Raw genomic sequence first — 57,671 nt, 5'->3', positions numbered from 1 at the left:
CGCATAGAGGACGCCTATTGCCCCACGAAACGTTGCCCGACTGTATCTGAGGCAGGATCATTCCGCAGAAAAATCAGCCCAACTAAACCGATAAAGCGGCCATTCGCAAACCACAGAATATAGCTTTAACGAGGCCGATAAGCGGCATTCTGGGCGTGGGTGACCTTGAATAGATGACGGGCAGAAGGCCGGCGTTGAAAATAAAAATTTGGTTTTTCGAAATACGCGCCAGTACATTTGCACCATCAATTCTTTACCCCACAAAGGATTGTTTTTATACAGAGGCGCGGAGAGACAGGCTCGATGAACCGCCGACAACCCCCGGAACATCCGGAACGGTGCCAAGTCCTGACCATATAAAAACAACAACGCCGTGAAGTCCTTCACCAGCACCCCCAGCAGTACCCGTACCCGCGCATCCGTACAGCATGGATGTTGTGGCCTGATGCGTGGCTCCGTCTGTATGCGGATGGTGGGCATGGGCTGCTAAGGCGTCGGGAATTTCCCTTTCTTGCTTTTTGCTTGCCGGTAGAGCAGAGCGGTAGCGCGCCATTGCTCTACGCAGTACCCGGGCCTAGTAGGCCCGCGGGGTTTTTCTGTGCGCCGACTGCTTCGGCCCCAGGATAGCCAGTTCCTCCCTACTTGCTCTCTCCGCAAACTGCTAGTTCCGCCGGCCCCTTGCCGGCCTGCTGGCCCCCGGCTGTGCACAAGCCAGGTGTAGGAGTGGAAGTTGTGCCCCCAGGGTTTTCGCCTTTTTGGTATTCACCTCCCGACGCGCCGGCGCGGCCCCTGAGTGGGCTGCTGTTATGGCTGCGCGTGCTCATCCCTTGCTTTTCCTGCATATGAAATCCTCTACCCTTCTGGCGGTGCCAGCAGTGGTGGCAGGCCTGGCCCCGGCGAGTTTCGCCCAGACGGCCGCCTCCCCCATCACCGGTACTATTGTGGATGCCACGGACCGCAGCCCGTTACCGGGCGTTACGGTGGTGGTCAAAGGCACCACCGTAGGTGCCTCTACCGGCCCCGACGGCACTTTTTCCCTGACCCTGCCGCCCGGCAGCAGCACCCTGACCATTAGCGCCATTGGCTACGAAAGCCAGACCGTGGATGCCTCCGCCGGCCCGGTGCGCGTGGCCCTCAAAGCTGATGTGAAGCAGCTCTCGGAAGTGGTGGTGACGGGCTACAGCGAGCAAAACCGCAAGACCCTGACCAGCGCCATCAGCTCGGTGAAGGGTGATGCGCTCAAGGACATTCCGGCGGCCAGCCCCGACCAGCTCCTGCAGGGCAAAGCGCCCGGCGTGCAGGTATCGGCCAACTCCGGGGTGCCGGGCGGCGGTATTTTTATCCGCATCCGGGGTAGCAACTCCGTGAATGCCAGCAACGACCCGCTGTACGTGGTGGATGGGGTGTTCATCAACAACACCAACCTAATTGCCACCGGCCTGGGCAACCAGGTTTCCAGCAACCCGCTGGCCGACATCAACCCCCAGGATATTGAGAGCATCGAAATCCTGAAGGACGCCAACGCCACGGCCATTTACGGCTCCCGCGGGGCCAATGGGGTGGTACTCATCACTACCAAGCGCGGCAAGGCCGGCGACAAAACCCGCATTACCTTCAACACCTACCACGCCTGGTCGGAGGCCCCCAAGCAGTATGACCTAGTAACGGGCCCGGAGCTGGCCCAGCTGGAAAATGAGCGGTTTTTGAATGACGGCGGCAACCCGACCCAGTTGCCCTACCGCCCAACGGCCGCCGGGGGGCGCGGCCTACCCGAGGAGCAACAAACCTACGACCGGCTTTCCGACGTGTTTCGGACGGCCCAGACCCAGAGCTACGAGCTGTCGGCGGCCGGGGGCTCGGCTAAAACGCAGTTCTACATCGGAGGCGGCTATTTCCGGCAGGAAAGCATTGCCCGGCCCACCAACTTCGACCGGTTTAGCCTGCGGGTGAACCTGGATAACTCCGTGACCGATAGGCTGCGCATTGGAACCAGTACGGCCCTCACGCGCACCCACCGCAACGTGAGCAGCAACGACAACAACCCGGTGGGCGTCATCAACTCGGCCCTGTTTCCGCGCACCAACCTGCCGATTTACAACCCCGATGGTACCTACGCCAAGTACGGCTCCTTCGATAACCACCAGGCCCTCATCGACAACCTGAACAATGATGCGGTGGGTTCGCGCGTCATCTCAAACGTGTACGGGCAGTACCAGCTGGGCAAGCACTTGACCTTGCGCAGCAGTTGGAGCATCGACTTCAACGACATGTACGAGAACAACTTTAACAACACGCTCATCCTGGCTGGGCAGCCCCGGGGCACGGCTACCTCCTTCCTCTCCCGTGACATAACCCTGCTCAACGAGCAGACCCTGAATTACTCGGTTGATTTCGGCGAGAACCACTCCCTGCAGGCCCTGGTGGGCAATACCATCCAGAAAAACACGTTCCAGCGCACCAGTCTGGCGGGCCAGCAGTTCCCCAGCAATGACCTGACCAGCATTGCCTCGGCGGCTACCCAAACGGGCTCCTCGTCCCGCTCCCAGGCGGGGCTGTTGTCGTTTTTCGGCAAGGCTACCTACAGCTTCAAGCAGCGCTACACCGCCGACGTGAGTTTGCGGGCTGACGCTTCCTCCCGCTTCGGGGCCGATAACCGCTGGGGCTATTTCCCGGCCGTGGGCTTGGGCTGGCGCCTAAGCGAGGAAGAATTTATCCGGAATCTGAACGTGTTTCAGGAGCTGAAGCTGCGCGGTAGCCTGGGCAAAACCGGCAACCAGGCCGGCATCAGCGACTTTGCCGCCCGCGGGCTGGTGCAGGGCGGGGCCAACTACCTCGACTTGCCCGGCACTACTCCCCTGCAACTCGCCAACCCCAACCTGAGCTGGGAAAGCACCCGGCAGTGGAACGTGGGCCTGGACGCGGCCGTGCTGCAAAACCGGCTGCTGCTGGAGCTGAACTACTACGACAAGTACACCTCGGGCCTGCTGCTGAACGTGCCGGTGCCGCGCAAAACGGGCTTTGCCTCAGTGGTGGAAAACTACGGGGCCGTGAGCAATAAGGGCGTTGAGGTGCAGCTGACCGCCAACTGGCTGCCCCGCACCTCGGCCGTGCAGTGGAGCACCACCGCCAACGTGGCCCGCAACGTGAACCGCATCGAGAAGCTGGCCGCACCCATTACCTCGGGCTCCCGCGACATTTTCCGGTTGCAGGAAGGCGCGCCGCTCTACTCCTTCTGGCTATACCACCAAACCGGCGTGAACCCCGAAACCGGCGACGCCCAGTACGAGGACGTGAACGGCGACGGGCAACTATCGGTGGCCGACCGACGGCTGGTGGGCAACGCTTGGCCCGACTACTTCGGGGGCCTCACCAACTCGGTGAGCTACAAAGGGCTGGATGTTGGCTTCACGCTGAACTTCGAGCAGGGAGCGAAAATCATGAACATGAACCGCTTCTTTCTGGTGCACGGCGGCACCCAGAGCAACATTGGCTACCTGCGCGAGCAGCTGGACCGCTGGCAGAAGCCTGGTGACCAAACCGACATTCCGCGCCTAACCACCAACCCGGCCAGCAACAACTACGGGGGCGTGGTGCAGAACCTGAGCGACCGGTACCTGGAAGACGGCTCCTTCCTGCGCCTGCGCACCCTTTCGCTGGGCTACACCGTGCCCCAGCAGCTCGTGAGCCGAGCCCGCCTCAACTCCCTGCGCGTGTACGTGCAGGCTGCCAACCTCTTCACCATCACGCCCTACTCCGGCCTCGACCCCGAGGTGAACTCCCAGAGTGGGGTGAGCAACACCAAAAACTTCGACTGGGCTACCGTGCCCCAACCCCGCACCTTTCAGGTGGGCCTTACGGTGGGCTTATAACCAAGACATAAGCCCGTCATGCTGAGCGCAGCCGAAGCATCTCTACCGCTTCGTCCACACGATTGAGTTAGCCCGCAGTAGAGATGCTTCGGCTGCGCTCAGCATGACATTACACTCTGTTTTTCAGAATCTGACTTCGATGAAATCTTCGCTATACCACTTGCTGTTTGCCGCCGTACTGGGTGCTTCTACCCTGAGTATTTCGGCTTGCAACGATTTGTTGGACCCAACGCCGGTGCAGCAGCTTCCCGACGACCAAGCCATTACTGATGCCAGCAGTGCCCGCTCCGCCACCATTGGCGTGTACGACCGGGTGCAGGCCTACTACCAGCTGAACTGGCCGGTGCTGGGCTTTCTGCCCGGCGAGAATGTGCGCTTTAACGGCACGCTGAACCAGTTTCTGCAGATTGACCAGAACCAGCTCAGCGCCGACAACGTGCTGATTACTGAGGCCTGGACCCAGATGTACCAGGCCGTGAACGGGGCCAACAACGTGCTGGCGGCCCTGCCCGGCATCAGTGACCCGCTACTAACCCCGGCCGAGAAAAACCAGCTACTGGGCGAAGCTTACTTCCTGCGGGCCCTGGTGTACTTCGATTTGGGCCGGGGCTGGGGCGGGGTGCCGCTGGTGCTCACGCCCACCCGCACCAAGGAAAACGGCCGGGGCACCCGCCGCAGCACCCGGGAGCAAACCTACGACCAGGTGCTGGCCGACCTCACCCAGGCCGAAACCCTGCTGCCCGAGGCTGCCACCCGCAACCGGGCCGTGAAAGCCGCCGCCCGCGCCCTGCGCGCCCGCCTGCACCTCTACCGCCAGCAGTGGGCTGAGGCCGAAACGTACGCCAACCAGGTAATAAGCAGCAGTAACTACGGCCTGGTAACGCCTTACCGCACCATTTCCACCGCGCCCTTCCTGAGCCGGGAGTCGGTGTTTGAGCTGACGTTTAGCAACTCCGACGCCAACACCATGTGGAACAACTGGTTTCCGAGTGCCTTGGGCGGACAGTTCAACTTCCAGCCCGTGCTCGCCGCCATTGCCCTGCTCAACGACCCCGCCGTGGGCGGTAGCCGCTCGGCCTTGTTGGGCACCACCACTATTGCCGGGGCCAGCGTCACCTACGGCAACCTCTACAGCCGCTCGGCTCAGCGCGACGACCCTAGCTATGTGCTGCGCCTGGCCGAGCAGTACCTCATTCGGGCCGAGGCCCGCGCCAAGCAAGGCAAGCTCACCGACGCCCTGGCCGATTTGAACGCCGTGCGCAGCCGCGCCGGGGTGCCGGCAAGTACCGCCGCCACCGCCGACGCCTTGCTGCTGGCCATTGAAAACGAGCGGCGGGTGGAGTTTGCCTTCGAGGCCGACCGGTGGTTTGACCTGGTGCGCACCGGCCGGGCCGGCGTGGTGCTTGGCGTTACCGACCAGCGCCGCTGGGTGTTTCCCCTACCCTTCAACGACTTGGTGGCCGACCCCGACCTGGAGCAAAACCCCGGCTACTAGCCTGATTTACCCTTTTTTCTTCTCTCACATTTCAGTTCATGGCAAATTCCCCCAAACCCATCGGCATCTATTTCGAGCACCCCGAGTGGTTCAAGCCCCTGTTTGCGGAGCTGGACCGCCGCGGTCTGGCCTACGAAAAAATTGACGCTGCCCACCACCTCTTTGACCCCTCCGAAACCGAAAGCCGCTACTCGCTGGTGGTGAACCGCATGAGTTCCTCGGCCTACCTGCGCGGGCATGGCCAGGGCATTTTCCACACGGCCGGGTACGCTACCCACCTGGAACGCATCGGTACGCGCATCATCAACGGCTCGGCGGCTACGGCCATCGAAACCAACAAGGCCCGGCAGCTCAGCCTGTTTGCCTCCCTGGGGCTGAAATTTCCGAAGTCGTTTGTCATCAACCACGCCTCCCGCGTGCCCGATGCGGCTAGGCAGCTACAGTTCCCCATTGTGGTGAAAGTGAATATCGGGGGCAGCGGCGCGGGCATCATCCGTTTTGATACCATAGCGGGCGTAGAAGCCGCCGTGCAGGCGGGCCAGATTGACCTTGGCATCGACCAGACGGCACTGGTGCAGGAGTACGTGACGCCCCGCGGCGGCCACATTCACCGCGTGGAAACCCTGAACGGCAAGTTTCTCTACGCCATGAAGGTGTACACTACCGGGGAGAGCTTCAACCTCTGCCCGGCCGAAATCTGCCAGATTCCGGAGGAGCCGGCGGCCGGTGACTTTTGCCTAACGGAAGCGCCCAAGAAAGGCATTCAGGTGGAAGCCTTTACGCCCCCTGCCGAGGTGATTGAGGCCGTGGAGCGCATTGTGGCCGCCACCAAAATCGACGTGGGCGGCATCGAATACCTGATTGACGACCGGACCGGCGACGTGCTATTCTACGACATCAACGCCCTGTCCAACTTCGTGGCCGACGCCGTGAACGTGGTGGGCTTCGACCCCTACGCCCGCTTCGTGGATTACCTCGAAACCCAGATTGGCACCCCCAACCCCGTCAGCCAGCCGGCCTCTGCTGCTGCTATTTCCTCCACCCAACAGCCGGTTGCGGCTTCTATTCACTAAGTAATCATGCGGTACGGATATTGGATGCCCGTTTTTGGCGGGTGGCTGCGCAATGTGGAAGACGAGAACATGCGCGCCGATTGGGACTACGTGAAAACCCTGGCCCAGCGCAGTGAGGACCTGGGCTACGACCTGTCCCTGATTGCCGAGCTGAACCTCAACGACATCAAGGGCGAAGAAGCCCCGAGCCTGGATGCCTGGAGCACGGCGGCGGCCCTGGCAGCCGTTACCAAAAAGATTGAACTGATGGTGGCCGTGCGGCCCACTTTCCACTCCCCGGCGCTGCTGGCCAAGCAGGCTGCCAACATCGACCACATCAGCAACGGCCGCCTGAGCCTGAACGTGGTGTCATCGTGGTGGCAGGATGAGGCCACGAAGTACGGTGTGCACTTTGAGCAGCACGACGACCGGTACGCCCGCACCGCCGAATGGCTGCACGTGGTGGACAACCTCTGGAAGCAGGACCACTTCACCTTCGAGGGCCAGTTTTACAAGGTTACCGACTCCATTCTGCAGCCCAAGCCGGTGTCGCGCCCCCGGCCGTTCCTCTACGCCGGCGGTGAATCGGAGGCGGCCAAGAACCTGATTGCCGCCCAGTGCGACGGGTACGTGATGCACGGCGACGACCCGCAGGCCATTGGCCGCCGCATTCAGGACCTAAGCCAGCGCCGTGAGAAGCTGGGCTTGCCACCCATGAAGTTCGGGGTGGCCGCCTACAGCATTGTGCGCAACACCGAGCAGGAAGTGAAACGGGAGTTGGAGCGCATTACCAACGTGCAGGGTTCGGCGGCCGGTTACAAAAACTACCAGCAGTGGCTGGCCGGCACCCAGCTCGAAAACCAGGTGAGCTTGCAGGATTACTCAGTTTCTAACCGAGGCCTGCGCTCCGGCCTCACGGGCACGCCCGACCAGGTAGCCGAACGAATTGCCGCTTTTGAAGCCGTGGGCGTGGATTTGTTCCTGCTCCAGTGCAGTCCGCAGCTGGAAGAAATGGAGCGGTTTTCGGAAGCCGTTATTCAGGTGCTGGCCTAAGGTCCCGTTTCCAGGCCGGGAGTGGGTTCAGGGCCTACTCCCGGCTTTTTTGTGCGCTGACTGCCGTTGCTCCACACCACCATCTAGTCGTAAATACCTGTTCTTCAGCTCTCTATTCATTTTCGTATGTTGAAAGCACTATTCAGTACGACGGCGCTGGCCGTGGCCTTAGCGGCCCCGGCGGCAGCCCAGAACCCCTATTTCTTTCCGGGGGCCTCGGCCGCCAGCTTCGACCCGGCCGTGCCCACGCCCGAGCAGTTTCTGGGCTACCCCATTGGCTCGCACTACACTCGCACCGACCAGATTGTGGCCTACCTGCGGGAGCTGGACCGGGTTTCGGACAAGGTGAGCTTGCGCGTAATTGGGACGACGTTTGAGCAGCGCCCTCAGGTAGTGGCCACCATCACCGCCCCCGAGCACCAGCAGAACCTGGCGGGCCTGCAGCAGGCGCGCAGAGCCTTGGTAGACCCCAAGCTGGCCGCGCCCGACTACCGCAAGCTGCCGGTGGTGGTGAGCCTCAACTTTGGGGTGCACGGCAACGAAAGCTCGTCGTCGGAAGCGGCCCTGCTGCTGGCCTACTACCTTACGGCCTCCACCGCCCCCGAAACCAAGCAGTGGCTGGAGCAGGCCGTTATTACCATCGACCCGCTGGAAAACCCCGACGGCCGGGACCGGGCCTCGCACTGGTTCGACCAGAACAAATCCTGGCCCAATCCCACCGACCCGCTGGACCGGGAGCACACCGAAGCCTGGCCGGGCGGGCGCACCAACCACTTCTATACCGACCTGAACCGGGACTGGCTGGCCCTCACCCAGCCCGAAAGCCGGGCCCGCATGGCCTTTTTCCATGAGTGGTACCCCAACGTGATGATTGACTTTCACGAAATGGGCACCAACGGCACTTACTACTTCGAGCCCTCCAAACCCTTCAGCACCGAAAACGACCTCATACCCCGGGCCACCTACGAGGTGCTGAACGTGCACCTGGCCAAGTACTTCGCCAAGTCCTTGGATAACCTGGGCTCGTTGTACTGGACCAAGGAGCAGTTCGATAACCTCTCGCCCATCTACGGCTCTACTTACCCCGATTTCCAGGGCGGTGTGGGCATTACGTTTGAAGTGGGCAGCTCTCGGGGACTGGCCCAAGAAGGCAGCAACGGCGTGGTCACGTTTCCGTTCACCATCCGCAACCACGTAGCCACCGGCCTGGCTACGGTGCGCGGGGCCGTGGAGGAAAAAGACCTGTACCTACGCCACCAGCGTGACTTTTTCACCTCGGCCCTCACCGATGCCCGCAAGTTCCCGACCAAAGCCTACGTGTTCGGCAACGCCCAGGACGAGACGCTGACCAACCGCTTCCTGAACTTGCTGCTGCAGCACAAGATAGAGGTGCACGCGCTGGGTAAGAACGTGACGCTGGACAAGCAGGAATTCCGGACCGGCAAGGCCTACGTGGTGCCCGCCGGCCAGCCCCAGTACCGGGTGGTGCATTCCCTATTCGAGGAGCTGACTACCTTCCACGACAGCGTGTTTTACGACGTGACGGGCTGGAGCCAGGCCCACGCCTACGGGTTGCCTTTTTCTAAGCAGAAAAATACCGCCCTGGTGCAGGGTGCCCCCGTAACGGCCCCGCTGGCCCTGGCCGGCACCGTGCGCGGCGGGCAGAGCAGCTACGCCTACCTGCTGCCCTGGTCCGACTACAACGCTCCGCGCGCCCTGGTGGCGTTGCAACGGTCCGGCATTACAGCCAAAGTCAGCTTCAAGCCTTTCCGGGCCGGTTCTACCGAGCAGCCCACCGACTTCGGCTACGGCACGCTGGTTATTCCGGTAGCCGCTCAGAAACTACCCACCGACTCGGTGTTTCAGGTGGTGAGCCGGGTGAGCCGACAGCAGCAGGTGACGTTTACGGGCGTGGGCACTGGCTTCAGCCTGGGCGGCATCGACCTGGGCTCAAACAACGTGCGGACGCTGCCCGAAACCAAAGCCGCCCTATTGGTAGGCCCCGGCCTGAACGCCTCCGAAGTGGGCGAAGCCTGGTTCGTGGCTAGTCAGCAGCTAGGTTTGCCTTTGACGCGCCTGGAGTTGAGCAACTTCGGCCGGGCCCCGCTGGGCCGCTACAACAGCCTAGTGCTGGTGGGTGGCTCCTACGCCGCCCTCGACAAAGCTGCCGTGGACAAGCTGCGCCGCTGGGTGCAGGAGGGCGGCACGCTCATCACCCTGAAAAACGCCTCCGAATGGGCCATCAAGCAGGGCATTGTGAAGGAAAAGCTGCTGATTCCGGCCAATGGAGGCTGGGCCGATACCACCGCCACGACGGCTAAAGGCAAGAGCCCAGCAGCCCAGCGCCTCGACTTCGTGAGCCAGGAGCAGGAAGGCACCCGCGCCATTGCCGGCTCCATCTACCGCGCCGACGTGGACATTACCAACCCCATCGGCTTTGGCCTGCCCAGCCGGCAGCTGTACGTATTTCGCAACGGCACCACATTTCTGCGCCCCAGCCGCAACCCCTACGCCACCGTGGTACAGTACACGCCTAGCCCGCTGGTGAGCGGCTACGTTTCCCAGAACAACCTGCGGCAGATTCGTAACTCGGCGGCCGTGGTAGTGAGCAAGGCCGGCGCAGGCCGGGTAGTCCTATTCGCCGACGACCCCAACTTCCGCCACTACTGGCACGGCACCTCCCGCCTGTTCGCCAACGCCCTCCTGCTGGGCCCGCTGTTGAACCTACCTGAAGGCCCCGCCGCCATTTCGGCTGAGGAAGAATAGAATAAAGCTTCGTTCACGAAACAGGTTTGGTTCTAAAACACAATGACCCACTGTACCTATTGGTACGGCGGGTCATTACTGTTTATGTGCGCTAAAAACAAGCTTCTACAGGCAGTGTGAGCTAGGATAAAGAAAGTGGTTTTGCCTGCGCCATTTCAGCCAGTTAGTAGGTAGCGGGGTTTCGTACGCTCTACTGGTGGGAAGTCAACAGATCATCAGGAGTCCGTATGATTCTACCCTCCGGAAAGGCTCTTAGAAAGTGATACCCTAGACTTTCATCCCGAAACTTTACCTGTGTGAAGGTGCTATCAAAGGCTATTATTTCGATTTCAGAAGCTGCCAATTGGAACACCTCTGGTTCTGTCCAAATCTGCCGATTGCCATCGGCGTAAGGGACTTCATCAACAGTCAAATTAGGAACGTCTCCTGTTATCCCACAGAAAACGCCCCATACTACTTGCACACCCTGGTTGGCTATGGTGTCATACAGCGTTTTGCCAGATACTACCGCGTAAGAATAGTAGTGCTCCATCTGACTTTGCCAAACTTCTACCATCGGCACAAACTCATTGAGATGCCAGCATTCCAGATTGGAGATAATCCAGTTTAATTCTTCGATCTGGGGCCGAATTGCCGGCAGAATTCTACCCAAATCCGTCTGCCACCCTTCCTCTAATAGAATAGTCATTACACCTGAATCACTCCCACGTTATACGCCTTTTCAATTGGCGCATGATTCGCCATTGAAATACCTTGGGAAATGAGGTTGCGGGTTTCCAGCGGGTCGATGATGGCGTCGACCCAGAGGCGGGCGGCGGCGTAGTAGGGTGAGAGCTGCTCGTCGTAGCGGGCCTTGATCTTGTCGAACATTTCCTTCTTAGCTTCTTCCGTCAGCTTTTCACCCTTGCCCTCGGCAGCGGCTACCTGAATTTGGAGCAGCGTATTGGCGGCGGCGGCTCCGCTCATCACAGCCAGCTGGGCCGTGGGCCAGGCCACAATCAGGCGGGGGTCGTAGGCTTTGCCGCACATGGCGTAGTTGCCGGCCCCGTAGCTGTTGCCCACAATTACCGAGAACTTGGGCACCACGGAGTTGGCCATGGCATTCACCATTTTCGCCCCGTCCTTGATGATGCCGCCGTGCTCACTCTGGGAGCCCACCATAAAGCCCGATACGTCGTGCAGAAACACCAGCGGAATCTTCTTCTGGTTGCAGTTCATGATGAAGCGCGCAGCCTTATCGGCCGAGTCGGAGTAGATAACGCCGCCCATCTGCATGGCGCCCTTCTTGGTCTTCACGATTTTGCGCTGATTGGCCACAATGCCCACGGCCCAGCCATCAATGCGCGCCAGCCCGCAAATCAGGCTCTGGCCGTAGAGGTCCTTATAGGGCTCAAACTCCGAGTTGTCCACCAGCCGGTTGATGATGTCCATCATGTCGTAGGGCTTGGCGCGGTCGGCGGGTAGCAGGCCGTATATTTCCTTCTCATCCTGGGCCGGAGCCTGGGGCGCTTTGCGCGAGAAGCCGGCCGTGGCCTGCCCGCCCATCTTATCAAAGATGTTGCGAATGTGGTCCAGGCACTCCTCGTCGTTCTGGAACTTGTAATCCGTTACGCCCGAAATTTCGGAGTGCGTAGTGGCCCCGCCCAGCGTTTCGTTGTCGATGCTTTCACCAATGGCCGACTTCACCAAATAGGAACCTGCCAGGAACACCGAGCCGGTACCATCCACAATCATGGCCTCGTCGGACATAATGGGCAGATACGCCCCGCCGGCCACGCAGGGGCCCATAATGGCGGCCAACTGCACGATGCCCATGCTGCTCATCACGGCGTTGTTGCGGAAGATGCGGCCGAAGTGCTCCTTATCGGGGAAAATTTCGTCCTGCATGGGCAGGTACACGCCCGCCGAATCGACGAGGTAGATGATGGGCAGCTTGTTTTCAATGCTGATTTCCTGGGCGCGCAGGTTCTTCTTGGCTGTAATCGGAAACCAGGCTCCGGCCTTCACGGTGGCGTCGTTAGCCACCACCACGCACTGCCGGCCCTGCACCCAGCCAATCACCACCACCACGCCGCCGCCGGGGCAGCCGCCTTCCTGCTGGTACATCCCTTCTCCGGCAAACGCGCCAATTTCGACGGTTTCTGAGCCCTTATCCAGCAAATAGTCAATCCGCTCCCGGGCGGTGAGCTTGCCCTTGGCTTTGTGGGCCGCAATGCGCTTTTCGCCGCCGCCAAGAGCCACTTTCTCCAGCCGCTTTTTCAGCTGGAAGTTGAGTTGCTTGGTGCTGTCTTCGTTCTTATTGAATTCGAGGTTCATTTGGGGTGGGTGGGAATGGGTGGGGGCGGTGAATTTGTGAAGTGGTGAAGGGTGAATTGTATGTTCCGATAATGTACGCTAGGTTATTCGCACCGCGAAGGCCAGCAGCACATCAACTCACCATTTCACTACTTCACCACTTCACCTCTCGGTAGAAGCAAAAAATCCGCCCCTCGCGGGGCGGATTCAAAGGTAAGAGGAATGCCGTTTGGGGAAGGCACTTACTTGACGGTCGTTTTCACCTCAGTTTCGGTGGTAGTGCCGTTGGGCTTCACGGTAGTCGTTTCCACCTCCTTCTTAGCTTTACCACCGCCGCCAAATACCGAGAAGTGCACGTAGTTCTTGGGGTTGGCCTTCAAATCCTGCAGCAGGGCGTTGGAGCTTGCAGCTGTGGCGTTGAGGTTGTTATAAAGCGTGGAGTCGCTGATAAGCTTACCCAAGGAGCCTCTCTGGTCCGAGAGGGAGCGGTTGAGCGTAGTCATCGTTTGCTGAGCCTCGCCCATGGTGGCGTTGAGCTTGCGCATGGCCGGGCCCACCGGAGCGCCTTTCAGCGAGTCGCTGAGGGTGGAGAAGTTGCTGGCAATCCGATCAAACTTGGCGCTGGTTTTATTCAGCTCCGACGTTAGGCGGGCCATGTTGGTGGTAATCTGGTTGATGTTGCGCTGGTTCATCAGCAGCAGGTTTTTCAGGGCCTCGGTGCTGCCCTGGGCATTCAGCAGCGTGGCCTGCAGACTTACTTTGGCATCTTTGTTCAGGAAGCCGTTTACCTTAATTAAGGTAGAATCGACGGTACCCAGCACGGGCAGGGCTTTGGCCTGGAAGGCGTCGGTGATGCTGGCCACAGTGTAGGACTTCAGGGTTTCTCCCCCATCAAACACCTTGGAGTTCTTGCCCAGAAACAGCGTAATAGTTTTCGAGCCCAGCAGAGAGCCGCTCAGCGAGGCCACGGTGGAGTCGCCCACTACTACGCCTTTCTGCAGCTCTACGGCCACATTTACGCGGTTACCTTCCTCGGGCACGAGCACCATCTCCTTTACCTGCCCCACCTTGATGCCGTTCAGGATAACCGGGTTGCCCACGTTCAGGCCGTCCACGTTGTCATACTTGGCGTAGTAGGTACGGTCCGAAGACAGGATATTACTCCCCTTCAGGAAGTTAAAGCCCACAATGAGCAGGGCAATGGCCACAATGCCCAGCAGGGCTACTTTAATTTCTTTCGACACGGTGGTCAGCGGTTGGTTGGAGGGAGAGTCAGAAAGCCGGAGGCCGGGTTGCATAGCCCGGCGGGGGGGTTACTCGCCCGAGGCGGCTTCCAGCTCATTCTTGTAGTCGCGGAAGGCCCGGTAAATACCCGAGGCCATATACGTCTGATTGGCCTTATCGTTCAGATACTCTTCTTCCTGCCGGTTCGTGAGGAAGCCCGACTCAATAAGTACCGCCGGCATAGTAGATTTCCAGAGCACCAGAAAGCCCGCCTGCTTCACGCCCCGGGAGGGCCGGCCCACCGTGGTGCGAAACTGCCGGTCTACCTGCTGGGCAAACCGGATACTGTTGACCATGTGGGCACTTTGGAACAGGGAGAACAGAATATGGCTCTGGGGCGAAGTAGGATCGAAGCCGTTGTAACGCTCCTTGTAGTTGTCTTCCTGCAGAATTACCGAATTTTCGCGCTTAGCTACGCTCAGGTTGGCGTCCGTCTTGTGCGGCCCCATGGTCCAGACTTCCGTGCCGTTCGCGGAGGCGGCGGAGGCGTTGCAGTGGACGGAAATAAATAAGTCGGCGCTATTTTTGTTGGCAATTCCGGCCCGGTCGGCCAGCTCCACGAATACGTCGGTTTTGCGGGTGTACACCACCTTCACCTCCGGCATATTCTCCTCTATCTGCCGGCCCAGGGCCAAGATAATTTTTAGTGCTACATCCGCTTCGCGGGCTTTCACGCCGGCGCAGCCTCTATCCTTGCCGCCATGCCCCGCATCTAGCACTACTGTTCGCAGCCGGTACCGCACGGGGGCCCGCTCCGCCCCGGCCGTTGGCGCGGCCGGAAGCTGGGGAGAAGTAAAGCCGGCGAGGACTAAAAGGGCCGCCGCACCCAGAGCGACAATATTCCGCACGGTGTTCGTTAGTTGGGGCAGCGACCCGCTACCTTTGCAAACCGCCACAAAATAAACGATAAAAACTACGTGGCCTCATCCGCGCCTGTGTTCCCTCCTATGTTGCGTGCGTTCTGGCTGCTACGGCGGCTACCCAGCCTGCTCACGCTTCTGCTGAGCCTGGGGCTCCTGCTGCCCCTGCACGCCCAGCAGCGCCCCCGCACTACCAACGTGCCCACCGATGTGCGCAACACGCCCCCCCAGATTCTGAACCCGCCGCCGGCCGGCCCCGTGCGCGACACCACCGGGCTGGTTACGGGCACCCCCGACTCCTTGCGGGTAGCGGCCGGCGGGCGCAAGGGCGCCGTGGAAACCACCGTCAAGTACAAGGCTCAGGACTCCATCCGGTTTGAGGTGCAGAACAAGCGCGCCATCCTCTACGACAAGGCCGATGTGGACTACGGCGACATGAACCTGAAGGCGGCCCTGATTACGGTTGACTACAGCAAAAACGTGGTAACCGCCGAGGGCGCGGCCGACTCCCTGGGCCGGGTGCAGGATAAGCCCGTGTTTGTGCAGGGCGGCGCTACCTACCAGGCCGGCCGCATCGATTACAATATCAAAAGCAAGCGGGGCCGCATTACCGATGTGGTAACCCAGCAGGGGGAGGGCTACATCCACGCCGAAACCATCAAGAAAAACGACCGGAACGAGCTATTTGGGGTACACGGGCGCTACACCACCTGCAACCTGGAGCACCCGCACTTCTACATCAACGCTTCCAAAATGAAGGTGATACCCGGTGAAAACGTGGTAACCGGCCCCTTCAACCTGGTTATCGGGGATATACCCACGCCGCTGGGCTTTCTGTTCGGGTACTTCCCCACTCCCAAAAGCAAGAGCCGCGCCTCGGGCCTCATCATTCCCACCTTCGGGCAGGCCGCCGACCGGGGCTTTTTCCTGCGCAACGGGGGCTACTACTGGGCTGCCAACGAGCATATTGGCGTGCGCCTCACCGGCGACATCTACAGCGGCAACGCCGACCGGTTTGGGGGCTGGCGGGGTACGGCCGAAATGCAGTACATCACCCGCTACCGCTACCAGGGCCTGTTCACGTTCAATTACAGCTGGCAGCCCACTGAGCGGCTGCTCGGCACCACCGACGCCAATACCAACCCTACCTACAACGTACCCCGCTCTCAGCAGACGTTTGCCCTGATGTGGACGCACACGCCGGTACCGCGCCCCAACGGCGGGCGGTTTTCGGCCAACGTGAACGTGAGCAGCAGCAACGGTGCCTACTACCGCCAAAACTCCTACAACCCGCGCAATTACCTTACCTCGGCGTTCCAGTCCACTATCAACTACTCCAAGCAGCTGCGCTACGCCCCCATCAACTACAGCATCAACCTGAGCCAGAGCCAGAACACGCAAACCGGCACCATGGATTTTACCCTGCCCGATATATCGGCGCAGCTGGCCCGGCAGTACGTGTATGACATCCTGAAAATCCGGCCCCGCAAGGCCTACGAGCAGCTGGCTTTTTCTTACGACCTGACCTTCCAGAACCGTCTCTCCAACAACATTGCGGCCCGGCAAATCAATGGCGGCGCTGTTCCGTTGCTGGGTGGCTCCTCGGCAGCCTTCGTGATGCCCGTAAAGCTGGGCAACCTGGATAAGCTGCTGCGCAACTCCCAAACGGGCATGCGCCACAACTTTGGCATCACGCTGGGCAGCTACAATTTCGCCCACCTCAATTTCAGCCCCGGCGTTACCTACAACGAAATCTGGTATTTCAAGAAGCTGGACTACTCCTACAATGAGACGGCCCGGGCCATTCGGGTGGATACCGTGGCGGGCTTCAACCGCCTCTCCAGCTACAACGCCAGCCTGAGTATGAGCACCAACCTCTACGGTACCTTCGTCCGGAAAGGCACGCACAAAATTCAGGCGCTGCGCCACAAAATCACGCCCAGCCTCACCTACAACTACACGCCTACCAGCTCGGCCCGTAACTCGGGGCTGGAGCGTATTGCCACGCCCGGCCTGCGCGACCCCGCTACCGGCCGATTGTACTCGGAGGGTGAAACTTACATTACCAATGACGGCTTCCTGCTGCCTCAGTACAACGGGTTTGCGTACGGCTATCCTACCTCCACTGAAGTCAGCCAGCTAAGTTTCGCCCTCCAGAACGCCGTGGAAATGAAGGTGCGCAACTCCAACGACACCACCGGTAACACGCCCTTTACCAAAGTAAGCCTGATTGACGGCCTGGATTTCAGCACCGGCTACAACTTCGCCGCCGACCGTCTGAAGCTGGCCCCGCTCAGCTCCACCTTCCGCACCCAGGTAGCCCGCAAGCTGAACGTGACCCTGAACGCCAATTTCGAGTTTTATCAGCGCGACTCCACCGGCACATTGAAAGACAAATTTCTGTGGCAGAACACCAAAAGAATTAAGCTGGCCCGCCTAGCCACGGCCAACGCCTCCCTCTCCTATCAGTTCAACCCCAGCCAGGGCAACAAGAAGTCTACCATCAGCCGCGACGCGGCCCCGGTAAACGACCCGCAGCTGGGCTCACCCCGCGAGCTGAACCCCTACGAGGATTACGTGGATTTCAGTATTCCCTGGGAGCTAAATACCAGCTTTACGGCCTCCTACGCCAACCAGGGCCCGCTGCCAGCCTTGCGGACGCGGCCCCGCAAAGCGCCCTACACGGCCGCTACGCTTAACCTCAACGGCTCCGTAAAGCTCACCGAAACTCTGCGCTTCGGCTTCAGCACCAACTACGACTTCATCAACCGCACGCCCGCCTTCACCAACCTGGACGTAACCAAGGACCTGCACTGCTGGCAGATTACCGGCAACTGGCGGCCCTTTGGCCCCACCCGGGGCTACTTCGTGACGGTGGCGGCCAAGTCGGCGCTGCTTCAGAGCCTCAAGCTCAGCCGTAACCGCACCTTCCTGAACTACTAGCCCGTTTCGGCGCGGCCGAGGAAGAAAGCTAGCCAGCACGCAAAAGCGCGTTTACCAAAAAATCCGCAGCTTTGGCTTTTAATGGTGACCAGGCCATTCGCTTGTGCTGGTTTCTGCCCGTTTTGGTTTTCACTTCCTCCCCCGACTATCATGTCCCAACACAAAGAAGTCAAGCTCGTGACCACGCACCAGTTGCTGGCCATGAAGCAGCGCGGCGAAAAAATATCCATGCTCACCGCCTACGACTTCTCGATGGCGCAAATTCTGGATGGGGCCGGCGTGGATGTGCTGCTCGTGGGCGACTCGGCCTCCAACGTCATGGCCGGCCACGAAACCACCCTACCCATCACCCTCGACCAGATGATTTACCACGCCCAAAGCGTGGTACGGGCCGTAAAGCGGGCCTTTGTGGTGGTGGATATGCCCTTCGGCTCCTATCAAGGCAACTCTTCGGAGGCTCTGCGCTCGGCCATTCGTATTATGAAGGAATCGGGCGGGCACGGCATCAAGCTGGAAGGCGGGGCCGAAATCAAGGACAGCATCACCCGGATTCTGACAGCTGGCATCCCCGTAATGGGCCATTTGGGGCTCACTCCCCAGAGCATCTACAAATTTGGCACCTACACCGTGCGGGCCAAGGAAGAAGCGGAGGCGCAAAAGCTGATTGAAGACGCCCTGCTGCTGCAGGAAATTGGCTGCTTTGCCCTGGTGCTCGAAAAAATTCCTTCCTCCCTGGCCAAGCAGGTAGCCGAGAAGCTGACTATTCCGGTTATCGGTATCGGCGCGGGCCCCGATGTAGACGGGCAGGTACTGGTGGTGCACGATATGCTGGGAATTACCAAGGAGTTCAAGCCCCGTTTCCTGCGCCGCTACGCCGAGTTGGGTGGCCTGATGCACGACGCCGTGCAGCGCTATATTCAGGATGTAAAAGCCCGCGAGTTTCCTACCTCGGAGGAAGCCTACTAGGCTGCGGTTAGGCAGCAAACCCGCTGCTACGCCTAGGTTGTTGAGTCGGCTTGCTGGAGGCAGTAAGCCAACACCAGCCACACGAATTTCGGCCCCGAAACCCGACGTTTTTCATGTCTGCGCCTTCTACTTTTGAACGCATTAATGCGTGGATCCGGCATTCGGTTACCATTAAGCTGCTGTCCATTGGCATTTTGATGCTGTTGCTGCTGATTCCGGCTTCGATGGTAGAAAACCTGGTGCAGGAGCGGGCCAGCACCCGCGACGTGGCCACGGCGGAGGTAAGCGCCAAATGGGGCGGCCCCCAGCAATTTACCGGCCCCGTGCTGGTAGTGCCCTACCGCCGCCTGGAGCGCGACGCCAAGAATCAGTTGCTGGAAACTACCAGCTACGCCTGCTTCCTACCCGATACGCTGTCCATTGATGGCTCACTAGCTCCCGAACGGCGCCAGCGGGGCATTTACGATGTGGTTGTATACAGCTCCCAGCTGCGCGTGAAAGGCAATTTCCAGACTGCTTCCCTGGCTGACTGGAACATAAACCCCGCCGACATACGGTGGCCGGAAGCCTTTGTAGCGGTAGGCCTGTCGGATATGAAAGGAATTCGCAATAGCATTGCCTTGCGCTGGGATGGCCAGCCAATTGCTTTCGAACCCGGTGTCCCCTCCCCCGACGTGATGCCCATATCCTCGGCTCCGCAGAGTAACTCCCTGACCGCCGAGATGCAGTATACCACCCGGTACGCGGGCACCGCCGAAATTGAGGCGGTAGCTGGCAACAACGGCCCGGTCACGGAAGCCATGAGTTCCCCGGTGCCCCTCCCTGACGCCGCTAGCCTAGCCCGAAAGCACACCTTCGAGTTTACTATTGCCCTCAACGGCAGCTCAGCGCTGTTCTTCGCGCCCTTGGGTCGCGAAACCCGGGTTAAGCTCCAGGCACCCTGGCCCGACCCCAGCTTCGGAGGGGCTTTTCTGCCGCGCCAGCACAGCATAACGCCTCAGGGGTTTCAGGCCAACTGGCGCGTGCTTCACCTTAACCGTAGCTACCCCCAACGCTGGCGTACCGCCGACTTTCGCCCTGATGTTGACAACTCGGCATTCGGGGCCCGGCTGATTGTCCCGGTGGATGAGTACCAAAAAAACATGCGGGCCGCCAAGTATGCGTTGCTGCCTATTTCACTCACGTTCCTCATCTTCTTTTTCGTAGAAGTGCTTAACCGCCAACGCATCCACCCCTTTCAGTACATTCTGGTTGGCTTGGGCCTCGTTATATTCTACGTGCTGTTGCTGGCCCTTTCCGAGCACATGCCGTTTAACGCAGCGTACGGCTTAGCTGGGTTGGCCATCATTGGGCTTGTCACGGCCTATGCTGCCAGTATATTCCGGCAGCGTCGTCTCACGCTTATCACGGCTGGCGTACTGCTGCTGGTGTATGGCTTTGTGTTTGTAGTGTTGCAGCTCCAAGACTATGCCCTGCTCATTGGCAGCCTGGGGCTAGTGCTGGTGCTGGCTACCGTGATGTATCTCTCGCGGCGCATCAATTGGTATGATACCAAAGATGCCGCCGCCGAAACTTCAGTTGCTTAATTTTACCTCCTAGTGAATCGACCAAATTTGTGGGCGGAAGGCCGGGAAATCCTGTTTGAGGACAACCACCTGCTCATCATCAACAAACCCGCCGGCCTGCTGGTACAGGGCGACGCTACCGGCGACGAGCCTCTTTCGGCAAAGGCCGAAGAATACTTGCGCTTCAAGTACAAGAAGCCTGGCGCAGCCTTCATTGGCGTGGCCCACCGCCTCGATAGGCCCGTAAGCGGCGTGGTGGCACTGGCCAAAACCAGCAAAGCCCTGAGCCGCCTCAACGAGCTGTTCCGGGATAACAAGGTGCACAAAACCTATTGGGCCCTCACCGGCAAATGTCCGGCTCCCGCGCAGGGTCACCTTACGCACTGGCTGGTGAAAGACCCCATCCGCAACACCACCAAAGCCTACACGGAACGTCATGGCCAGGGCCTGAAAGCTGACCTGGATTATCAGGTGCTGGGCCAGGCCGGTTCGCGCTGGTTGGTGCAGGTGAACCCCATTACTGGCCGCCCCCACCAGATTCGGGTGCAGCTCAGCTCCGGCCTGGGTACCCCCATCGTCGGCGACGTGAAGTACGGCTTCCTGGCGCCCCTGCCCGATGTAAGCATTGCGCTGCACGCCCGCCAGCTGGAGTTTCAGCATCCGGTTACGAAGGAGGAAATGTGCTTTAAAGCCCCCCTGCCCGATATTGCTCATTGGGAAGCGGCGGAAGCATACTACTAACAGAAGCCAGCACTGAGCGAACAGCAACTCGTTGTTTTTCAAGCTCTCCATTTCACTCTCTAACCAAGCCCCGAACGCTGAAACCAGACGTTCGGGGCTTGGTTGCTTCTTTGAACGCGTACATGAGGAGGAATACGCTGCGTTGGCTAGTAGTTGACAATGGCACCTGCTCAGTTCGTTTCTCTCTTACTTGTGTGTTTACCCTGAATAACATTTTGTCCTTTTAGAAAGACGAATTGCACTAGGGGGCTGGGGAGCCGTAGTTTTGTGGTGCGGCACTTGAACTTTAGCAGGGGATTTGAGCTTTTGGCCTCAAACGTGCCCGCCGCTCCTGGTTCCGACCTCTAACTTTTCTGCCCCTATGGCAATACTCGTTTTCTTCGTAGCGCACTACTACCTGTCGCTTTTCACGCAGACGTTCTACCTGCACCGGTACGCGGCCCATAAGATGTTCACCATGAACAAGTTCTGGGAGAAATTCTTCTTCCTGTTCACTTACATCTGCCAGGGTTCCTCGTTCCTGTCGCCGCGGGCCTATGCACTGCTGCACCGCATGCACCACGCCTACTCCGACACGGAGCTAGACCCCCACTCGCCCCACTTTTCTTCTAATGCCTTCAGCATGATGTGGAAAACCAAGGTGATTTACGGCGAGGTGGTAGAGAACCGCTACGAGGAGGCCAAGCGCTTTGAGGGTGACACCCCGGAGTGGAAGACGCTGGAGGCTTTTGGCGGCACTGCCTATAGCCGTATTGGCTGGGGCGCACTATACGTGCTGTTCTATGTGCAGTTTGCTACGGCGTGGTGGCAGTTCCTGCTGCTGCCCATCCACTTCCTGATGGGTCCCATCCACGGCGCTATTGTCAACTGGGGTGGTCACAAGTACGGCTACCAGAACTTCGATAACCACGACAAATCCAAGAACACGCTGCCCTTCGACTTCCTGGCCTTCGGTGAGCTGTTCCAGAACAATCACCACAAGCTGCCCATGCGCGTCAATTTCGGCGTGAAGAAATGGGAGCTGGACCCCACCTATGCCTTCATTTGGATGCTGGATAAGGTAGGCGTAGTGAAAGTAAAGCGTAAGTGGCAGGAATCGGTACCGATGGCCGCGTAGCCAATTTGTGAAATTGTGAAGTTCAGTTTCGTCCGTTACACTGAAGTAATAAAGCCCTTCTGCTCCGGCGGAAGGGCTTTTTCTTTGCCCGACTGCCTGTTTAGCACAGCGGCGGCGAATCATTTCCGGACGGCTTGCTCTCCGATTCGCAAATTCACCTTTCACAACTTCGCCTTTTCTCTTACCTTTGCACCTCATTTTCAACCAGACGCACGGGATGCGTCGCTTAACCAAACCGGTTTATGGCAGTTAAAATCCGCCTCGCCCGTCGTGGCCGCAAGAAGGCCGCAATGTTCGACATCGTTGTTGCTGACTCCCGCTCGCCCCGCGACGGCCGTTTCATCGAAAAAATCGGTACCTACAACCCCCAGACTAACCCCGCTACCATCAACTTCGATGGTGAGAAGGCGTTCGACTGGATCATGAAAGGTGCCCAGCCTACGGATACCGTACGCGCTATGCTCTCCTACCGCGGTGTGCTGTACCGCAAGCACCTGCAACTGGGTGTTATCAAAGGTGCCATTTCGCAGGACACCGCCGACCAGCGCTTCACTGACTGGAAAGAGCAGAAAGACGCTAAAATCGAAGGCAAGCGCACTTCGCTCGGCACCGCCAAGGATGATGCCCGCAAGCAGCGCCTGGCCGCCGAAACCAAAGTAAACGAAGCCCGTGCTGAAGCCCAGCGCGCCAAGCAGGCCGCCGCTCTGGCTGCTGCTGCTCCGGCCGCCGAAGCTGAAACCACGGAAGCCGAGGCTCCTGCCGAGACTACGGAGGAAGCTGGCGCTTAATTTCAGGTGTAAAAGGTAGAGAGTTTGAGTGTTAAAAGATGGGTAGTTGGTGTGGCTAAACGCATCAGTTCTACCATTTTTTAACGTTCAAACTCTCTACCTTTCTAACTTCCCTACCATGACGCTGGACGACTGCTACGAACTGGGTTCCATTGTAAAACCACACGGCCTGAAAGGTTTCGTGGTGGCCGCGCTGGATGTAGACGACCTGGAGGCGTATCGAAAGCTGAAAACGGTGCTGCTGGAAATGCCCACGGCCTCGGGTAAGCTCACGGAATACGCCGTAGAGAAGCTACAGCCCCAAGGCACGGAGCGGGCATTGCTTAAGCTGAAAGGTATTGAGCGCATTGAGGAGGCGGAGCCGCTGCGTAACGCCAAGCTCTGGCGCCCCCTCGCGGAACTGCCCGCTTTGAAAGAAGATCAGTTCTACTTTCACGATGTGGTTGGCTTCATGGTAGTCGATCAGCAGCTTGGTGAGCTAGGTAGCGTGGAAACCTTCTACGAACTACCTCAGCAGGACGTGCTATCCATGCGCTACCAGGGCCAGGAAGTGCTGATTCCGGTTGCGGATGAGTTAATTCTGAGCGCCGACCAAGAAGCCAAAAAGCTTTACGTGAACCTACCGGAAGGCTTGCTGGAGGTGTACCTCACGCCGGCTTCCCGGGAGCGGGACGAGCCCGATGAAGTTGTAGAGCCTTAGGCTTTCTGCCGCGAATTATGCGCATTGACATCGTTACGTGTCAGCCGGATTTGCTGATGAGCCCCTTTGCCCATTCCATCGTGAAGCGGGCGCAGGATAAGGGCTTGGCTGAGATTCATCTGCACGACCTTCGGCGCTACGCCATTAACAAGCACGGTCAGATTGACGATTACGTGTTTGGGGGTGGAGCCGGAATGGTGCTGCGCGTGGAGCCCATTGCGGCTTGTTTTGATGAGCTGCTGGCGCAACGCGCCTACGAGGCCGTCATCTACATGACGCCGGACGGGGAAACGATGCGGCAGCCGCTGGTTAATCGACTTTCGTTGGCAGGTAATCTGCTCATTCTGTGCGGCCACTACAAGGGCGTAGATGAGCGAATCCGGCAGGCGTATATCACCCACGAAATCAGCGTAGGCGACTATGTGTTGAGCGGGGGTGAGTTGGGAGCTGCTATACTGGTAGATGCGGTAGTGCGGCTGTTGCCCGGCGTGTTGGGTAACGAGGAATCAGCCCTCAGCGACTCCTTTCAGGATAACCTGCTGGCGCCACCCGTGTACACCCGCCCAGCCGAGTGGCGCAACCTCCCAGTACCGGAGATATTGCTTTCTGGCAATACCCCCAAAATTGACGTCTGGCGGCATGAGCAGGCCCTGGCCCGCACTCAGCAGCGCCGCCCAGACTTATTACAAGAGTGACGTTGGTAAACTGTGAGCGGTGAATCCACTGCCTAGAATCTGTAACTGGCGCAGTAAGAACCACAAACTCACAATTTCACAAACTCACCATTTCACAATTTAAAAATAGAGGGCTATATTTGCGCCTCTTTACCTGAAACCCTTCAGGGCGGCGCGGCCGTCCTTCACAGTTTTTCCAGCCATGAGCGTACTACTCGATTTTATTCAGCAGGAATCCCAGGAGCGCCGCGCCAGCTTCCCCAAGTTTGCAGCCGGTGACACCATTATTGTTCACGTGAAAATTCGCGAGGGCAACAAGGAGCGCGTTCAGCAGTTCCAAGGCGTAGTGATTCAGCGCAAAAACCCAAACTCGAACGGCGAAACCTTCACGGTTCGTAAGATTTCGAACCAAATCGGCACCGAGCGTATTTTCCCGCTCCTATCGCCCAACATCGACAAGATTGAAGTTATCCGTCGTGGCCAGGTTCGTCGGGCCCGTCTATTCTACCTGCGTGGCCTGTCCGGCAAAGCAGCTCGTATCAAAGAGAAGCGTCGCGTAGTAGTTGCTGCTTAAGCACACCTCGCACTTGCCTACAACGGCCGGCCCCCGCACAGGAGGCCGGCCGTTTTGGCGTTTACTAAGTGGCTACTCGTTCAGTGAAGTACAAACCAAACTGCCCCGGCTTCTGCAAAAGAGCCGGGGCAGTTTGGTTTGTCAACTGAAGAAAACCTTATCGTTTTTTTGGCAGCCTATTTAATCTGATTGGCGGCGGCGGTGAGGGCGGCGCCCAGTTTCTCCACCCGCTCAGCCGTATTGGGATTTTCAGCAAATACAGCAGCTTTAGTGGTATTTTCCCCCAAGCGGCTCAGCAGCTGAGCTACTTTGTCCTTGTCAATGCTACCACCGTTGAAGTGGGCTTTCAAATCCTGCAGGTCAGTTACCAGTTGGTGCAGCTCCGGATTGTTAACGTCCTTCAGGTCTTCGATCCAGCGCTGAAAGTGGTTGTCGAGGCCGGAACGGTCGGCTTCTTCCTGCAAATCGAGGCCCAGGAGCTTGGTTGTACCGTCGAGGTGGTTCTGGTGTTGGGTATCGTCTTTTGGTTGCTTGTGGAAAGACATCGGTAGCAAATGTTAGTCCGCTTGATACGGCGGAGGTTGGGAATAGGCTTCCAAACGCAGGCAACGGGCAAAGGTTGTGACGCATCTTCCCGGCCGAAGGGCTACTTTCGTTGCTGCTACCATCGTTTTTCCCTCCCTGTTTTTTCTGTATGAAGAAATTTTTAGCACTGAGCCTGCTCCTGGCCCAACCGCTACTAGGCTTGGCCCAGTCGGCTACCTGGCAGCAGCAGGTTAATTACTCTATTGATGTGGCGCTGGATGACCGCCAGCACGTACTTACCGGCCGTGAGGAGCTGGAGTACACTAACAACTCTCCCCAGCCGCTGGCCTTTATCTGGTTTCACCTCTGGCCTAACGCCTACCGCGACAATAGCACGGCCTTCGCCCGGCAACAGCTGCGCAACGGCAGCCGCAAGTTTCAGTTTGCCACGGCCAGCCAGCGGGGATTTATTGATGGGCTGGAGTTTCATGTAAACGGCCAGGCGGCCCGCTTGGAGTATGATGCCAGCAACCCTGACATGGCCAAACTGGTACTTCCGCAGGCCTTGGCCCCCGGAGCTAAGGCCACCATTACCACGCCATTTCGGGTAAAAATTCCCGATTCGTTTTCGCGCTTCGGGCACGTGGGGCAAGGCTACCAGATTACGCAGTGGTATCCCAAGCCCGCCGTGTACGACCAGAAGGGCTGGCACCCCATGCCCTACCTCGACCAGGGCGAGTTTTACTCCGAATTTGGCTCGTTTGACGTGCGCATCACGCTGCCGGCCAACTATACGGTAGGTGCCACCGGCGTGCTGCAAAACCCTGAAGAGCAGCAGCGCCTCGACCAGCTGGCTGCGGCTACCGCCAGCAAGAAAACGCAGCAGGACTTCGGCACTGATTTGAAATTTCCGGCGTCGGCAGCGGAAACCAAAACCCTGCGCTACGTGCAGGACCGAGTGCACGATTTTGCCTGGTTTGCTGATAAGCGGTTTAACGTGCTCAAAAGCGGGGTTACCTTACCCTCAGGTAAGCAGGTAACCTCCTGGGTTATGTTCACCAACAAGGATGCTCAGCAGTGGATTAAGGGCCTGCAGGACGTCAACGACGCCCTGACCTATTACTCGCAATGGGTAGGCGAGTATCCGTACGCCTCGGCTACGGCCGTGGATGGCGCCCTGAGTGCCGGCTCAGGGATGGAATACCCTATGGTGACCGTAACGCAGCCTTCGGCCATTGTGCACGAGGTAGGCCACAACTGGTTTTACGGTATTCTGGGCTCCAATGAACGGGACTTCCCGTGGATGGATGAGGGCGTGAACTCCTACGTGGAAAACCGCATAGCTGAACGCAACGACCCTGCAGCGGGGCAACTGAGCTTCCTGACCAAATCACCCAAAATTGCGACCAAGCTGGGCGTAGAGGGCCTGCCGGCAGCCGCCCTGAACCAGATTCCTTACCAGGCGGCGGCTTCCCGGGGCCTCGACCAACCCGTGAGCGGCCCTAAGTCTGGGGAATATGGCAAGCTCAACTATGGCGTGATTGTGTACGGCAAAACGGCTTCTTTGCTGAAATACCTGGCCGGCTACCTGGGGCAGGAAAAGTTTGACGCGGCCATGCAGGCCTACTACCAGCGCTGGCAGTTCCGCCACCCCTACCCCGAGGATATGCAGGCCGTGTTTGAGGAAACTACCGGCCAGAAACTGGATTGGTTTTTCCAGAACCTGCTCACCACTCAAAACCACTACGAAGTAGCTCTATCTGACATGCTGGTGCAGCAGGGCACCGTGAAAGTGCTGGTGCGCAACGATTCGCCGGCCCCGCTGGCGGTACCCGTTGCCACGCTGGATGCTCAGGGCAAGGTACTGGAAACCCGCTGGACGCCCGTGTTCGGCGGCACTGAGGATGAGGAGAAAGATGAAACTCAGCTCAACTTCCGGCGCGAAGGCGTGGCGGCGGTAGTTATAGACCCCGAGTACCTGACGCCCCAGCTTAACCGCCGTGACGATCAGCGCCAGCTGGAAGGCAGCTTCCCGACCTGGGAGCCTCTGCAGGTGAAACCCCTGGCCAGCCCTGAGCGCTGGGACCGGCATTTCATTAATTGGGTTCCGGTGCTGGGTGCCAACACCTCCGACAAGTTTATGCTGGGGGCCGCCTTTTATACCAACCTGCTGACGCCCAAACGGCTGAACTTCCTGGCCATGCCCATGTACAGCTTCAACCAGAAGGAGGTAAATGGCATTGGCAGCGTATCCCTGAACGTGCTACCCCAGCGCAACGTGCGCCAGCTGGTAACCAAGGTGCAGCTGACGCGCTTTGAGCGGTTTACCAAGTTGGAGCCCAGCATCACGCTGCAGCTGCCACACTCGGCCTACAACGGCGTGCAGCAGTGGGCGCGACTGGCTACCACCTCCGTCCAGAACGAGGATGAAAACCTGACTAGCAGTATTCAAACGCTGGAGTATGGCGCCAAGCACGGCAATGCGCTGCAGAGCTGGTCGGCGCAGGCGGAGCTGAATTTCTTGACTTCGGATGCCAACAGTGACAATACGGCCCGGCAGGCTACCCTGCTGCGCGCTACGGCCACCTACGGCCGCTACTACAGCGCCAAAAAACAGGTCCGCGCCCGCCTGTTCGGGGGCACGTTCCTGAAGTCCAGCAACGACTTCCTGATGGGACTGAGCGGCAGCTTCGATTACCGCCGCCAGCACACCTACCTTGACCGGCAGCAAATTTCCGATGCCTTGACTGCCCAAGTGCACCAGACGGATGACCGGGACGGAGGCTTTAAAGGCTACGTGCCGGCCGTGAGCCGTACTTGGCTGACGACGCTGAACCTGGAAGCTGACTTGCCGGTGACGTCCCTGGCAGTATACGGCGACCTGGGCGTTGGAGAAGTATTCAATGCTACCGCCTCCACTACCACCACCCGCACGTACTACGGGGCTGGTTTGATACTGCCCTTAGCCAAGAATATCTTGCGGTTATATATCCCGGTAGCAGGTTCTCAGTTTGCAAATGGCCTGCCCGAAAGTCGCCGGGACTTCACCAGCAACATCCGGTTTGTACTGCACCTGGAACAGCTTAGCCCCTTCCGCCTGCTGGATGAGCAGCTAGCCCGATAACCCTCTGCCAGCAAAAGATACAACGCCCGGCCGGCATCTGAGATGCCGGCCGGGCGTTGTATCTTTTGCCATCCGTGCCCCGACTTGTGTATCTTCTTCCATGCGAATTTCTACTTTCCTGCTGACTGGCACGCTGCTTACCGGCAGCCTCAGCGGCTGCCGCTCCAACCTGGCCGACTTGCCAACCTACTCGGCCGAGCGTAAGCTGCTGCAGGTAGTGGTGGAGATGCCCGCGGGTACCAACCGCATCCAGCGCTACAACCCCGCTAGCCAGGAGTTCGAGCCGCAGCAGCAAGCCGGCTCCGACGACCTGATTGAGTTTTTGCCAGTGCCAGGCAACCTCGGCTTTGTGCCCGCTACCCAGGTTCCGGCGCTTGCAGCTGGGGCCACGCAGCCCCTGCCAGCGTTGGTACTTGCTGAAGCTCAGCCCGCCGGTACGGTGCTGGAGGTAACCCCGGTGGCGCTGCTCACGCTGGATATCAATGGGGCACTGCAGTCGGTACTGCTGGCCGTACCTGCCAGGCCGGGCCAGCGCACCTTACCTGAGGCCACCGATTGGGGCGCGCTCAACAAGCACTACCCCGGCCTGCGCAGCTCCCTGAGCCTCTGGTTCCAGCACCGCACCCGCCCCACCGAAACGCGCATTGTGGGCTGGAAGGATGACAAGGAAGCTGAAAAATACGTACGCGCCCACATGCAGTAGCCCGCACGAAAAAGCCCCGATGGCAGTGTACCAGCGGGGCTTTTTCAAAATACTCTGTTGCCAGACTACTCGATTTTGTTCATGCGCTCTTTCACGGCTTCCAGCGCCACGCGCATGTTCACAATGTCGGCGCGGGCGGCTTCCTGTTCTTTCAGGTTCAGGTCTACCTGGTTGTTGAACTGCTGCAGTTCAGCGGCGTTCTGGGCCAGTTGCTGCTGAATATCAATCTTGCGCTGCTTGTTCTTCTCGATGTCCTTTTTGATGGCATCCGACTTGGCAATAACCGCCATGTGGTTGTCCTGAGACTGCATCAGGGCTTTCTCGGCCGTGGCAACCTGCAGGGCCAAGTCCTCGCGGTAGAGCTTACGAGCGAAGTCTTTCAGATAGCCCTCAGCCGATTTCCACTGCACGGGGGTAGCATCCTTGCTCAGGTAAGCGTTACCCAGGTCAATCGACCACCACACGGTAGTACCGGTAGGCACGGCATCTACTTTGCTGATAACGCGGATGGGGGTTTTGGCAATGGCTTCGATAACTACGCCATCCATGGTGTAGACGCCTTTATCGGCTTTCACTTTGCTGCCGAACTGCTCGTCCAGCTGCTTTTTCCAGGAATCCTCTACGCGTTTGCTGTCAAGCTGCATAGACACGCGCTGTCCTTTCCGCGGAATGCCTTTGATGGCCATATCCGTTTCATCAACGGGCGATTTTTGCGCGAAGCTCGTCACCGTAGTTGCCAGCGTTAGCAGCAGAGAAAAAAGTACGCCTCGTTTCATAAAGGGATGAAATAGAGTGTTGAAGAAATGTTGTGCAGGTGAGTAGTGCCGGCATTGCTGTATCCGACTGATCAAATTTAACCAGACTCTGAGCATCATACTAGGCTGCCGATTGATTTTTTTGGCTAAAATCACCTTTTATCCAAATAGTAATATTTAGCATTATTTAGGTACCAACAAATATTCGTAATTACCTATGCAATGGGCCTACTCCAACTACTAACCCCTTTATTTACAAGATGAACAAACGCAACTCTGCCCTGTTCTATTCTGACTATGACTGTTACCGTTTGCCGCAAGGAGCACTTCAACGCCGCCCACCGCCTGCACAACCCGGCGTGGAGCGAGGAGCAGAACAATGCCACGTTTGGCAAGTGCAACAACCCTCATTATCACGGCCATAACTACGAGCTGATTGTGCGCCTGACGGGCGAAATTGATCCGGCCACGGGGTACGTGTATGATATGAAGCGGCTGAGCGACCTGATCAAACGCGAGATTCTGGATACCTTTGACCACCGGAACCTGAACCTGGATACCGAGGATTTCCGGCAGTTGAACCCCACGGCCGAGAATATTGCCGTCGTTATCTGGAACCGGCTGCGCCCCCACCTGGAGGAGCGGTTTGCCCTGTCGGTCACGCTGTACGAGACCGAACGTAATTTTGTAGAATACCATGGATAATCCCGTGCCTGCGGCGCCCGTCGCGGACGGAGCCGCCCCCCGCCCCGCTCCCCTCGACCGGCAGCTGCCCGCCGACCTGCGTACCCCGCTTCGCGCCGATGCTTTTGCCCTCAGCGACGACGAAAAAGTAACGGCCATTGCCGGGCATTTCGAGCAGATTATGCACCTACTGGGCCTCGACCTGACCGACGACAGCCTGAGCGGCACGCCCCGGCGCGTGGCCAAAATGTACGTGCACGAGTGGTTTAAGGGCCTCGACCCCAAACACCGCCCCGAGGTGCGCCTGTTTGAGAACCGCTACCACTACCAGAACATGCTGGTGGAGCGCGACATTACGGTTTTCTCCTGCTGTGAGCACCATTTTGTGCCCATCATTGGCAAGGCGCACGTGGCCTACCTTCCGGGCGAGAATGTGGTGGGCCTGAGCAAGCTGAACCGGGTAGTGCAGTACTTTGCCCGCCGCCCCCAGGTGCAGGAGCGCCTCACCCGCCAGATTGCCGAGGAACTGAAAACGGCTTTGGGTACCGAGAATGTGGCCGTGCTGATTGAAGCCGACCACCTGTGCGTGATGAGCCGGGGTGTAAACGACACGAACAGCAGCACTATTACGGCTGAGTACGGGGGCGTTTTCGGCCAGCAGGAAAGTCTGCGTCAGGAGTTTATGCGCCTGATTGGCAAGTAGCGCCCGGGCTTGTCGGGAGCTTTTCCAACAAGACGCCGGTTTGCTTTACCTTCGTCGGCATATTTCACACAACCACTCTTCTCCCTGCTCGGCTTACGGGGGCTCTTGCTGCTCAGCACCAGGCCTTACGCGCTAAGTACCATACACTATGTCCCGTAAAGTTCTGATTACCGGGGGCACCGGAATGATTGGCACCCGCCTGGCGGAAATGCTGATTGATGGCGGCTACGAAGTGGCCCTGCTGAGCCGGACTCCCGGTAGCGGCCGGTTCCGCAGCTTCCGCTGGGACCCCTTGGCCGGTACCATTGACGAAGCCGCCGTACCCTACGCCGATTATATCATTAACCTGGCGGGCAGCAGCGTATCGGATGGCAAGTGGACGCAGGAGCGCAAGCGAGAAATCCTGTCGAGTAGGCTGGCGGGCACGCAGCTGATGGCCCGGCAGCTGGCCAAGCAAAACCACCATGTGCAGGCATTTATATCGGCCTCGGCTATTGGCATCTACGGCGACCGGGACAACCAGATTGTAAACGAGGAAACCCCGCCGGCCGAGGGCGACTTTCTGGCTGAAGTGTGCCAGCGCTGGGAAGCCGCTGCTCAGGGCGTGGCCGAGTACGGCGTTCGGACGGCTATTTTCCGCATTGGTATCGTGCTAAGCCCGGAAGGTGGGGCCCTGGTGCCGCTGGCCCGCACGGTGAAGCTGATGGCGGGGGCACCCTTAGGCTCGGGCAAGCAATACATGTCCTGGATTCACCTCGACGACCTGTGCCGCCTGTTTATTCAGGCCCTGGAAGACGCGCGTTGGGTGGGTACTTATAATGCCGTGGCCCCTAACCCCGTGACCAACCAGGAGTTTACCCGCACCCTGGCCGACGTGCTGCACCGCCCGTTGGTATTGCCCAAAGTACCAGAGTTTGGTCTGAAGCTGATGATGGGCGAAATGAGTGAGATTGTGCTGGCCTCCCAGCGCGTAAGCGCCGAGAAAACGTTACAGCAGGGCTTCACCTTCGAGCATCCACAGCTGCGCGGCGCGCTGGAGTCGTTTTACGGGGAGGAATAGGCTGCCGCGGTGCGTGCTGTTGTTCGGTTTCTGCTGGCTGGCGGGCTGGTGGTATTGGCTTACCTGAATTGGCAGCTGCTGTACACGCCCCAACTGGAAGCGGTGCAGGGCTTCCCCGTTAATCAGGAAGTGGTGGCGCAGTTGCAGTTTTTGCAAGGCCGCATGCACGACGGGGCTGGTGAGCACATGCAGGCGTTCTATCCCGAAGGCTTCGTGTACCTGAATGCGCTGTATGCCCTTACCTGGACTGAGCTGCTGCCACATCTGGCGGCCGGCTCAGCATTGCACAAACAGGCCCGGCGGGAAACAGAGTGGGCATTGCGCGAAATCCAGAGCCCAACGGCGCAATCCATCTTCGAGCCGGAGCTGCCTTTGCCTTATGGAGCTTTTTACCAAGGTTGGTCGGCGTACTGCCTGGGGCGCTACCTGCACGCGCTGCCGCCGGCCCAGCGCGACACGGCGGCGGTTCAGCGGTTCAGGCAGCAGTGCGCGTTGATTGCTACGGCCCTCAACAACAGTTCTTCACCTTTTCCGGAGTCGTACCGGGGCGCTGCCTGGCCGGCCGATGGCGTCATGTGCGCCGCCGCCCTGGCCTGGCACGACCGGCTGGAGCCCCCGCAGTACCCCGCTGTTATTCAGCAGTGGCTAGGGGCTGTATCCTCCCGGTTGGATGCTCACCAGCTGGTTCCGCACGAAGTAGAGGCTGGCTCGGGCGCCGTGCGCACGCCCGCGCGTGGCTCCTCGCAAAGCCAGCTGCTCAACTTTCTGATTGAAATTGACTCCGCCTACGCGCGGCCGCATTTCCAGCGTTACCACGCCTTGTTTCTGACAAACCGGCTAGGCTTGCCGGGCATACGAGAATCGGCCCAGGGCACCGCCGTTACCGAAGACATTGATTCGGGCCCGGTTATTTGGGGCGTTGGTGGAGCTGCTTCTTTGGTAGGCCGGCGCACCATGCAGCGTTTCGGTGATACGACTACGGCCCTGGGCTTGCGCAACAGCATTGAGGCGTTTGGCCTGCCCTGGCACAATGACAACGGCAAGTCTTACCTGCTGGGCCAGTTGCCCATTGCCGATGCATTTATTGCCTGGGGAAATGCCGTAGCGCCCCAGCAGCAGCTAAGGGCGGCGGCCGGCTGGCGTACGTCTTTTCAGTTGCTGTCCGGGGCGGTGGCGCTTTGCATAGTAGGGCTGTGGCGGCTCACGAATCGTAAAAAGCAGCACAGCCCGGACGCATAATGCATCCGGGCTGTGCTACGCACCTGCTTTGTGGCGGGCTAGTTGCCGCCCAGGCTATCGGGTAGCGGCGTGGTACCGTTGTTGAGGTTTTCCAGCAGGTTATCGACTATGATGGTATCCACGGGCTCCTCGCGCTGGCGACGGCGCGGCTCCTCGGTGGTGCACACGTACTTCTTGCTGATGGTAACGGTGGGTTTCGGAAATGGGCCCATCCGGATATCCAGCTCAGGATCCTGGTACACCTTCTCCATGTAGGTACCGAAGATGGGCAGAGCCATGCGGCCGCCTTCGCCCTGCTGGGAGTTCAGGAAGTGGATGCTCCGGTCTTCGCCGCCTACCCATACGCCGGTTACCAGATCCTTGGTGATGCCCATGTACCAGCCATCGGAGTAGTTGCTGGTGGTGCCGGTTTTGCCGCCTATCTGGTTATTTTTCTTCCACAGCTCATAGTCCCACAGGGCCTGGGAAGTGCCGCCGGGCTCCTCCATGCCGCCACGCAGCATGTAGGTCATCAGCCAGGCCGTTTCGGCCGGAATTACGCGCTTTTGCTGAGGGTCGAACTGGGCTAGTACGTTGCCGTTCACATCCTCGATGCGCGTGACCAGCATGGGCTCGGTGCGGAAGCCCTGGTTGACGAAGGTGCTGTAGGCGTTTACCATCTCAAACACGCTCACATCCCCCCCCGAGCCCAGCCCGATGCTGGGCACCGGCAGCAGCTTACTCCGAATACCTACTTTGTTGGCGTATTTGGCCACGTTATCCCAGCCCACTTTTTCGGTAAGTTGGGCCGTAACGGAGTTGACGGAGCGGGCCATGGCGTAGCGCAGCGTCATGTTCATGCCGGTATATTCGCGGGTTACGTTGTCGGGCTGCCACTCCATGGGCTTGCCGTTTTCCACGTAGTTGATGGTTACCCGCTCATCCCGGATTCGGTCGCAGGGGGAGTAACCGTTGTCCAGGGCGGTAAGGTAGACGAAGGGCTTGAAGGTGGAGCCGGCCTGGCGTTTACCCTGCTTTACGTGGTCGTACTGGAAGAAGCGGTAGTTGAGCCCCCCCACCCAGGCCTTTACCTGGCCAGTGAAGGGGTCCATGGTCATCATGCCGGCGTGCAGGAAGTGCTTGTAATACGCCAACGAATCGAGCGGGGAAAGCATGAGCGTCGTATCCCCGTCGCCTTTCCAGGTGAATACTTTGGTGGGATGCTTGCGGTGCAAAGCGGAGTCCAGCAGGTCGGGGCGGCCTTTGTAGCGGGCGGCCAGCTCCTTATACTGCTCGGTGCGCTTCATCTGAGTTTCAATGAAGTCGGGAATTTCCTTGCCGTCCTCATCCACCCAGGGGTTGGAGTCCCGGTTGCGCCAGAAGTTGTCGAAGGTGCGCTGCAGGGTCTTCATTTTCTTCTGCACGGCTTCCTCAGCGTAGCCCTGCATGCGCGAGTCGATGGTGGTATAGATGCGCAGACCGTCCCGGTACATATCGTAGCCGTTCTTTTTGCACCACTCGTTCACAGCCTGGCTGATGGCTCCGCGGAAATAGGTTTCGGGCCCGTCCACGTGCTTTTCTACCTGGTATTGCAGCGCAATGGGCGTGGCCTGCTCCTGCTGCACCTGGGCCGCCGTGAGCACGCCCGCCTGGCCCATGCGCGTGAGCACCAAATCACGGCGGCGCTTGGCGGCCTGGGGGTGAAACTTGGGGTTGAAGGCCGTGGGGTTGTTGAGCATGCCCACCAGCATGGCGGCCTGCTCGATGCTGAGGCTGTCGGGCGAGGTGCTATAGAAGGTTTTGGCGGCCACTTTCACCCCGTAGGCCTGGGAGCCATACTCCACGGTATTGAAGTAGAGGGCCAGAATTTCGTCCTTGGTGTAGCGGCGCTCCAGCTCCACGGCCGTGAGCCACTCCTTCGTTTTGCTGATGATGGTGCCTACCAGCGGCACGTGGCCCAGCAGGCCGGTATTTTCCTTGCGGCGGGTTTTGTAGAGGTTTTTGGCTAGCTGCTGCGTGATGGTAGAGCCCCCGCCCCCGCTGCCGCCGGTGGCAGCGCCAACTACCGCCCGGGCAATGGCCGTGGGGTCGATACCGGAGTGGCTCTGGTAGCGTACATCCTCGGTGGAAACCAGGGCCTTAATCAGCCAGGGCGACATTTTGCTGAGCGGTACCGGGGAGCGGTTTTCGCGGAAGTAGCGCCCGATGAGCACCCCGTCGGCGGTAAATACCTGGGAAGGCTGCTCCACCCGCGGGTTTTCCAGCTCTTCCAGGCTCGGCGACTTCCCGAATAGGAACAGGAAGTTCATGCCTACCAAAATCGGGTACAGCAGAAACGTACCGGCCCCCAGCACAAAAATGGCCCACAGCGCCCGGGAAACGCGGTTGGGCCAGCGGCGGGCAACAGGAGCAGAAGTGGATTTATTCGACGGCGTAGAAGCAGGCATGCAGGGCGCAGTGAGGCGAGCAGAACCGGCGGGGCCGGTTTGGGAGCCGCAAATATACCAGTTGCCAGCGGCCCATAGGTTATGAAGTAGCTTGGTAACACCGCCGCGGCTGCCCGGAGTTCGGTTACGAAAGCCGGAATAGAACTCCTCGAAGAAGCAAGCAGCTGCTTTTCTTGGGTGAGGATATCCTATTTCGGGCGCCTATCATCGGCAAAGCGCCCGAAATAGGGACATAGAACACATTACGTATTTCTGACTGTAGTCATAGATTTCTCACAGTAACGCCACGGTACATAGGATAAGAAATAGTAGCGCCGACACGGTAGCCGCGGCGTAGAGCCCCCAGGTAGCCAGCTGCCACACCACTTTCCACCAGCCCGTAATCTCCCAGGCTACACGGGCCGCGGCATAAGCAGCCAGCCACGGCAAGCTCATCACGCACCCGATGAACGTCACACCAAACCACACCCCGGTCTGTGGGTGATGCGGCCAGATTTCCTGCTCGAATAGCAGATTAAGTACGCAGAACACCGCAATGCCCGCCAGCAGCCAGGCCGCCCGGGGTACGGCCGGCCGCACCGTATCCTGCCCGAACCGCCACAGCCGGACCGCCTGGGTATCCAGCCAGTTCATCATAGCCACAGCGGGTTGAGGTGAATGAGGCCGGTTCCTACCAGCGCCAGACCCAGCACACTCCCCAGGTGGAACACCACGCATAGCCAGAACACCAGGCTGGGCACGTAACGACGCGTATCCAGCAGGCTCCCCGGCGACGAAGGCAGGGCCAGCGGCAGGGTGGCCTGGTACAGCACCACGGCATTGGCCGCCGTTACCAGGCCGCCTACCAGCCACGCCTGCTGCCACAGCCGTACCAGTTGCGCCAGCACGGCTTCATCGGCCGCGCCCAGGCGGTACCAGCCCGGAATCTGCCACCACGTCCAGAGCAGGGCGCAGGCGGCCACCAGAACTGCGAGGCTGCGGCCGGCGGAGTGGGGTTGAGTAATTGGCATGACGGTTTCCATATTAGCGCACCGCCACGGCTGGCCCACTTTGCCCCCACAGCAGCATCACGTGCAGCAGCGTCCAGAGCACGGAGGCCAGCAGCAGAGTGGCGCAGGGTAATACCACGGCCAACAGGCGCCGAGTGCGGGCAGCGAAGGTGGCGGCCCGCTCCCGCCAGGTAAGCAAAGCGGCCAGCGCGGCTATGCTGCCAATGCACCAGAGCAGGCCCAGCAGGGAAAAACCTACTTGCAGAAGATTCATAGTTTCTAGCGTGAAAGTTTAACAAGGAAAACCAGGCCGGTTAACGGCCGCGCAGGGCTTCGTAGGCCGAGGACTCTGCCTGGGTCCAGCTTTGCCAGTGGTGGTACTCGGGGTAGTTGCGTTGCCAGGCCGTAATGCGGTTGTGGATGGCGGCTTTGGCCTGCGCGGGCGTGGCCGTGGTTTCATAGTAGCTGCCGGGCGGGCTGATGATGATGCGCGTGGCCCCGTCGAGCACACTTTGGCGGGCGGCCAGCTCGGGCAGTACCCGCTCGGGCATTTCCAGCAGGAAACCCAGATCTACAGTGCGGAAGCGGGGGCTGAGGTTGTAGCGGGCAATCCAGATTTCCCAGTTGCCCAAAGCCAGCAGCAGCAGCAGGCCGTAAGCAGCCAGTCCGTTCAGCCGCACCAGCGAGTAGGCCGAGCGGCGCTGCCAGATTTTGAGCAGCACCGTGAGCAGCCCAAATACCGTGAGCAGCAGAAACCCGTACACCCCGATGCGCTTGTAAGCCAGGCCCGTGTGCAGGATGTAGTAGTAGTTGCGCAAACCCACCGACACGGTTAGCACCAGGTTTTGCAGCACCCACACGGTAGCGCCCCAGCGCAAAGCCGGCAGGCCGGGCTGGTAGAAGTTGAGGTTGCGGCGGAAAAACCACAGCACAATCCCCATAGCCACCAGAATACTCAGAATCAGCACGTAGGTGCCCTCGTGCACAAACTGCGTGAGGTCGAAGCCGGGCTCCGGGGTAAAGCCCAGCCAGATCCAGCGCACATCAATGAAGTTGACCAGCAACAGCAGCGCATTCACTAGCCCAAACACGGCCAGCGCCGCCAGGTACTCCTTGCGCAAATCCAGGGGCCCGGTGGCGCGCACCCGGAAATCGGGGCGCCGGACGCCAAAAGACGCTACCCGGTCGCGCTGTCGCCGCACAAACTCCCCAAACCGCGACTCCTGATCCTGAAAAAAGTGAAACGGCACCACTACCAGCGCCGCCGCCGTCAGGAGTAAGCCCAGCAGAAAAAACAGCACGTGCACCACCGAAAAGGCTGGCCACAGCGCCGCCAGCCATTCGCCCAACTGCCGAAACACAGCACTGGATAAGGCTTCGTAACGCGGGTTAGCCAGCACAAACAGGATGTGAAAGACTATCAGCACCACCAGTGGCAGCACCAGCAGACGGCCGTAAAACCGGGCGCGGGGCCAGCGGCCGGCCCCGCCCTGCGGCAGCCGCAAATAAGGCAGCAGCGCCGGTACGGCGCGTAGTGCCCCGCCCAGCCCCGTCAGCAGGGCGTAAGCTACCAGCTTCAGGTGGGGCTGGTTCACGTAGCCTATCAGCATAACCAAGGAAGCCAGACAGGCCAGCCGGGCGGCCCCGGAGCCGTACCATACTACACAACCCGCGCTGACCACTGTGCCGGCCACCATTAGTCGGAAGTAGCCGGAGCGCCACACAACCGCCTGCCGGGCCTGGCCAGCCAGCGTGGCCACCAGCACAAATGCGGTATACAGCGCCAGGTTAAGACCGGTTTCCTGGTTCCAGAACAGAATATCGAACAGCACGGCTCCGGCCGGAATTAACAGCTTCTGCAGGGCCGTGAGGGGAGCGGGGGCCCGGCGCACCGCATCGGTGGGCCCGGAGGCTGGGATTGGAGCAACAAGTGTAGCCATGGCTTTATCGAATAATTGAAAGAACTTTGTATTTCAAAGTATGAAGGCAAAAAAAAGACTCCTTATCCCCGCAGCAGTTTTTCCAGAGCCGTCAAATGCTCTTGAAAAGCCGATTTTCCCTCCGCTGATGCGGCATACGTGGTGTTGGGCTTCTTGCCGATGAACTGCTTGCTCACGGTCACGTAGCCGGCCTTTTCCAGCGCCGCCACGTGGCTGGCCAGGTTGCCGTCGGTCAGGTCCAGGGCCTCTTTCAGCTCGTTGAAGCTCACCGACTCGTTAGCCATCAACACGGCCATTACCCCCAGTCGTACCCGGTTGTCGAAGGCCTTATTGAGTGTGTGAATCAGGTGTTTCAAGCAGTGAAGTGGTGAAGTAGTAAAGCAGTGAGACTGTCGTTCAGAAGGCCGGACAATATGTAGGAGGCGAATGGCGGGCACTGCGTGGGCAGGGCCATCGAACATCTATCCTACCGCTCATACCGGTTGTACATCAGCAGGCCGTAGCCAATGTGGCCCAGGCCGAAACCGAGGGCAAAGAACGCCAGTCCGAAGCCAGGGAACAACACGGCCAGCAGCCCCAGCCCTATTTCGGTGAGGCCCAGCCAGCGGATTTCGTCCAGGGTATACTTGCTGGCATTGAGCAGCGCCAGCCCATAGAACAGCAGTAGCCCGGGCACCACCAGTCCTACTGCGCCCTGCACAAACAAGGCAATGCAGAACAGGCCACCCGCTCCTATCGGAATAGCCAGACTCAGGGCCAGCCGCCGCCCCAGCGCACTCCATACCGGCTGCCCGGCCCGGCGGGCCCGCCGCAGGGTAAAGAAAACGGCCACGGCCAACGCTCCTCCCAAGATACCGGCCGCTAGCAATAGCAGAAACGGCAACACCTGCAGGCGTTCTTCGGGGGTGCTTTGCAGCAGGCGCATAAAGCCCCCGTAAGAGTAGCCCTCGGCGGCGTAGCGCTGCTGCAAATACCAGTGCCCTACCCCGGCACCTAGTAGAGCTACTACTCCTGCCCCCACCCCCGACAGGCCGCTGAGCGAGATAAACCGCGACGACCTCTCCATGATGGAGCGGATTTCGGTGAGCTGGGCAAGCGGGTCGAGAGGTGGCTGCGTCATAGTTCAGGCAAAAGCACTTTGCGCTACAAAGCAACTATATTTATCCGCATTATCCAATCTTATCCTGTTTTTTATGACTTCATCTTTTGAAGAACTGTCCCGGCGGCACATGTGGTGGTCGTGGTTTGGGGGCCTGGGGCTGGTATTGCTGGGGCAAGTGGTAGTTCAGGAGTACGTGGGCTGGAGCAGGCCCAACGACGGCCTGGGGGCGTATTTCCGCTGGTACGCGCTAGGCCTGACGCTTTTTCTGGGCCTGCCGGCGTTGCTGGGAGCGTGGGTACGCCGCTGGGCAATGCAGTGGGCTTTTGCCACCGCTGCTTCCTTGCTGGGCCTTCTCTGGCGGACTATTCTGGTGGTGGAGGGTACGGTGCTTTTACTGATGCTTCTGTATTTAATAATCGTTTTTGCCTTGGGTTCCGATAACGCACACTCCCGCCCCATCGGACTGTTGTTCCAGCTATTCTTCGGGCTCAGCCTGCCTTGGTTGCTGTCTTCGGTGGTGGCTGCCGTCTGGCTGCGCTCGTCCCATTCTGAAACCTGTATTCCCAACAAAAAACAAGTTTAAATCAAACCAGTGCATTTTACGCATTCGTATATCTGGCCAAGCTGCTACCCTGGCGGCGGCCGCAGTTTCACTTTTTACCTCCCACTGCTATGCTATATCACTACGCCACTACCAGTCACTCCACTACCATCCGGACCCTAATCTTGTGGCTGCTCAGCAACGTGGGCGGCACCTTGTGGCTGCTGCTCGATTTTGCAGCCGAGCGACTAACCGATTACTCTATTGCCCTGCTGGCCGGAATGGTGGCCGCCATTATTTCGCTGGCTGTTGTACCGTTGGTTATTCCTTTTTTCACGGTAATGAGCCAGGTGAAGCCGGGCTGGTCGCGCCGCAGCATGGCCCTGGGCGGAATACTGCTGCTGTTTCTGCTTACCAACCAGTTGCTGGTCCTTCTCTCCCCCGTTGATTCTTTACGGGCTCTACTGCCCATGTCGTTGCCGTATGGGGTGGCGGCTGTACTAACGGTGTTCTGGCTTTACGGGCCGGCTCAGCGCCAGGTAGTAACTGCTATGGAGTAGCTGCCACAGCCGCTGCCCGCTCTTTTAGCTCGCCGAAGGCAGCTTCCTAGCAGGCTTCAGCGTAAGTAGCCCGATGAAGCTTCGTCTCCAGCTATTTGAGTTTGAAGATTTGCCGTGGTTTCCCCGGGTGATTCGGGCGGGTATGATGGACTACCTCCGGTTCATGATTTCGGCCTTGCGCATTTATCAGCCCATAGTGCCGCTGCTGCGGAAGGCGCTGTTGCATACGGGGCAGCACCAGATACTAGAGCTGTGCGCCGGGGCCGGTGGCGGCACAGCCGGCGTACTACGGCAGCTGCGCGCTACCGGCTTGCCCACCGCCCGCATCCGCCTCACCGACTTGTACCCCCAGCCGGCAGCCTGGCAGGAGCTGCTGGCCACCAACCCCGGTCTGGAGGCCGAGCCCCAGGCCGTGGATGCTACCGCCGTACCGGCTGGTATGCCGGGGTTTCGGGTAGTTTTTTCCGCTTTCCACCACTTCCCCCCCGCTGCCGCGGAGGCTCTGCTGGCTGATGCCGTCAGTTGCCGAACGGGTATTGGGGTGTTTGAAGGAGCCGGCAAGCATTGGTTTGAGATACTACTGGCCCTAACAGTACTGCCGGTAGCCCAGCTTCTGATTACGCCCTTCATCCGGCCATTCAGCCTGAGCCGGCTGTTCTTTACGTACTGCATCCCCCTGATTCCGCTGTTCACAATCTGGGATGGGTGCGTGAGTATCCTGCGCATGTATCCGCCGGGCCAGTTGCTGCAGCTGGCGCACCGCGCCGACCCGGCCGGCACGTTTGCGTGGGAAGCAGGCCGGGTGCGCCACCGCTGGGGGTCCGAAGTGACGTACCTGATTGGCACCCCGGTTTCCAGTGCCGGATAACCCGTAGCTTGCGCGTGGTTGGGGTGGCTTGTTGCACCTGCCGGCCCACCCATCTGTTCCCGCGCCCTTCCGCCTTTCTCATGCCCTCGTTTGCTGCTTACCGCCGCGCCCTGCCTCTGCTGCGCATCCCGTTTTCGGTGTACCTGATGCCGGTTTTCTGGTTTGGGCTGAGTGCCTTGCGGGAGCCCTTCAGCGGGTGGCGGGCCGCCGGGGTATTTGGGGTGCTGCACTTGCTGGCCTACCCCGCCTCTAACGGCTACAACAGCTACTACGACCGGGACGAGGGCAGCATTGGCGGCCTGCGCAACCCGCCCAAAGTATCAAGAGAGCTGCTGCACTTGGTGTGGCTGTTTGATGCGCTGGCGGTAATGGGCGGCTGGCTGCTCAGTCCGGCTTTTGCGGGTTTGGTGGCCGGTTATCTGCTGGTTTCCAAGGCCTATAGCTTCGATGGGATTCGGCTTAAGAAGTACCCGCTAGCCAGTACGGCCGTGGTAGTCGTGTTTCAGGGGGCCTACACTTTCCTGATGACGCAGGTGGGGGTGGGGGCCGGCTGGCCGCAGCTACTGGAACCCAGCAACCTGCTGCTGGCCCTGGTAAGCAGCTTGTTTCTCTGCGGCTCCTACCCGCTCACGCAGGTATACCAGCACCAGGAAGATGCCCGGCGCGGCGACCGTACCCTGAGCCTGCGCCTGGGTATTAGGGGTACGTTTGTGTGGGCGGGGCTGGCCCTGGCAGCGGGGGCAGGCTTGCTGGCCACGGTGTATCTGCAGCGCCAGGAGGTGCGGCACCTGTTCCTGTTTCTGGGGGCTACCGGGCCGGTAGTCGTATTGTTTGGCAGCTGGGCGCGGGCAGTGTGGCAGAACCCCGCCGCCGCCAACTTCGACCGTACCATGCGCATGAACCAGGTTTCCTCACTTTGCCTGAGCATTGCCTTTGCCTGTATGCTGGCGTGGTAGCCGGAACGGTAAAGCCGGTGCCTGCGTACAGATCAGCTCACTCCCTCTTCCTTCCCCACCTATGCGTTCCATCTTGCTGTTGCCCTTGCTGCTAGCCGGGGCGTGCTCCTCGCCGGAACAACCGGCCACCTCCACACCGCCCCTGGCTGACTCTTCTGCGGCCCCGCTTGAGCCACTGGATACGGTGCGCCCGGCCACGGTTGATGCGCAGGCCGACACGCTGCTCACCAGCCGCAGCCGCCACGTATTCTCGGCACCGGGCACCCCCGATGTGTTTTCATTGGTGCTGCGCGGCTCCTCGGTACTGAGCAGCGAGGCAGCCTTCACCATTACCACGGCCGGCGGCGAAGTAATTTTCCGGGAAATGCTAACGTCCTCGGACCTGGAAGCCGCCATGGTGTACGAAATGACCGGCCCTACCGCCACCCAGAACGAGCGGGAGGCCTACGTGCGGAAGCGGGTGCAGGAGTTCTTTGCGGAAAAGAACTTCAAGCGACCCGCCGTGCCGAAGTCCGCTATTTTTCCGGGGGCTACGGAAGCACCCGCTGGCCTCGACCGCGCTGCTTGGGATGACCTGCGTAGCCGCCCTGCTGCCGTGGCCTTCCAGTATCTGGTTGGTAAGGAAGACCGGCGCACGGTGGCCTGGTCGCCGCTACGCAAACAGGTAGTACATCTTCCCTGACGAGTTAGACCCAACGAGCACCACCCCGTTAGCTACTGTAAGCAGCTGCCGGGGTGGTGCTCGTTGGGTCTGTCAGTCCAGCTCTGTTTACTAAGCTGTGTGGACAGTAGCAGAAAGACCGTCATGCTGAGCTTGTCGAAGCATCTCTACCGCGTCGTTGTTTGGTAGAGATGCTTCGGCAGGCTCAGCATGACAGTTTAGATAGCATCAAAATGCCTTTCATAGTTACTATCCGCAGACCTTAGCCTACTCAGCTTGCTGCAAGGCTTTTTCCAGCCCAGCGGCGAAAGTAGCGTAGGGCTGATAGCCCCGGGCTAGTACGTAGCCCTGCGAACCTACGCGCAAAATAGCCGTGGGAAACCCCTGCACGCCAATTTTGCCCACTGCCGCAAACTCCAGGATAGTACCCCGGATAACCTCCCGGCTCCTCATTCTCTCCCGAAAATCGGCTGCGTCGAGGCCGTAGGGCGCAACCAGGCCGTCGTAGGTTGCGGGGTCGTTCAGGTCGGAGCCGTGCAGGAAGTAGGCTTGCTGCACCTCGTGGGCAAACTGGGCGGTTTCATCCTGCCTCAGCTGCCGGAATGCATGAATGGCCCGGCTGGGCAGCTCCGAATTCAGCAGGTAGCTTCCCTCCTGCCCCAGGGCCCGAAACCCGGCCCCAAACTCCACGCCCGTCACCTGCTGCACCTGCGCCATCGCCCCGGAGAGCAGCGGCCATTCCTCCCGAATCGGGCCTACCTGCTCGCCGGTTACCATTCCCCCACACAGGACCGACACGGCTACTTTGCCCGCAAACTCCTGCTGCACCCGCTGGATAACCGGGCTCATGCCGTAGCACCATGCGCACAAGGGGTCTGAAATATAGAGTACCTCAGGAAGGTCAGGTTGTTGTTCCATAGCTGCAAAGGTAACCCACGCGCCCGTGCCCGGACCGGAGTAGCATCAGGCTTGTGTAGGTTCAGGGCCCCGGAACGCATCCGTGCCCGATACGGCCGGCAGCTTTACCGGCCGTCCCTCCCGCGCCGATTGGTAGATGGCCTCCATAATGCGGTGATCCTGCAGGCCTTCCTCCCCAGGCGTGTGTGGCTGCTTGTTTTCCAGAATGCACTCCGAAAAGTGGTCCATTTCCGCAGCAAACTGGTTTTTGGCCGGAATGGTAATCTGGTTCTGCATTTTGGCCTCACCCTCAGCGTGCGAAGTTTGCAGCTGCTGCCCAGTGTAGGCGTAGGCGTTGTTGAGGTGCAGCCAGCCTTTCTCCGAGTTTACGCGGTAAAAGCGCGAGTCGTGGGTATTGTAGTGCGTGATGCTATCCACGAGTACCCCATCCGGGAAGCGCATCTGCCACGACATTACCTCCTCCACTTCCTTAAACAGCGGGTTACCCGGGGTGCTGTGCATGTAGCCGAACACCTCCGTGGGCTCGGTTCCCAGCACAAAGCGGGCGGTATTCAGGCAGTACAGGCCAATATCGGGCAGGGCACCGCCGCCGGCCAGGGCTTTTTTGTGGCGCCAGTGGTCAGGGTTGGCCGAGCTTTGGCTGTTTTGGGCCTGTATGTACTTGGGCTTGCCAAACTTGTTTTGCCGCACCATGTCGCGCACCAAGCGGTTGTAGGGCTCATATTGAATGCGGTAGGCTATCATCAGCTTCACCTGGGCCTTCTTACAGGCATCAATCATCAGCTCGCACTCCTTGGCCGATACGGCCATGGGCTTTTCGCAGAGGATGTGCTTGCCGGTTTTGGCCCCCCGAATCACGTACTCGGCGTGCATAGAGTTAGGCAGCACAATGTAAATAGCCTGCACCTCGGGGTTTTCCTTGAGCTTTTCGTAGTTATCGTAGCTGTAGCAGCTTTCGGGTTTGATGCCGTACTGCTGGGCCACTTTTTTGAGCTTTTCGGGCGAGCCGCTTACCAGCGCTACCGGCTTCGATTTCTTACACTCCCCGAAAGCTGGCAGCAGTTCCTCCAGGGTCAGGTGGCCCAGGCCCACCAGGGCATACCCCACCCGCTTATCGGGCGGCATGGGCGTGGGCGTGGGCCCCGACGCCGGGTCTACCTTGGATTTCCATTCCTCCAGCACAATCGGTTGATTGGGGGCGGCGGGCACCTTGGCCGGCGGCGACACAGCTTCCGACGAGGCCACCTGCGTGCCCTGCGGCGAGGTATAGGTAGTAGCGGCATCCACCTCACTGGCCGGGGTGCCGGTAGTAGGTGTGGCGGCCGCAGCTCCCGGATTACTTTCCGGCCCCGAGTTGCAGCTAGCCAGTGCCCCAGCCGCTACGCTCACCGCCAAACCCCGGCCCGCCAGATTCAAAAACTCCTTGCGTGATACTTCCTGACCGGCATGGCGCAGGACGGTGTTCAGTAACTCGTTGGTGAAAGACATACTGGCAATGAATCAAAGTATGGAAAAGTGGTTTCGCTTGGTCAAGCCTGCCAGATTTCTCATACGGGCGCCACTTAGCATGTGGCCATTACCGGGTAGGTAAGATTACGGCTATTATCCGAAAGTATACCTAGATTACTATTCTTTTTATAGTGCAATTTTATATTCATATTTATAACTAGCCAAATTTACAATGCACCTTGTTATAGCGCTTATAATCAGCTTTATACTCCCGTTCAGCTCTAATTTTGAAACAATTTATTCCCGTTATAAAACGCAGGATTAGCTAAATTTCATTTTAAGAATTACATTCGTATACAATTTTAAGAATTTTCACCTGCTTTTTAGCTCAACAGCAGCAGATACTCGCTCAACGCACCATTTTAGTAAGTATGAAAAAGATGTACAAAATACTCACACTCTTCGTAAGCCTAATACTTGGCACTTATGGAGCGGCTATTGCCCAATGCACTTACACAACTACTAAGGCAGGCAACTTTAATGATCCAACTATTTATAGTATTGTAGGAACAGGTTGTTCTACTCTTCCTGGGTCAGGGAGTAATAACACAATCAATATCATTATAAACCACGCAGTAACCTTAACAACTGACTACACTATAGGACGAAATACCACGCTTACTATCAATGCTACCGGCTCCTTGGTTCAAGACAACTTAAACCGGACATTAGCAGTTGATGGCAACACGGCTACCAACCAGAATTTAATTATTGCCGCTTCTACAGCCCGTAGTGCCCCGAGGCTCAATGTTGCAGTATTGAATCTTGCTAAAACAACCGTTGTGATTGGCAATAACTCCGTAGTTGCAATCAGCTGCACCTTATTCACTGGCAATCAAACAACTATCAACCTAGGCAACAATGCTTTGCTCAACGTATTTGGCAACGTAGATGTCTCAACAGGTAACCCTGGTATTAATGGCCCTGTAACCGGCACCGTGGCGGGGCTTCGCATTTCGGGTAATATAGTTAACAACTCCGGCGGTGGGGCCAAGCTTTTCACGACGAATGGTCTGACTACCTGCGTTCAGGGCAACGCTTACCCAAGTGGTTGCGGTACTACATCCAGCACTTCGGTAGTGAATCCACCCACCTCTAATGATCCTACCTGCTTTACTGTACTTCCCGTTACCCTCACCAGCTTATCAGTCACGGCTAAGTCTACGGGCGCGCTGATTAGCTGGGCCACGGCTACCGAAGTCAACAATGCTTATTTCGAGTTAGAACGTAGCACCAACGGGAAGCTTTTCACAGCTATTGGCAAAGTACAAGGCACCGGTACTACCAGCACGGGAGCCAAATATAGCTATGATGATACCAACCCATTGACTTCGTTGACCTACTACCGGCTGCGTCAGGTAGACACTGATGGTACCGCTACCTTTTCTTCGGTAGTGGCAGTATCAGCGGCTAATACATTGCAGGCTTCCTTTTACCCAAATCCTAGCAACTCCAGCATCACGCTACCAGCAGCAGATGGGGTGGTTGAGTACCGCGTGTATTCAGTTACAGGCCAAGTGCTGGCCGCTGGTAAAGGAGCCGGTAATTCTAGCGTAACTATTCAGCAAATTCCAGAAGGCATTTACTTCCTGGAACTCACAGCTGGTGGCAAGCGCAACGTGCAACGTTTCGTTCGGCAATAGTCGGAAGTGAGTCAGCAAAAAGGCCCGTACTGCAACTGCAGTATGGGCCTTTTTCTATGCCATTATGGGGTAACTTGGTTAGCCGTTCATGGCAAGCAGGAACTCCTCGTTGTCACGGGTGCCTTTCATGCGGTCTTTCAGAAACTCCATGGCTTCAGAGGCTGTCATATCGGACATGAATTTGCGCAGCACCCAGATGCGGTTCAGCTCGTCCTTGCTCATCAGCAGGTCTTCGCGGCGGGTACCGGAGGCCGGTACGTCAATGGAGGGGAAGATGCGCTTATTGGCCAGCTTGCGGTCCAACTGCAGCTCCATGTTGCCGGTACCTTTGAATTCCTCGAAGATAACCTCGTCCATTTTGGAGCCGGTTTCAATCAGGGCCGTGGCAATGATAGTGAGTGAGCCACCATCCTCCACGTTGCGGGCCGCTCCGAAGAAGCGCTTGGGCTTATGTAGCGCGTTGGCATCCACACCACCCGACAGGATTTTGCCGGAGGCGGGCTGCACCGTGTTGTAGGCCCGGGCCAGGCGGGTGATAGAGTCAAGCAGAATAACCACGTCGTGGCCGCACTCCACGAGGCGCTTGGCCTTTTCCATGGCAATGGTGGCAATTTTTACGTGGCGGTCCGCCGTTTCGTCGAAGGTAGAGCTAAGCACTTCGGCTTTCACCGAGCGGGCCATATCTGTTACCTCCTCCGGGCGCTCATCAATGAGCAGAATCATCAGGTATACCTCGGGGTGGTTTTCCGAAATGGCGTTGGCAATTTCCTGCAGCAACACCGTTTTGCCGGTTTTGGGCTGGGCCACAATCAGGCCCCGCTGCCCTTTACCAATGGGGGCAAACAAATCCAGAATGCGGGTGCTGTACTGGCTGGGTTTGGTAGTCAGCTTCAGGCGCTCCTCGGCAAACAGGGGAGTGAGGTTGTTGAACGGAATCCGGTCCCGGGCTTCTTCAACTGAGCGGCCGTTGATGCCTTCCACGCCTACCAAAGCAAAGTACTTCTCCCCTTCGCGCGGGGGCCGAATGGTGCATTTTACTGTGTCGCCGGCTTTCAGGCCAAACTGCTTTACCTGCTGCGGCGCCACGTAAATGTCATCGGGCGAGGACAGGTAGTTGTAGAACGGGCTGCGCAGGAAACCATAGCCACCATCGGGCATCATTTCCAGCGTGCCTTCGCCCGGAATGGTAATATCAAACTCCTGGCGGGCCGGCCGCTGCTCCTGCCGCTCAGCGCGGGGCTGGTCGGGGTTGCTCTGGCGGTCAGCCTGGCGTTGGTCTTGACGCTGCTGACGCTGCAGTTCCCGGGCCGCGTAACGCTCCTCGCGGCGCTGTTCCCGCTGCTCCCGGGAATCAAGGCGGCCGCCCTCACGCGGGTTGCGGGTTTGGTCGGAGCCATTTTGCTCGGGGCGTGCTTCCCGGGGAGCTATGCCATCCTGGCGGAAATCGGCGCGGGGCTGGTCGTTGCGGGCTTCCCGGGGCTGGTCGGCCCGACCGTTACCGTTAGAACGGAAATCCGTCCGGTTTTCGCGCGGGGCATCGTTGCGGTACTCGCGGCCTTCCCGGAAAATGCGGGGCTGCTCCGGACGATTCTCGCGCAGGGGAGCCGGGGCCGTGGGGTCAACGGGCTGCAGCTCCCGAACCGGAGCTACGGCTACCTCCGCTGTTGGGGCCGTGTCAGCAGGTTCAGCCACCTGCTCAGTGGCTACAGCGGCGTCAGAAGCAGCCACTGGCGCTCCTGCTACTATGGGGCGGCCGGCGCGGTCGGTGCGGGCCCGGCGCTCGGGGCGCTGGTACAGCTTTACCGGGCGCTCAGCCTCCGAGCCCTGTTCCGCAGTTGGGGCTTGCTCAGCAGCTACTGCGGATACAGTGGCTTCCGGGGCCGGAGCGGCTACGGGCTCGGCAGCGGGAGTTGTGACGATTGGCTCAGCAGGCAACGAAACTACCGGAGCCGGGGCAGCTGCTTCTATGGCAGCAACCGGGGCGGTTTCCTGGCCCAATTCTACTTCGGGGGCAGGAGCAGTGGAGGCCGCCGCTTTACCACGGGCGGGCCGGGCGGCGGCAGCACGTGAGGCGCGGGGGGCCACCGTTTTAGAAGCGGCAGCCGCTTTAACGGCTACCGGTTTGGCATCAGGCGTTGCGTCGGCAGCCGGAGCAACGGGGGATTTCACTTTTTGGGGAAGCTTGTCGGCGGGCGTAATGGCCTGCTGATCCAGAATCTTGTAAATCAGATCCTGTTTGCTGAGTTTCTTGAAGTTGCCAACATGTAGGTTTTCAGCAATTTCTTTTAGTTCGGACAGCAAACGGTCCTTTAACTCGTCAATAGTGTACATATAGGAAGCTGAGCGAAAAAGGCGGGGGGGGGGCTATTGAAAGCCTACAATGGGGCAGCACAGGCCGTTCCGGACACAAAAGGTAACCGCAACGCGGCGCCCAACGCAGAGGAAAGCGGGAAAATAAAACCGAGGGTGGAGCCTACTGGTGCGAAAGGCAAAATACGGACCAGGCTTACAAAATGGGCCACTGGGTCCGCCAACCAAAGCGGGCTTGTATGTGCAATGTTAGCGTAATACCAGGGAACTGCCAAATCCTGTTATAGAATTCGCAGCTGAAGCTCCATACGCACATTTCGGCGCAAAGGATACAGCTCGCCAACCACTTAGGGCCTTCGCAACTGGGTAAACCCTGACCACCAGATAAACAGTTCCGGTTGGCAGGCTCCTGGGCCGGGTAGCGGCGAAATTTGGCGGACCACCATTTTCTGCTGCATCTGCGGCGGTAAACTTCTACTTTTGCTGTATTCCCTTTTGCGTTTTGTTGTTATGCTGCAAGTTTCCGTCCTGAAAGACCATACCGCCGCCGTGCTGGCGGGCCTGGCCAAACGTAACTACTCCACCGCTGAGGCCGATGTGCAGGCTATTCTGGGCCTTGACCAGCGGCGCAAGGAGCTACAAACTGCCCACGACCAAGCCCAGGCCGAAGCCAATGAGCTGGCCCGGCAGATTGGCGGCCTGATGAAAGCCGGCAACAAAGCGGAAGCCGAAACCCTGAAAGCTCGCACCGCCGAACTGAAGCAGTCGACTAAGGCGCACGCGGAAGAGCTAGGCGAGGTGGAAAAGGAGCTGCAGCAGACGCTGTATAAACTACCCAACCTGCCGCACAGCAGCGTACCGGCCGGCCGCTCGGCCGAGGATAATGAAGTAGTGCGTGAGGTAGGCACCAAGCCGGAGCTACCCGCCACGGCCAAGCCGCACTGGGAGCTGATTGAACAGTACGATATCATCGACTTTGCGCTGGGCAATAAGATTGCCGGGGCTGGTTTTCCGGTGTACAAGGGCCAGGGCGCCCGCCTGCAGCGGGCCCTCATCAACTTTTTCCTGGATGAGGCCCGGGCTGCCGGCTATACCGAAATTCAGCCCCCCATCCTCGTGAATGAGGCCAGCGGCTACGGCACCGGCCAGCTGCCCGACAAGGAGGGCCAGATGTACCACGCCACCGCCGACGACCTGTACCTGATACCCACGGCCGAGGTGCCCATCACCAATCTGTACCGCGACGAAATTATTGCGCCGGCCCAGTTGCCTATTCGCAATACCGGCTATACGCCCTGCTTCCGCCGCGAGGCCGGCAGCTGGGGGGCCCACGTACGCGGCCTCAACCGCCTGCACCAGTTTGATAAGGTGGAAATTGTACAAATCACGCAGCCGGAACACAGCTACGCGGCCCTGGACGACATGGTGACGCACATTGAGAGCCTGCTCCAGAAGCTGGAGCTGCCCTACCGCGTGCTGCGCCTCTGCGGCGGCGACATGGGATTCACCTCGGCCCTCACCTACGACCTGGAGGTGTGGAGCGCAGCCCAGCAGCGGTGGCTGGAGGTTAGCTCGGCCTCCAACTTTGAAACCTACCAAGCCAACCGCCTGAAGCTTCGCTCCCGCACGGAAGGCGGCAAAACCCAGCTGCTGCATACGCTCAACGGCTCGGCGCTGGCTCTGCCACGCATTGTGGCGGCGCTGCTGGAAAACAACCAAACACCGGAAGGCATTCCGTTGCCCGAAGTACTTCACTCCTACTGCGGCTTTAAGCAGATTGGCTAACGGCCAAAAGCAACAATAGAACGGCCGACCCGCTGCGTAGCGGGCCGGCCGTTCTATTTCAGGCTACTTAGCACTGCAAAGGCATATTTGGCTCCTTTACCCTAGGTGCACCCGGAACAGGGTGCCAACGCCTTCCTGGCTTTCTACCTCTATGCGGCCGCCAGCAGCTTCAACCAAGCGGTTTACCAGAAACAGGCCCACGCCAGTACCCTCTATCCCAGGATGAAAACGCCGAAACAGTTGAAACAACTCCGGGCCGTGCCGGTGTAAGTTGAGGCCCAAACCGTTATCCTGCACCTCTACTACTGGTTTACCAGCGACCTGATAACAATGGATGGTTACCTCAGGGGAGCGGGCTGGATGGCGGTATTTCAGGGCATTGGACACCAGGTTGAGCAGAATGGTACGCAAGTTGGCGCGGGCATACGCCACTTCCCGCAAGCTTTCAGCGTGCAGGTGAATTTGTGCGTTGGTGCTACGTATCTGGGGGCGCAGGGAGCTGCATACATCCTCTACTACTTCCGGCACGGCCACTTGCTCCACGGCGTGGGTACCGCTGCTACGCTGCTCTTGCACTACGGTAGCCAGGTCGGTGATGGTAGTAGCAAGCGCCTGCAACGATACATCTACCATACGCAGCACCTGGGCATCCTCGGGGTCGGGGAAAACGGCAGCCCGGCGCAACTCGTCAAACAAGCCCTGCAGATTGTGCACGGGCTGGCGCAGGTCGTGGGAGGCGGCGTACACAAAGTTGTCGAGGTCGGCGTTGGTACGGGCCAGGGCCTGGTTGATGGCGGCCAGCTCCTGGTTACGAATCTGCAACTGCTGGCGCGTATCAGTCAGCTCGGCCAGGGAGTCGCGCAGTTGCTGATTGATGCTTTGCAGCTCGCCGTGGTAGCGGGTCTGGTACTGCTGCCACTCCGTTTTCTCGATGGCGTGGCGGACGGTTTTGTTCAGCGAGTCCCGGTCGAACTGCCCTTTTACCAAGTAGTCGGCGGCCCCACCGTTGAGCGCCTGCACCACCAGCTGCTCATTGCCGCTGCCGGTAATCATTACCACGCACATAACCCGGTTGGTAGTGCGGCGGCGGCACTCTTCCAGCACTGCCAGCCCATCCATATCCTGGAGGTTATAGTCTAGCAGCATGCAGTCGGGCTGGAGTTGCTCGTACAAGGCAACGGCATCCTCCCCAGAGGTGGCTTCAAAAAACTCCAGGCTCTCATGCCCCAGCTGGTTGCCGAGAAAACGGCGGTAGAGCACCCGGTCGGTCACGTTATCATCGGCCAGCAGAATCTTTTTCACAGGCAAAGGAAAGCGGGGCAAATTGCGTAATTAGGCAACCGGAAGCTCAACAGCTTCCAGCCAATAGCGCACAATCAGTTGTATTTTTTCCTCAAGCGCCGCATACTCAATGGGCTTGGTCAGGTAGCTGTTGGCTCCTAGCTGGTAGCACTCATCAATATCCTTCATGTTGGAGGACGTGCTGAAGATGATAACTGGAATAGTACTTAGCACCTCATCCTGCTTGATGGTTTCCAGTACTTGCCGCCCATCCGTGCCGGGCATGTTCAAATCCAGCAGAATAATGGCGGGCAGTACTGCCGGCCAGCTCACGTGGCGCCCGTAGCCCTGCAGATACTCCAGAGCCTGGTCGCCATCAACGCAGCGCAGCACTGGGTTTTGCAGAGCATGTTTTCGGAAAGCCCGGCCAAGCGCCGTGAAATCCTCCGCACTATCCTCTACCACTAAAACGGGCTTTAACGAAGCAGAACTCATGACTTTATTTCGGAACAGAAAAGAAAAATGTTGCGCCCTGGCCTAATTCGGACTCAACCCAGAGCTGACCACCACTCTTTTCAATCATTTTTTTGGCAATGGCCAGCCCGGCTCCGGTACCGCCGCCGTACTTGTCCTGGCTGTGCAAGCGCTTGAATATTTTGAAAATATTGGCGTGATGACGGGGCGCAATGCCAATGCCGTTGTCACGCACGTACAGCACCTGGTACTCCGTCCCATCAATCACCCCTCGTGGGCCCGCTTTGCCAGCGGGAGCCACGCCTACCTCTACGGTTTTGGTTGGGTTATCGTTGTAGCGCATGGCATTGGTGAGCAAGTTGTTGAGCACTTCCCGCAGACGCACCGGGTCGGCGTGCACGGTGGGTAGCGGCCCGGCAATAACAAGCTCAGTACCCGTTTGGGCGAAGCGCGGCTGTAGCACCTCGGTTACTTCCTGCAGAATCTGATTGGCGTCCACTTCTTTCACCTCGGGCTCCAGGCGGCCCACCCGCGAGAGTTGCAGCAACGACTCAATGAGGGCTTCCATGCGCTGGCTCAGGCGCACCAGGGTTTCCAGCTTGTTTACCCCGTCAGCATCCAGCTTGTCGGCGTAGTCTTCCAGCAGAAACAGCGAGTAGTTATGAATGCCGCGCAGGGGCTCCTTTAGGTCGTGCGAGGCTACGTAGGCAAAGGAGTCCAGCTCGTCGTTGCTACGTTCCAGTTCGGCGTTGAGACGGGAAAGGGTTTGGGCGCGCTCCTGAATCTGGTTGAACAGGCGCAGGCGGATATCGGCAATGCGCAGGCGGATTTCTTGGGCGGCTTCTACCTCTATGGGTTTCCACTCCAAGGCCGTGTTTTCCACCGACTGGCTCCAAGCGGAGAAAGACTGGCGGGGCGAGAGGAAAATCTCCCCGTCCTTGCGCACTTCGGCTTTCTGCTGCTGCCCGGCCCAGGTAACGGTCTGCAGCACCTCGGGCCGCAGCCAGATCAGGAAATCATCGGCGGAGTGACCCAGCCGGATGGCCAGAATCCCACTGGCCGAGGACCGAACTTCTACCCCGCGGGGGTTGTGGCGGACGTAGGAGTTGGTATGAAACAGCTCGCCCGGCATGTGCTCGTGCAGCCAGGTGAGCAGGGGCGCTATCTGGGACAGCGCGGGGGCGTTGCCATACGTGGCCACGTCCCCATCAAAGCTCAATACCACCCCGCCACAGTCAAACACTTCTTTTACGGCGGGCAGGTGGTCGTAGAGCGTTTTGCGGAAGTCGGGAAACTCCGTGAGCAGGCCGAACAGGCGGGCCTGGCTTTCCCGCAGCTTTACCTGGTATACGTAGTCATCGGCCTGCTCCTTGCTTTTGAGCAGGGCCGAGAAGGTTTTGCCGATGAACTGGCACAGGTCGCGCAGCTCGTAGCTGACCAGCCGGGGCGAGTAGTGGTGGCACACCAGCAGGCCCCACAGCTGCCCGTCCCGGATCAGGGAAATGGTCATGGTGGCGCCCACGCCCATGTTTTGCAGGTACTCCACGTGAATCGGCGACACGCTCCGCAGAATGGAGTAGGTCATGTCGGGGGGGCGGGGCGCCGTGGGGTGGTTGGTGGGCACCAGGGGCACGGGCGCGTAGCCCACATCCGGAATAAAGCGCAGCCAGTTTTTGAGGTACATGGCCCGGGCCTGCTTGGGAATATCGGTGGCCGGGTAGTGCAGGCCCAGGAAGGATTCCAAATCGGGGCGGCGGGCCTCGGCTACCACTTCCCCGCTTTCATCCTCGGCAAAGCGGTAGGCCATTACCCGGTCGAAGCCGGTGATATTGCGCACTTGCTGCACGGCGTACTCACAGAACTCCACCACCGAGGTAGCCGCCAGCATCTGGCCCAGGGCATCGTTGAGGGAAGGCAGGTTCAGGGGGCCGTCGGAGGCCGCGTCCACGGGTTCAAACTCCAGCCACAGCAACCCATCGAAGCGGTGCATGATAAGCTTATAGAACGGCTGGCCGGGCAGCAGATCCAGGCGCACGCCCAGCAGCCGGTGCCCCTCGCGCAGGGTATCCAGCTGGGCATTGACGTCGGCGAGGCGGGCGGGCTCAAACAGGTAGCCCAGCTCCTGCCCTATTAGCTCCTGGGCCGGAATACCCAGCAGTTCCTGGGTGTTGGCGCTGGCCTGAGCAACGCGGCGCGTATGCTCATCCAGGCACAGCAGAAAGCCATAGGGCTGAATCAGGCCCGGAATATGAATGGGTTCCCGGTCACAGTTGGTCAGGTTGATTTCCTGGCCTACCAGGGTTTCGTCGGTGAGTACTATGCCTGTTCTATCCACTGGTGTAAGCGTTGGAAGGTGAGGGAAGCCGACGCTATGATTTCGTCGGCGGTTTCGGGGGTGGCGGCGGCGGCCAGCAGCTGCACGAAGGATTTCCAGAGCGGGCCGGTCTGCTCGGCGTGGCCGCTGAAGTAGGCCCGGGTAGGAATACCGTTTTTGGCCAGCTGACGGGCAATTACCTGCCCGCCCAGCGTGGAGCCCTCCAGCACGTACAAAGCACCCAATAGCTGAGCCCGCGTGTGCAGGGGCGGCAGGTTGGGGGCCAGCGGCAGCGAATTGGCGGCCGGCAGATCCTGGCGGAGCAGGGGGCTGCGGAAGCGGCGCTCCAGCTCCCACTCGGGCCCGAACCAGTGGCTGTGGGCGCGCAGCTGCTCCTCGAACGGCACCACGAAGCCATAGAGCTTCGCCAGGAAGCGGGCCGTGGCGGCCTCGGAAATAGTGCCGGCGGTCAGGGCCTGGTTGAACTCGTTGGCCTCCAGCGCATCGTGGGAGGGGCGGGCTTCCTGGCGCAGGCGGGTGAGAATATCGGTGGAGCCGGCAGATACGGTCATTCGGGGGAAGGGGGGGCGGAACAGCGTCGGGCAGGATACCCATACGGGGAGCAGCAACAAATGTAAAACGAATGTACTACCCATCCTGGTTCGGCGGGCTGGGCGGTGCAGCCCCGCCCAGCCCGCCGGCCCGCCGGCCCGCAGGCCGTGCCGGTATTTATTTCGTGGGTACCGTTGGGCTTTCCGGTTGTTTGACTAGGTTTGAGCCAGTAACCCCGCCCTGCCGCTTTTGCGGCCTTCTATCTTACCCCTATTGCCCGCGCCCTGTGCGCTGTACCGCTTCCTGACCAGCTCAGCCGGCTGGCTTTGGCCACAGCACGCAGAAACCGTTGTGTTCTATTCACCCTTTTACCATTTTTTTATCATGTTCAAACATCTCCCCCCCCCCACGATTTGCGGCTTTGCTGGCCGCTTGTAGCCTACTGTTAGCCGGTTCCGCTTGCCAGAAAGAAACCGGCATGGCCCCCTCCCCGGCGGCCACGCACGCCACGCAGGAGGTCAAAGGTGCCAAAGAGCCCAAAAACAAGGGCCGGTACCTGGCATTTGCCACTAGCGCCGATTTTCTGGAAGCCGCCGCGCAGCTGGATAAGCTGGCCCCCGGCGAAACCACGACCCGGCATCTGGAGCAATGGGAAAAGAAATATGGCTTTTCGTCCCTGCGGGCTCATTACGCGAAGAAACAGCAGGAGAAAGAGCTAAAGCAGAAGGCGAAAGCCGGCGACGGAACCACCCTGCGCATTCCGGTAGACGGTGAGGAGCCCATTGAACCGTATTTCGAGCCTTATTCAGAGCCCGTAGATGAAGGGCTGATTATCCATGACGACTTCTTCGCGGCTATGCTTTCACCGGAAGGCACCATTCAGATCGAGGATAAAATCTTCCGCATTGATCTGGCCAACAACATCGTCTCCTACATCCCGGCTATGCAGGATGCCTCCTACGAGCAGTTTGTTGTAGCCGAACCTAGTGAGAATACGACCATTCGGTACTTCAACTTTGATGAAGACGTTTTCGGCCTGTTGGCATCCGGCGACCAAGGCACTATCTATGAAGAAAGTTTCCGAGGAACCATTCGCATCGGCTCCGGTATCGGGTGTGGCACGAGTGCTGATGGGAAAGAAGATCCTGCGTACCAGTACTACGCCAATAACCGGCGCTTGAATTGCAAACTGGTATATCAATCTTTCGGGATATATCATTCTATGGTAGCCAAGGCCCATCATCAGAAAAAAACATGGTACGGTGCGTGGCTAGGTTCACCGGCCGTTATCGACATTCTGCCGAATA

General features: G+C 59.1%; 48 protein-coding genes and 1 riboswitch (1 of these 49 cut by a window edge). Of the genes, 28 read left to right on the top strand and 20 right to left on the bottom strand.

What is annotated here, in order from left to right:
* Positions 1-271 precede the first annotated feature (271 nt).
* A riboswitch (SAM riboswitch) is annotated at positions 272-363 on the top strand.
* 479 nt (positions 364-842) lie between these two features.
* The 5 genes from ROI90_RS16260 (at position 843) to ROI90_RS16240 (ending at position 10,235) form a co-directional block, all read left to right on the top strand.
* Positions 843-3,869, top strand: coding sequence for a SusC/RagA family TonB-linked outer membrane protein (locus ROI90_RS16260; RefSeq protein WP_315999414.1), 3,027 nt, complete (start codon positions 843-845; stop codon positions 3,867-3,869).
* A 139-nt stretch (positions 3,870-4,008) separates the two neighbouring features.
* A complete protein-coding gene (locus ROI90_RS16255; RefSeq protein ID WP_315999413.1) occupies positions 4,009-5,364 on the top strand; it encodes a RagB/SusD family nutrient uptake outer membrane protein in 1,356 nt (451 codons plus the stop codon).
* Between the two features lie 38 nt (positions 5,365-5,402).
* A complete protein-coding gene (locus tag ROI90_RS16250; RefSeq protein ID WP_315999412.1) occupies positions 5,403-6,437 on the top strand; it encodes an ATP-grasp domain-containing protein in 1,035 nt (344 codons plus the stop codon).
* 6 nt (positions 6,438-6,443) lie between these two features.
* Complete coding sequence (locus ROI90_RS16245; RefSeq protein WP_315999411.1) at positions 6,444-7,469, top strand: LLM class flavin-dependent oxidoreductase; 1,026 nt, start codon at positions 6,444-6,446, stop codon at positions 7,467-7,469.
* Between the two features lie 126 nt (positions 7,470-7,595).
* Positions 7,596-10,235: a M14 family zinc carboxypeptidase gene (locus ROI90_RS16240; protein ID WP_315999410.1), complete on the top strand. Its 2,640-nt coding sequence runs from the start codon at positions 7,596-7,598 to the stop codon at positions 10,233-10,235.
* A 190-nt stretch (positions 10,236-10,425) separates the two neighbouring features.
* Here the strand turns inward: ROI90_RS16240 and ROI90_RS16235 are convergent, their stop codons facing one another.
* The 4 genes from ROI90_RS16235 to ROI90_RS16220 all read right to left on the bottom strand — a co-directional run bounded on the left by ROI90_RS16235 (position 10,426) and on the right by ROI90_RS16220 (position 14,662).
* The gene (locus ROI90_RS16235; RefSeq protein ID WP_315999409.1) at positions 10,426-10,923 is read right to left on the bottom strand and encodes a hypothetical protein; all 498 of its coding nucleotides are present in this window, start codon (positions 10,921-10,923) and stop codon (positions 10,426-10,428) included.
* Positions 10,923-12,551, bottom strand: a complete 1,629-nt coding sequence (locus ROI90_RS16230; RefSeq protein ID WP_315999408.1) for an acyl-CoA carboxylase subunit beta — start codon at positions 12,549-12,551, stop codon at positions 10,923-10,925. The genes ROI90_RS16235 and ROI90_RS16230 overlap by 1 nt, the downstream gene beginning before the upstream one ends.
* Positions 12,552-12,772: 221 nt before the next feature.
* The gene (locus ROI90_RS16225; protein ID WP_315999407.1) at positions 12,773-13,828 is read right to left on the bottom strand and encodes an MlaD family protein; all 1,056 of its coding nucleotides are present in this window, start codon (positions 13,826-13,828) and stop codon (positions 12,773-12,775) included.
* 15 nt (positions 13,829-13,843) lie between these two features.
* Complete coding sequence (locus ROI90_RS16220) at positions 13,844-14,662, bottom strand: N-acetylmuramoyl-L-alanine amidase family protein (RefSeq protein ID WP_380230177.1); 819 nt, start codon at positions 14,660-14,662, stop codon at positions 13,844-13,846.
* Between the two features lie 99 nt (positions 14,663-14,761).
* Here ROI90_RS16220 and ROI90_RS16215 point away from each other — a divergent pair, with 99 nt between their 5' ends.
* The 9 genes from ROI90_RS16215 (at position 14,762) to rplS (ending at position 24,742) form a co-directional block, all read left to right on the top strand.
* Entirely contained in the window at positions 14,762-17,617 is a 2,856-nt protein-coding gene (locus ROI90_RS16215) for a putative LPS assembly protein LptD (protein ID WP_315999406.1), read from the top strand.
* 150 nt (positions 17,618-17,767) lie between these two features.
* A complete protein-coding gene (gene panB / locus ROI90_RS16210) occupies positions 17,768-18,583 on the top strand; it encodes a 3-methyl-2-oxobutanoate hydroxymethyltransferase (RefSeq protein WP_315999405.1) in 816 nt (271 codons plus the stop codon).
* 113 nt (positions 18,584-18,696) lie between these two features.
* Positions 18,697-20,169: a cell envelope integrity protein CreD gene (creD, locus tag ROI90_RS16205; RefSeq protein WP_315999404.1), complete on the top strand. Its 1,473-nt coding sequence runs from the start codon at positions 18,697-18,699 to the stop codon at positions 20,167-20,169.
* 12 nt (positions 20,170-20,181) lie between these two features.
* On the top strand, positions 20,182-20,889 hold the full coding sequence (locus ROI90_RS16200) for an RluA family pseudouridine synthase (protein ID WP_315999403.1): 708 nt from the start codon (positions 20,182-20,184) through the stop codon (positions 20,887-20,889).
* A gap of 361 nt (positions 20,890-21,250) precedes the next feature.
* On the top strand, positions 21,251-22,006 hold the full coding sequence (locus ROI90_RS16195; RefSeq protein WP_315999402.1) for an acyl-CoA desaturase: 756 nt from the start codon (positions 21,251-21,253) through the stop codon (positions 22,004-22,006).
* A 242-nt stretch (positions 22,007-22,248) separates the two neighbouring features.
* Entirely contained in the window at positions 22,249-22,794 is a 546-nt protein-coding gene (locus tag ROI90_RS16190; protein WP_315999401.1) for a 30S ribosomal protein S16, read from the top strand.
* A gap of 118 nt (positions 22,795-22,912) precedes the next feature.
* On the top strand, positions 22,913-23,494 hold the full coding sequence (gene rimM / locus ROI90_RS16185; RefSeq protein ID WP_315999400.1) for a ribosome maturation factor RimM: 582 nt from the start codon (positions 22,913-22,915) through the stop codon (positions 23,492-23,494).
* 17 nt (positions 23,495-23,511) lie between these two features.
* Complete coding sequence (gene trmD, locus ROI90_RS16180) at positions 23,512-24,189, top strand: tRNA (guanosine(37)-N1)-methyltransferase TrmD (protein WP_315999399.1); 678 nt, start codon at positions 23,512-23,514, stop codon at positions 24,187-24,189.
* Positions 24,190-24,370: 181 nt separating this feature from the next.
* Positions 24,371-24,742, top strand: coding sequence for a 50S ribosomal protein L19 (gene rplS / locus ROI90_RS16175; protein ID WP_315999398.1), 372 nt, complete (start codon positions 24,371-24,373; stop codon positions 24,740-24,742).
* A 176-nt stretch (positions 24,743-24,918) separates the two neighbouring features.
* Here the strand turns inward: rplS and ROI90_RS16170 are convergent, their stop codons facing one another.
* Positions 24,919-25,287: a hypothetical protein gene (locus ROI90_RS16170; protein WP_315999397.1), complete on the bottom strand. Its 369-nt coding sequence runs from the start codon at positions 25,285-25,287 to the stop codon at positions 24,919-24,921.
* Between the two features lie 149 nt (positions 25,288-25,436).
* On the opposite strand from ROI90_RS16170, the gene ROI90_RS16165 reads away from it, so the two are divergent.
* Entirely contained in the window at positions 25,437-28,391 is a 2,955-nt protein-coding gene (locus ROI90_RS16165; protein WP_315999396.1) for a M1 family metallopeptidase, read from the top strand.
* A gap of 100 nt (positions 28,392-28,491) precedes the next feature.
* Positions 28,492-29,094 (top strand): inorganic diphosphatase, encoded by a 603-nt coding sequence (locus ROI90_RS16160; RefSeq protein WP_315999395.1) that lies wholly within the window; start codon positions 28,492-28,494, stop codon positions 29,092-29,094.
* 65 nt (positions 29,095-29,159) lie between these two features.
* Here the strand turns inward: ROI90_RS16160 and ROI90_RS16155 are convergent, their stop codons facing one another.
* Positions 29,160-29,870: a DNA repair ATPase gene (locus tag ROI90_RS16155; RefSeq protein WP_315999394.1), complete on the bottom strand. Its 711-nt coding sequence runs from the start codon at positions 29,868-29,870 to the stop codon at positions 29,160-29,162.
* Between the two features lie 276 nt (positions 29,871-30,146).
* On the opposite strand from ROI90_RS16155, the gene ROI90_RS16150 reads away from it, so the two are divergent.
* The 4 genes from ROI90_RS16150 to ROI90_RS16135 all read left to right on the top strand — a co-directional run bounded on the left by ROI90_RS16150 (position 30,147) and on the right by ROI90_RS16135 (position 33,535).
* The gene (locus tag ROI90_RS16150) at positions 30,147-30,554 is read left to right on the top strand and encodes a 6-pyruvoyl trahydropterin synthase family protein (RefSeq protein ID WP_315999393.1); all 408 of its coding nucleotides are present in this window, start codon (positions 30,147-30,149) and stop codon (positions 30,552-30,554) included.
* Positions 30,547-31,236 (top strand): GTP cyclohydrolase I FolE, encoded by a 690-nt coding sequence (gene folE / locus ROI90_RS16145; protein WP_315999392.1) that lies wholly within the window; start codon positions 30,547-30,549, stop codon positions 31,234-31,236. The genes ROI90_RS16150 and folE overlap by 8 nt, the downstream gene beginning before the upstream one ends.
* A 148-nt stretch (positions 31,237-31,384) precedes the next feature.
* Complete coding sequence (locus tag ROI90_RS16140) at positions 31,385-32,296, top strand: TIGR01777 family oxidoreductase (RefSeq protein ID WP_315999391.1); 912 nt, start codon at positions 31,385-31,387, stop codon at positions 32,294-32,296.
* 9 nt (positions 32,297-32,305) lie between these two features.
* Positions 32,306-33,535 carry a hypothetical protein gene (locus tag ROI90_RS16135; RefSeq protein ID WP_315999390.1) on the top strand — a complete coding sequence of 410 codons (1,230 nt, stop codon included), beginning with the start codon at positions 32,306-32,308 and terminating at the stop codon, positions 33,533-33,535.
* Positions 33,536-33,573: 38 nt separating this feature from the next.
* On the opposite strand, the gene ROI90_RS16130 is transcribed toward ROI90_RS16135, so the two are convergent.
* The 7 genes from ROI90_RS16130 to ROI90_RS16100 all read right to left on the bottom strand — a co-directional run bounded on the left by ROI90_RS16130 (position 33,574) and on the right by ROI90_RS16100 (position 40,010).
* On the bottom strand, positions 33,574-35,961 hold the full coding sequence (locus tag ROI90_RS16130) for a transglycosylase domain-containing protein (RefSeq protein WP_315999389.1): 2,388 nt from the start codon (positions 35,959-35,961) through the stop codon (positions 33,574-33,576).
* Positions 35,962-36,234: 273 nt separating this feature from the next.
* Complete coding sequence (locus ROI90_RS16125) at positions 36,235-36,597, bottom strand: hypothetical protein (RefSeq protein ID WP_315999388.1); 363 nt, start codon at positions 36,595-36,597, stop codon at positions 36,235-36,237.
* Positions 36,594-36,971 (bottom strand): hypothetical protein, encoded by a 378-nt coding sequence (locus tag ROI90_RS16120; RefSeq protein WP_315999387.1) that lies wholly within the window; start codon positions 36,969-36,971, stop codon positions 36,594-36,596. Before ROI90_RS16120 ends, ROI90_RS16125 begins: the two co-directional genes overlap by 4 nt.
* 13 nt (positions 36,972-36,984) lie before the next feature.
* Positions 36,985-37,224 (bottom strand): hypothetical protein, encoded by a 240-nt coding sequence (locus ROI90_RS16115; protein WP_315999386.1) that lies wholly within the window; start codon positions 37,222-37,224, stop codon positions 36,985-36,987.
* Positions 37,225-37,264: 40 nt separating this feature from the next.
* Entirely contained in the window at positions 37,265-38,890 is a 1,626-nt protein-coding gene (locus ROI90_RS16110) for a DUF4153 domain-containing protein (RefSeq protein ID WP_315999385.1), read from the bottom strand.
* A gap of 62 nt (positions 38,891-38,952) precedes the next feature.
* Complete coding sequence (locus tag ROI90_RS16105; RefSeq protein ID WP_315999384.1) at positions 38,953-39,246, bottom strand: winged helix-turn-helix domain-containing protein; 294 nt, start codon at positions 39,244-39,246, stop codon at positions 38,953-38,955.
* 110 nt (positions 39,247-39,356) lie between these two features.
* On the bottom strand, positions 39,357-40,010 hold the full coding sequence (locus tag ROI90_RS16100; RefSeq protein ID WP_315999383.1) for a hypothetical protein: 654 nt from the start codon (positions 40,008-40,010) through the stop codon (positions 39,357-39,359).
* 73 nt (positions 40,011-40,083) lie between these two features.
* Between ROI90_RS16100 and ROI90_RS16095 the strand changes: the two genes are divergently transcribed.
* The 5 genes from ROI90_RS16095 (at position 40,084) to ROI90_RS16075 (ending at position 43,599) form a co-directional block, all read left to right on the top strand.
* A complete protein-coding gene (locus ROI90_RS16095) occupies positions 40,084-40,575 on the top strand; it encodes a hypothetical protein (protein WP_315999382.1) in 492 nt (163 codons plus the stop codon).
* Positions 40,576-40,664: 89 nt separating this feature from the next.
* The gene (locus ROI90_RS16090; protein ID WP_315999381.1) at positions 40,665-41,093 is read left to right on the top strand and encodes a hypothetical protein; all 429 of its coding nucleotides are present in this window, start codon (positions 40,665-40,667) and stop codon (positions 41,091-41,093) included.
* Between the two features lie 73 nt (positions 41,094-41,166).
* Entirely contained in the window at positions 41,167-41,961 is a 795-nt protein-coding gene (locus ROI90_RS16085) for a class I SAM-dependent methyltransferase (protein WP_315999380.1), read from the top strand.
* A gap of 80 nt (positions 41,962-42,041) precedes the next feature.
* A complete protein-coding gene (locus ROI90_RS16080) occupies positions 42,042-42,917 on the top strand; it encodes a UbiA family prenyltransferase (RefSeq protein WP_315999379.1) in 876 nt (291 codons plus the stop codon).
* 61 nt (positions 42,918-42,978) lie between these two features.
* Positions 42,979-43,599, top strand: coding sequence for a hypothetical protein (locus ROI90_RS16075; RefSeq protein WP_315999378.1), 621 nt, complete (start codon positions 42,979-42,981; stop codon positions 43,597-43,599).
* Between the two features lie 246 nt (positions 43,600-43,845).
* Here ROI90_RS16075 and ROI90_RS16070 read toward each other — a convergent pair whose 3' ends face one another.
* Together ROI90_RS16070 and ROI90_RS16065 are read right to left on the bottom strand one after the other, a co-directional pair.
* Entirely contained in the window at positions 43,846-44,496 is a 651-nt protein-coding gene (locus tag ROI90_RS16070; RefSeq protein ID WP_315999377.1) for a DsbA family protein, read from the bottom strand.
* A 45-nt stretch (positions 44,497-44,541) separates the two neighbouring features.
* On the bottom strand, positions 44,542-45,984 hold the full coding sequence (locus ROI90_RS16065; protein ID WP_315999376.1) for a Gfo/Idh/MocA family protein: 1,443 nt from the start codon (positions 45,982-45,984) through the stop codon (positions 44,542-44,544).
* Between the two features lie 392 nt (positions 45,985-46,376).
* On the opposite strand from ROI90_RS16065, the gene ROI90_RS16060 reads away from it, so the two are divergent.
* On the top strand, positions 46,377-47,648 hold the full coding sequence (locus tag ROI90_RS16060) for a T9SS type A sorting domain-containing protein (protein ID WP_315999375.1): 1,272 nt from the start codon (positions 46,377-46,379) through the stop codon (positions 47,646-47,648).
* 78 nt (positions 47,649-47,726) lie between these two features.
* Here the strand turns inward: ROI90_RS16060 and rho are convergent, their stop codons facing one another.
* Positions 47,727-49,979, bottom strand: a complete 2,253-nt coding sequence (gene rho / locus ROI90_RS16055; protein WP_315999374.1) for a transcription termination factor Rho — start codon at positions 49,977-49,979, stop codon at positions 47,727-47,729.
* Between the two features lie 489 nt (positions 49,980-50,468).
* Between rho and serS the strand changes: the two genes are divergently transcribed.
* Entirely contained in the window at positions 50,469-51,743 is a 1,275-nt protein-coding gene (serS, locus tag ROI90_RS16050) for a serine--tRNA ligase (RefSeq protein ID WP_315999373.1), read from the top strand.
* Positions 51,744-51,839: 96 nt separating this feature from the next.
* On the opposite strand, the gene ROI90_RS16045 is transcribed toward serS, so the two are convergent.
* Genes ROI90_RS16045 through ROI90_RS16030 form a run of 4 tightly spaced genes read right to left on the bottom strand, consistent with a single transcriptional unit; the run spans position 51,840 to position 56,384 of the window.
* Positions 51,840-53,045 (bottom strand): sensor histidine kinase, encoded by a 1,206-nt coding sequence (locus ROI90_RS16045; RefSeq protein WP_315999372.1) that lies wholly within the window; start codon positions 53,043-53,045, stop codon positions 51,840-51,842.
* A gap of 30 nt (positions 53,046-53,075) precedes the next feature.
* Positions 53,076-53,519 (bottom strand): response regulator, encoded by a 444-nt coding sequence (locus ROI90_RS16040; protein ID WP_315999371.1) that lies wholly within the window; start codon positions 53,517-53,519, stop codon positions 53,076-53,078.
* 4 nt (positions 53,520-53,523) lie between these two features.
* Positions 53,524-55,833, bottom strand: coding sequence for an ATP-binding protein (locus tag ROI90_RS16035; RefSeq protein ID WP_315999370.1), 2,310 nt, complete (start codon positions 55,831-55,833; stop codon positions 53,524-53,526).
* Positions 55,815-56,384, bottom strand: a complete 570-nt coding sequence (locus ROI90_RS16030) for a biliverdin-producing heme oxygenase (RefSeq protein ID WP_315999369.1) — start codon at positions 56,382-56,384, stop codon at positions 55,815-55,817. Before ROI90_RS16030 ends, ROI90_RS16035 begins: the two co-directional genes overlap by 19 nt.
* Positions 56,385-56,785: 401 nt before the next feature.
* Here ROI90_RS16030 and ROI90_RS16025 point away from each other — a divergent pair, with 401 nt between their 5' ends.
* Positions 56,786-57,671, top strand: the 5' portion of a protein-coding gene (locus tag ROI90_RS16025; protein ID WP_315999368.1) for a hypothetical protein. It continues 224 nt past the right edge of the window; 886 of the gene's 1,110 nt are visible here — the first part of the coding sequence; it begins with the start codon at positions 56,786-56,788; the stop codon falls past the right edge of the window.

It is taken from the genome of Hymenobacter endophyticus (genome assembly GCF_032464715.1).
Taxonomy (GTDB): Bacteria; Bacteroidota; Bacteroidia; order Cytophagales; family Hymenobacteraceae; genus Hymenobacter; species Hymenobacter endophyticus.
Note: the sequence above shows the minus strand (reverse complement) of the source record. Positions and strands in the feature narration are given on the sequence as shown.

What these genes read in the sequence shown, in the direction of transcription:
- ROI90_RS16260 (WP_315999414.1), top strand. Translation starts at nt 843, where the DNA reads ATGAAATCCTCTACCCTTCTGGCGGTGCCAGCAGTGGTGGCAGGCCTG.
- ROI90_RS16255 (WP_315999413.1), top strand. Translation starts at nt 4,009, where the DNA reads ATGAAATCTTCGCTATACCACTTGCTGTTTGCCGCCGTACTGGGTGCT.
- ROI90_RS16250 (WP_315999412.1), top strand. Translation starts at nt 5,403, where the DNA reads ATGGCAAATTCCCCCAAACCCATCGGCATCTATTTCGAGCACCCCGAG.
- ROI90_RS16245 (WP_315999411.1), top strand. Translation starts at nt 6,444, where the DNA reads ATGCGGTACGGATATTGGATGCCCGTTTTTGGCGGGTGGCTGCGCAAT.
- ROI90_RS16240 (WP_315999410.1), top strand. Translation starts at nt 7,596, where the DNA reads ATGTTGAAAGCACTATTCAGTACGACGGCGCTGGCCGTGGCCTTAGCG.
- ROI90_RS16235 (WP_315999409.1), bottom strand. Translation starts at nt 10,923, where the DNA reads ATGACTATTCTATTAGAGGAAGGGTGGCAGACGGATTTGGGTAGAATT.
- ROI90_RS16230 (WP_315999408.1), bottom strand. Translation starts at nt 12,551, where the DNA reads ATGAACCTCGAATTCAATAAGAACGAAGACAGCACCAAGCAACTCAAC.
- ROI90_RS16225 (WP_315999407.1), bottom strand. Translation starts at nt 13,828, where the DNA reads ATGCAACCCGGCCTCCGGCTTTCTGACTCTCCCTCCAACCAACCGCTG.
- ROI90_RS16215 (WP_315999406.1), top strand. Translation starts at nt 14,762, where the DNA reads ATGTTGCGTGCGTTCTGGCTGCTACGGCGGCTACCCAGCCTGCTCACG.
- panB (WP_315999405.1), top strand. Translation starts at nt 17,768, where the DNA reads ATGTCCCAACACAAAGAAGTCAAGCTCGTGACCACGCACCAGTTGCTG.
- creD (WP_315999404.1), top strand. Translation starts at nt 18,697, where the DNA reads ATGTCTGCGCCTTCTACTTTTGAACGCATTAATGCGTGGATCCGGCAT.
- ROI90_RS16195 (WP_315999402.1), top strand. Translation starts at nt 21,251, where the DNA reads ATGGCAATACTCGTTTTCTTCGTAGCGCACTACTACCTGTCGCTTTTC.
- ROI90_RS16190 (WP_315999401.1), top strand. Translation starts at nt 22,249, where the DNA reads ATGGCAGTTAAAATCCGCCTCGCCCGTCGTGGCCGCAAGAAGGCCGCA.
- rimM (WP_315999400.1), top strand. Translation starts at nt 22,913, where the DNA reads ATGACGCTGGACGACTGCTACGAACTGGGTTCCATTGTAAAACCACAC.
- trmD (WP_315999399.1), top strand. Translation starts at nt 23,512, where the DNA reads ATGCGCATTGACATCGTTACGTGTCAGCCGGATTTGCTGATGAGCCCC.
- rplS (WP_315999398.1), top strand. Translation starts at nt 24,371, where the DNA reads ATGAGCGTACTACTCGATTTTATTCAGCAGGAATCCCAGGAGCGCCGC.
- ROI90_RS16170 (WP_315999397.1), bottom strand. Translation starts at nt 25,287, where the DNA reads ATGTCTTTCCACAAGCAACCAAAAGACGATACCCAACACCAGAACCAC.
- ROI90_RS16165 (WP_315999396.1), top strand. Translation starts at nt 25,437, where the DNA reads ATGAAGAAATTTTTAGCACTGAGCCTGCTCCTGGCCCAACCGCTACTA.
- ROI90_RS16160 (WP_315999395.1), top strand. Translation starts at nt 28,492, where the DNA reads ATGCGAATTTCTACTTTCCTGCTGACTGGCACGCTGCTTACCGGCAGC.
- ROI90_RS16155 (WP_315999394.1), bottom strand. Translation starts at nt 29,870, where the DNA reads ATGAAACGAGGCGTACTTTTTTCTCTGCTGCTAACGCTGGCAACTACG.
- ROI90_RS16150 (WP_315999393.1), top strand. Translation starts at nt 30,147, where the DNA reads ATGACTGTTACCGTTTGCCGCAAGGAGCACTTCAACGCCGCCCACCGC.
- folE (WP_315999392.1), top strand. Translation starts at nt 30,547, where the DNA reads ATGGATAATCCCGTGCCTGCGGCGCCCGTCGCGGACGGAGCCGCCCCC.
- ROI90_RS16140 (WP_315999391.1), top strand. Translation starts at nt 31,385, where the DNA reads ATGTCCCGTAAAGTTCTGATTACCGGGGGCACCGGAATGATTGGCACC.
- ROI90_RS16130 (WP_315999389.1), bottom strand. Translation starts at nt 35,961, where the DNA reads ATGCCTGCTTCTACGCCGTCGAATAAATCCACTTCTGCTCCTGTTGCC.
- ROI90_RS16125 (WP_315999388.1), bottom strand. Translation starts at nt 36,597, where the DNA reads ATGATGAACTGGCTGGATACCCAGGCGGTCCGGCTGTGGCGGTTCGGG.
- ROI90_RS16120 (WP_315999387.1), bottom strand. Translation starts at nt 36,971, where the DNA reads ATGCCAATTACTCAACCCCACTCCGCCGGCCGCAGCCTCGCAGTTCTG.
- ROI90_RS16115 (WP_315999386.1), bottom strand. Translation starts at nt 37,224, where the DNA reads ATGAATCTTCTGCAAGTAGGTTTTTCCCTGCTGGGCCTGCTCTGGTGC.
- ROI90_RS16110 (WP_315999385.1), bottom strand. Translation starts at nt 38,890, where the DNA reads ATGGCTACACTTGTTGCTCCAATCCCAGCCTCCGGGCCCACCGATGCG.
- ROI90_RS16100 (WP_315999383.1), bottom strand. Translation starts at nt 40,010, where the DNA reads ATGACGCAGCCACCTCTCGACCCGCTTGCCCAGCTCACCGAAATCCGC.
- ROI90_RS16095 (WP_315999382.1), top strand. Translation starts at nt 40,084, where the DNA reads ATGACTTCATCTTTTGAAGAACTGTCCCGGCGGCACATGTGGTGGTCG.
- ROI90_RS16090 (WP_315999381.1), top strand. Translation starts at nt 40,665, where the DNA reads ATGCTATATCACTACGCCACTACCAGTCACTCCACTACCATCCGGACC.
- ROI90_RS16085 (WP_315999380.1), top strand. Translation starts at nt 41,167, where the DNA reads ATGAAGCTTCGTCTCCAGCTATTTGAGTTTGAAGATTTGCCGTGGTTT.
- ROI90_RS16080 (WP_315999379.1), top strand. Translation starts at nt 42,042, where the DNA reads ATGCCCTCGTTTGCTGCTTACCGCCGCGCCCTGCCTCTGCTGCGCATC.
- ROI90_RS16075 (WP_315999378.1), top strand. Translation starts at nt 42,979, where the DNA reads ATGCGTTCCATCTTGCTGTTGCCCTTGCTGCTAGCCGGGGCGTGCTCC.
- ROI90_RS16070 (WP_315999377.1), bottom strand. Translation starts at nt 44,496, where the DNA reads ATGGAACAACAACCTGACCTTCCTGAGGTACTCTATATTTCAGACCCC.
- ROI90_RS16065 (WP_315999376.1), bottom strand. Translation starts at nt 45,984, where the DNA reads ATGTCTTTCACCAACGAGTTACTGAACACCGTCCTGCGCCATGCCGGT.
- ROI90_RS16060 (WP_315999375.1), top strand. Translation starts at nt 46,377, where the DNA reads ATGAAAAAGATGTACAAAATACTCACACTCTTCGTAAGCCTAATACTT.
- rho (WP_315999374.1), bottom strand. Translation starts at nt 49,979, where the DNA reads ATGTACACTATTGACGAGTTAAAGGACCGTTTGCTGTCCGAACTAAAA.
- serS (WP_315999373.1), top strand. Translation starts at nt 50,469, where the DNA reads ATGCTGCAAGTTTCCGTCCTGAAAGACCATACCGCCGCCGTGCTGGCG.
- ROI90_RS16040 (WP_315999371.1), bottom strand. Translation starts at nt 53,519, where the DNA reads ATGAGTTCTGCTTCGTTAAAGCCCGTTTTAGTGGTAGAGGATAGTGCG.
- ROI90_RS16030 (WP_315999369.1), bottom strand. Translation starts at nt 56,384, where the DNA reads ATGACCGTATCTGCCGGCTCCACCGATATTCTCACCCGCCTGCGCCAG.